This is a genomic window from Cellulomonas aerilata, assembly GCF_007991755.1.
GTDB classification, from domain to species: Bacteria; Actinomycetota; Actinomycetes; order Actinomycetales; family Cellulomonadaceae; genus Pengzhenrongella; species Pengzhenrongella aerilata.
Map to the genome: position 1 here is coordinate 113,392 of NZ_BJYY01000016.1, position 57,282 is coordinate 170,673.

The following is a 57,282-nucleotide window of genomic DNA, read 5'->3' on the forward strand; positions in this document are numbered from 1 at the left end:
TGGATGACCCAGTGCCGCGCGATGCGGGCGGACGAGCGCTCCGGCGGCAGGGACAGCTCGGCGGCGGCGTCCGCGGCGGGCACCGGGTTGCGCGGCGCGTCCTCCGACAGCCCGCCGGTGATCAGGCGGAACGGGTGCGGCCTGCGCTCGCGTCGCGGCGGCGTCCCGGTCATCGGCGGCACACCCGCCGGCCGGGTGCGCCCTGCTCGCGAGGGCCTGCTCCGGCGGACACGGTGGGGACGGCACGACGCGTCTGGGAGCGGAGCATGTCTCCACTCTGCCTGACCCGGCCGGGCCCGTCGCGACGAGAGGCCCGGTCGGGACAGGTCGGGCGGGGCCGGCACGCGGTCACCGCCGCCCCAGGACGGCCGCCGCGGTCGGCCGCCGCGGCGACGTCACTGCGGGCGCGGCGCGTACCGCTCGGACGGCATGAGGACCCACAGCACCGGGTAGACGATGAGCTGGCTGCCCGGCAGCACCATGAGCGCCAGCAGGAACAGCACGCGGGTGGGCCAGGGGTCGATCCCGAACCGGCGCCCCAGACCGGCCAGCACGCCGCCCAGGACGCGGTTGCCGAGCGGGCGGTACAGGCCTTGCCGGCCCAGGCTCTCGTGGACGTTCACCGGTGTCTCTCTCTCGGGTGGTGAGCTGTCGCAGGCTGTCGCGACCGGACCAGTCTGACGACCCGCCGGCGCGCCGCGGTATCGGGGACCACCCGGACGCGCCCCGGACCGCCCCCGGATCCGTCCCGGACCCCGCCCCGCGACCCGCCGCTCGACCGGGCCCCGATCTGCCCCTGGACCTGCCGCGGCCTGCCCGCGCGGAGCACCCGTGGACCGGCCCCGATCGGCCCTCGTCCGCCGCCGCCCGGAGCCTCGGCGGGGCCGCGGAGGTTCACCCGTTCGGGCCAAGGACACCTGGCGTTCACCGTGTGTACTCTGCAGCTCCCAACCCGGTCGACCCCCCGTCGACGTCGTGCGGTGGCACCTTCGTCACTTCATCGACCGGGAGACCCCCATGGCCCTGACCCTCCCCGCGCGCGCGGCGACCGCTCCGCCCGCCGCCCCGGAGGCCCTCCCCGACCTCGTCGCCCCCGCCGGCGTGACCGTCGTCGACCCTGCGCACGGCTCGGACGGCGCGGCCGACGAGCTGGGGATCCTGTCGACCACGCACCGGGACGTCCTGCCGCTGCCGACGTCGACCTGGGGAGTCCCCGAGGCGCGAGAGGCCCTGGCCGAGGCACGGCTGGTGCTCCCCGTGCCGCTGCGTCGGGCGCGGGTGGTCAGCGCGCTCACCACGGTGGTGCTCCGGGCCGGGCAGCACGCCGTCAAGGTCTACCCCCCGGGTACCGACGCGGCGCACCTGGCTCGCATCGGCGAGGCGCTCGACGGCTCGCAGACGGCACTGGTGCCGCTGTGCGCACCCGTCGTGACGTCGTCCGGCGTCGTCAGCGTCTCCCCGTGGCTGAGCAGCAGCCGGCCCGTCGGCTGGGCCGACACCGGCGCCCTCCTGCGCCGCTTCCACGACGCGCACGCCGCCGCAGACGTCCCCGCGTGGGACCCGCTGCGCCGGCTGGTGGCGCTCGCCGCGCACCTGCCCGACGACGCCGCCGCCGTCCTGCTCGACGCCCGGGTCGCGCTGCTGGAGGCCCTGGGCGGCCTGCACTCGCCGCTCGGCGTCGGGGTGGTGCACGGCGACGTGTCCCCGGCCAACGTCATGCGGCGCCCGGGCGGGCCGGTGCTCATCGACCTGGACTTCGTCGCCCTCGCACCGCGGGAGTACGACCTGACCAGCGCCGCCCGTCGCTTCGTCGCGGGCGAGATCGACGCCGCGACGTACCACGGCTTCTGCTCCGCCTACGGCGCCGACGTGCTGCCGTGGGACGGCCGGGTGGTGCTGGACCGCATCGCGCTGCTGGGCGGCGTGGCGTTCCGGATCTGGGACGACACCCGGCGCGGGACGCCGCTGGAGTGGCTCGACGACGCCGTGCGGGAGTGGCGCACGCCCCTGTGACGACGCCGGCGGGGTCGGGCTCGACCCCGGGGCCGTCACGCCGGGGCGGGCAGGGACTCCAGCCAGGCCGCGAACGACTCGTTGTTGACCGTCCCCCGGCGCCGTTCCTGCACGTAGCGCATGGCGTCGCCCCCGGGCAGGCCCAGCAGCTCACGGACGACGAGCGAGGCCATCAGGCCGGAGCGGTTGCGTCCGAACGTGCAGTGCACGAGCACGCGGTAGCCGTCCTCGATGAGGCCGGCGACCAGCGTGGCGTACCGCAGGGTGATCGCCGGGTCCGGGACGTCCTCCCCGTCCACCAGCGGGGACTTGAGGTACACGAGCCCCTCGGTCGCACCGGCCGGGGGGTAGGTGTCCGGGTCGGCGAAGTCGAAGACCGCCGTGATGCCCGCGTCGCGGACCCAGTCGTAGTCGACGGGGCACCCGCCCTGCCACAGCCGACCGGGGACGAGCTCGGTGGGCGGATCGGCCGGCTCCACCCCGGGGAGGTCGACGGGATCGGTGGTCAGCGCGAGCTCCTCGGTCACCGGGCGAGCCTAACCACGCCCGCGCCCGGTGCGCCCGGCGGACGCGGACGACCGCCCGGCACGGTCACCCGGCCGCGTGCACACGGCACGTCCTGAGTGCGCTCCCCGCCGAGTGCCACGTCCCGGACGCATCCGCGGCGCCCGAGGGTCCACACCGTCGCACTCGGCACGTGGCACGTGGGGGGGAGGGGCGCGCACCCTGCCGAGTGCGACGTCGTGGACCCGGCCACGTGCACGCGGCGGCGGGCGATGTGGGTGGCGTCGCCTACCCTCGCGACGTGAGCAAAGTCGACGCGCAGCGCGCCATGAAGGCCGCCCGCCACGCCCAGACGTCCCCCGCGCCGGCAGCACGCCCGACGACGCCGGCCGTGGCCCCGGCTGCGCCCGCCTCCCGACCGGCGCGCGCGACGTCCGGCACGGGGACGCCCGCGGGGGCCGGTGCGTCGACGGCGTCCGGCTCCGCCCCCGCCGCGGCGACGTGCGGGCACCGCAACATGGCCGGCAAGGAGTGCCGCCGGCCCGCGGGCCACGCCGAGAAGAGCCACCGCTACAGCTGACCGACGCGCGCCCGCCCGACCGGCTGCCCGGCCGGGCAGCCGGCGCCGGTCAGGCGGGCGCTGCGCCGGGCAGCCGGCGCCGAGCCGGTCAGGCCACCCCACCCGGGGTGCCCGGGTCGTCCGAGGTCACCGGGTCGCCCGCCGTGTCGCCGTACGGCGCCACGGCCGGCTCCGCCGGAGCCGTCGCGTCCGCTCCGGCCCGGCGGCCGACCTCGATCGCTGCCGTCGACGCGATCGCGCCGGCGAGCAGGGCGAAGACGCCCCAGGCCGTGCCCTTGCGCTCCGTGCCCAGCAGCGCGTCGAGGGACACCGAGCCCGGCCCGTCCTCCGCGAGCGCGACCAGCGCCGCGATGAGCGCGACGTTGTACTCGTAGCCGCCGTTGGCCGCCCACGGGCCGTTGGGCAGGTGCACCTTGCGGACCGCGGTGATCATCGTGCCGATGAGCGCGGCGCAGGCGAACGGGGTGGCGAGCCCTGTCAGCAGGAGCGCACCCCCACCCGCCTCGGACACGCCGGCGGCGTAGGCGTTGCGCCGCGACGGGTGCATGTCCAGCGACTCCATCATGCCGCTCGTGCCCTCGATGCCGGGGCCGCCGAACGAGCCGAAGAGCTTCTGGGCGCCGTGCCCGATGAAGAGAGACCCGATGACCGTCCGGGCCAGGAATCGACCGATGTGCATGGCTCGTCCTTGTGTCGTCCCGGCGTCGAGCGGCTGCTGCGACACCCGGACGATCGTCCCGCCGTTGCGCCGCCGTCGCCCCTTGGGGGAAGTCAGCGGGCGCGGACGACGACCGAGCTGAGCAGCTTGTCGGCGAACGTCTGCTTGTCCCGGTCCCACAGCGGCCACAGGTACCCGAGGTAGAGCACGCCGTCGAGCAGGTGCGCGACGTCCCGGCCGAACGCCGCACCGGCACCGATGGGGGCGCCGGTCCGGGACCCCACGAGCCGGATCCCCAGCGCCTTCTTGCCGAGCGACTGCCCGGTGCGTCCCTGGCGCAGGAACCGGTTCCAGATCCCCAGGACGATGCTCGTCAGGAGCCCCAGCCAGACCGCGACCATGCCGGCCGCGGTGAAGCTCCGGGAGGGCTCCCCGAGCTGGTCCACGCCCGGCGTGCTCAGCAGCAGGCCGATCATCCCGCCGGCGAAGTACGGAACCCCGACGACGAGCTGGTCGAGGACGGACGCGCCGACCCGGCTCCACCACCCGGCGAGCTCGCGGGGCGGGGGTGCCGGCTGCCAGGCCTGGACGGGGGCTGCGCCGTCGGGCGCTCCGGGGTACGGCGACGGGTACGGCGTCGCGCCGTACGGCGTGGTGGTGGCGTCGTTGCTCATGGTGCTCCTCGCACGGCGGGTCGGCCCGAGACGGTCCGGCCGACGGTCGCGTGGAGTATGGCGAGGGCGAGGCCGGGCTCGCGAACCGGGTCCCCCGGATGGCTCACCGGCCGCCCGGCGCGACCGCGGTGTGACCAGACGCACGGGCCCCCGCGTTGCCGCGCCCCTGGGGTGAGTGTGTACTCACACAGTGACCCCCACCCCCACGGCTCGATCGACGGCCGACGCCCGGCGGGCCGACGTCGTCGCCTGCGCCCTGACGGTCTTCGCGCGGCGCGGCTACCACGGCACCCCGGTGACGGCCGTCGCGGACGCCGCGGGCATCTCGCAGGCGTACGTGTTCCGGCTGTTCCCGACCAAGACGGCGCTGTTCGTCGCCGCGCTGGAGCTCTGCTACACCCAGCTGCGCGCCGAGCTGACCGCGGCGGCGTCCGGCGCGCGGGACGGGTCCCCGGCGCAGGTCCTGGAGGCGATGGGCGACGCGTACGCACGCCTGGTGGACGAGCGGGACCTGCTCATGCTCCAGGTGCACGCGCAGAGCGCCTCCGACGTCCCCGAGGTGCGCGCGGCCGTCCGCCGTGGGTACGGCTCGGTCGTGGAGCACGCGCGCGCCCTCGCCGCCGGCGACGACGCCGGCGTCCGCCGGTTCCTGGCCCTGGGCCAGCTGTACCACCTCGTCGTCGCAGCCGACCTCGCCGGTGTCGAGGAGGACTGGGCGCGCGTGCTGACGCCCGGGGTGCTCACCGGCGCCGTCGACGCCGGCCTCTCGACCCCCGACCGGGGCGGGGTGCCGGCATGAGCGCGCACGCGCTGACGACGCTGACGACGCGGGCCGGCCGGGCCACGCCGGTCGTCTTCGTGCACGGGGTCCGGACGTCCTCGGCGATCTGGGCGCCCCAGGTGCGCGCGATGGAGCGGTCCGGGCACACCTGCGTCGCGGTGGACCTGCCGGGCCACGGCACGCGCACGCACGAGCGGTTCACCCTGGCCGGTGCGCTCGCCACGATCGACGCGGCGGTCGACGACGTCGCCGACCGGGTCGGCGCCGCGCCGCTCGTCGTCGGGCTGTCGCTGGGCGGGTACTCGACCCTGGCGTACGCCGCGCGGCACCAGCACAAGGTGGCCGGCGTGCTCCTGGCGGGGTGCTCGACGGAGATCCGCGGCAAGCCGGTGCACGTCTACCGCGCCGTGGCGCACCACGTGTCCCGCGCCCTGCGGCCGACCGGCGGCACCTGGCACGTCGTCACCGACATGCTGGCGGCGATGCGGGGGCACTCGTCCCTGGCGGACCTGCGCCTCCTGCGTGCGCCCGTCTGGCTGGTCAACGGCCGCCGCGACGTCCTGCGGCTGGAGGAGCGGCGCTACCTCGCGGCGCGCCCCGGCACGCGGCTGACCGTCGTCCCCCGCGCCGGCCACGACGTCAACAGCCACGCACCGCTCGCGTTCAACCGGATCCTGCTCGACGTCCTGCACGAGCTCCGCTCGGCCGCGGCGTCCGCGGCGTCCGCGGCGGGTGTGGCCGCCGGCGCGGCGGCGACGGGGCTCGCCCGGGCCGTCCCGACGCACGCCTGAGCCGTACCGGCGGGGCGCCTCGCTAGCGTGACCCCATGGCGACGACGAAGACCCCGGCGGTCGAGCTGGACGTGCGCGGTCGCACGGTCCGGATCACGAGCCCGGACCGGGTGGTGTTCCCGCAGCGCGGGCTGACGAAGCTGGACGTCGCGGAGTACTTCCTCGCCGTCGGGGACGGGATCCTCGGCGCCCTGGCGGACCGTCCCACCACCCTGGAGCGGTGGCCGAAGGGCGTGTTCGAGGGCGCGAGGATGTCCACCCGCTCGGACTCGACGGGGGACGCGTTCTACCAGAAGCGGGTCCCGCAGGGCGCCCCGGACTACATCCGCACCGCCCGGATCGCGTTCCCGAGCGGCCGGACCGCCGACGAGATCGCCCCCACGGAGCTGGCTGTCGTCCTGTGGTGCGTGAACATGGGGACGCTCACGTTCCACCCGTGGCCCGTGCGCCGCGACGACGTGGAGTCCCCCGACCAGCTGCGCATCGACCTGGACCCGCAACCGGGCACGGACTTCGCCGACGCCGCCTGGGTCGCCCCGCACGTGCGCGAGCTGCTGCACGAGCACGGCCTGCAGGGCACGCCCAAGACGTCGGGCGGGCGGGGCCTGCACATCTTCGTGCCGATCGAGCCCCGGTGGACCTTCACGCAGGCGCGGCGGGCGACCATCGCGCTGGGCCGCGAGCTGGAGCGCCGCCTGCCGGACCGGGTCACGATGAAGTGGTGGAAGGAGGAGCGCGGCCAGAAGATCTTCGTCGACTACAACCAGATGGCGCGCGACCGCACCATCGCGTCCGCGTACTCCGTCCGCCCGAACCCCCGCGCCACGGTCTCCGCCCCGCTGCGCTGGGAGGAGGTGGGCGACGTCCACCCCGACGACTTCGACGTCACCACCATGCCCGCCCGGTTCGCGGAGGTCGGTGACCTGTTCGCGCCGCTCAGCGGCCCGGACGCTGCGGCCTATTCCATCCGGTCGCTGCTGGACCTGGCCGACCAGGACGAGCGCGACCACGGGATCGGCGACCTGCCCTACCCGCCGGAGTACCCCAAGATGCCCGGGGAGCCCAAGCGGGTGCAGCCCAGCAAGGACCGCGACCGCAGGACCGAGGCGTAGGGGCAGCCGCTCGCGGTGCCGAGCCCTGGGTAGCGGGCGCACAATAGAGGTGATGTCCTCCCACCCCACCGGCCGCCGCCGGCACCTGCCCAACAGCCCCTTCAACGCCGCGCGCGAGGCGGCTGCGATCCCGCCGCAGCCCATCCCGGTCGGCGAGCGCGTCTCCCACGAGCGCTACGGCCTCGGCCGTGTCGTCGCGGTGGAGGACGACCGAGCCGTCATCGTGGACTTCGGCGGCGGCGAGGTGCGTCGCGTCGCCCTCGACAGCGCCAAGCTCGAGCGGCTCTGACCGACCCGACCGTGGTGAACGGCGCCGGGCCGCCCCTCGCCCGCGCCCGCACGCCCTCCCTCATGCCGCACCGGCACGGCTGCCGGGAGGAGCGGCCGCGATGCCGAGTGGTCACGGACCCGGCACTCGCCGACGGGTCAGCGGTCCCCGAGCCCCGTGACCTTGGGTGTCAGCGACTTCCTCGGGTCGACGGGCTCGGTGTCGAACTCCCAGTGCCACGGCTCCAGGGGGCCCGCACCGCCGGGCTCCATCCCGGCCGGGTGGTGCCAGCCGAACGTCTCCGCGTGCTCCTTCATCCACCGGTAGTCCGGGTCGTCGAAGACCCCCACGCCGCCGAAGCCGGCGAGGTCGACGGCCAGCGCCCGCCCGTGGTTGGACCGCCCCGGCGTGGCGGCGAGGCCGCCCTTGGCTGCCTTGACGGCGACCTGCGCCTCGAAGCTGCGGTAGGAGCTCGACACCTCGAGGTCGACGCCGTGGTCCGCCCGGTAGGCCGCGTTGAGCCGCTCCAGCGCCGGCGCCGCGTCGCAGCGGAGCAGGACGCCGTCGGCGAAGTCGACGCCGCACAGCAGGTCCAGGGGCAGGTCACCGTTGGGCGCGTCGTCGACCTCGGCCACCTTCCGCGCGAGCTCCTCGGCGGCCTCCCGCGCGGCCTGCTCGGCGGCGGCCTGGGCGGCGGCAGCCTCGGCGGCCTGCCGGGCGGCCTCCGCGGCGGCGGCCTCCGCACTCTGCCGCACCTGCACGGACAGCTCGACGACCTGGCGGGCCGCGGCCTCCATCTCGGCGCTGACGCCGAGGTCCAGCGCGGCGAGCTGCTGACGGCCGACGGCGACCTCAGGCGGCTCCGGGACCGACATGGGCGCTGCGGTGGGCGTGGCGGGTGCCGACGACGTGGGCGGTGCTGACGAAGTCGGGGATGCCGACGCCGTCGGGGCCGCGGGTGCGGGCTCAGGTGCGGGTGGGGTCGCGGACCGGTCCGCGGCGCTCGGGCCGGTCGCGATGCCGGTGGCGACCGTCCCCGCGTCGGACCCGCCGGTCGACGGGCCGGTCGCGCCGGCGGCGCCGGTCGCCGTGCCGGTCGGGGCCGTCGCCGTGCCGGTCGGGCCGGTCACCGCGGGGGACGACGTGTCGCCGCCCGCCGGAGCGGCGGCCGCGGGGTCGGGACCCGTCCCGTCGAGGGGCGCAGGGCCGCGCGGGCCGGCCGGCTGCGGCGACGCGGCGACCGGCACGCCCGCCAGTGCGGCCCGCGTCCCGTCACGGTGCGCGCGCGGGGTGACGCGGGGCTCGGGGACCTCGACGTCCAGCAGGGCGCTGCGCCGGAACGGCGTGGTCACCGCGGCGGCGGACGGCGCGGAGTCGATGAGCTCGGCGAGCCGGACCGCGGCCTCGTCGAGCGGGGTGACGCTCTCGGCGGGCAGCTGGGCGCCGGCCTGCACGACGACGGCGTCGGCCGCCTGGACGGCCGCACGCGCGGCCGCGAGCGCCTCGGTACGGCGCCCGGCGGCGTACTGCACCGCGGCGCCGGTCAGCCGGGCGGTCGCCGCCTGGGCGACCCGGACCTGGCGCGCCTGCTCGGCGCGGACCGCTCGTGCCTGCGCGGCCTCGGCGGCCAGCCGCTCGGTGGTCGCGACGTGTGCGGCGACGCCGTGGACGGCCCCGCCACCGACCAGGCTCGCGGCGAGCGTGAGTGCGAGGAGCCGCCGGCGTTGCCGGACCCTCGCCCGTCGCGCGCGCCGCGGCGCCGCCACGGTCCGGACGGTGGTCGGGATGCCACGGTCCACGGCGGTGCTCCCCGGTGCCCTGCTCCCCCACCCGGCGGGTGGCCAGGGTCGTGGGTGCTCGGACTGGGATCCCCTGCGGGGTCCCAGTCGGCACCGGCGCCGAGGATCTGAGGCGCACGCGGGCGCGCGGCCGTCGTGACGCCCGCCACGGCGGCCCGGGCGGCACCGGTGCGGTGATCCCCGTGGCGGCTCAGGCCTCGCGGGTGATGCGCACCGTCACGTCGAGCCCGTCGGTGCCCGAGCCGGCGTAGATGCCGCGCACCGGCGCGACGTCCTGGTACTCCCGCCCCCGGCCGAGCACGACGTGGTTGTCGGCGACCGGGATGCCGTTCGTCGGGTCGTACGGGACCCACTGGCCGACCCACCACTCGACCCACGCGTGGGACTCGCCGGTCACCACCTCGCCCACCTCGGCGTTGCGCCGCGGGTGCAGGTACCCGGACACGTAGCGGGCCGGGATGCCGATGCCGCGCAGGGCCCCGACCGCCAGCTGGGCCATGTCCTGGCACACGCCCTTGCGGGCCTCCCACGCCTGCGCGGCGTAGGTGTGCACGCTGGTGGAGCCGGTCACGTACTCCACGGCGTCGTGCACCGCGCCGCACACCGCCTCCGCCGCGTCGTGCGGGGAGCGCCCGGCCGCGAGCTCCGCCGCGATCGCGGCCAGGTCCTCGGGTGCCTGGGTGGCCGGGGAGTCGGTGAGGAACTCGGCGAGCTCGTTGCGCACGCCGTCGCTGGTCATCACGCCCCAGTCGGCAGGCGCCGTCGGCCAGGTCACCGGCGACACCTCCACGCGCGAGGTGCTGCGCAGCCGCAGGCTCTCGTGCGGGACGGTGACCTCGAACGCGGTCACCGCCGTGCCCCAGTAGTCCCGGAAGTCGTGCCGCCACGAGTGCGGGTCGATCTCCAGGCCCGCCGACAGCACGGTCTGCCCGCGCCCGGACAGCGGGGTCATCCGCGCCTCGTTGTACGACGCCACGACCGGGCCCCCGTACGTGAAGGTCGTCGTGTGCACCACGTGCATCCGGCTCATCGCCGCACCTCCGTCACCGCACGCCACCCATCCACGTCGTCACCGCACCGGCCGGGAAGTACCGCGCGCGGATCGCGTCGCTGGCCGCCGAGCAGGACCGCTGGACCCGCTCCATGTGCTCGGGCAGCTCGTCCAGGAGGTCAGACAGCCGCCGGTACTCCAAGCCCGCCCTCGCCTCCCCGATCCGCATGCGCGCCTCGTCGACCCCCGCGTGGTCGCGCAGCGGGTCCAGCCCCTCCAGGCAGCTCTCCGCCTGCCCGAGCGCATGGACGATCGACCGGGGGAACAGCCGGTCGGTGAGCAGGAACCCGGCGGCGCTCTCGTCCGAGGCGATGCCGCGGTAGCGCCGCAGGTACGCCTCGTGCGCGCCGCAGGAGTGCAGCAGCGTGCGCCAGTCCGGGGCCACCGAGCCCGCCAGCGCCCGCGTCGCCAGCAGCCGCGCCGTCATGTCCGCCCGCTCCAGCGACCGGCCCAGCACCAGGAAGTGCCAGGTGTCGTCGCGGGAGATGGTCGAGTCGACGATGCCCGAGACGACCGCCGACCGCTCCCGCACCCAGGAGAAGTACGAGTGCGCCCGGCGCGCGCCGAGCCGGGCGGGCAGCTGCGTCCACGTGACGTTCACCGCCTCCCACAGGTCGGTCGAGATCACCTCACGGGCCCGCCGGGCGTTCTCGCGCGCGGCGATGAGCGACCCGGCGATCGCCGACGGGGTGTCCCGGTCGTAGGCCAGCAGGTCTAGGACCTCCTGCCGGCCGATGGTCACCTCAGGTCCGGGCAGGTCACGGTCCATCACCGACAGCAGGGACCGGCACGCCGCGTCCTCCTCGGCCCACGGGTCCTCCAGGAGGATCTGCAGGTGCACGTCGACGAGGCGGGCGGTGTCGTCCGCGCGCTCGATGTAGCGGCCGATCCAGAACAGCGACTCGGCGATGCGGCTCAGCACGGGGCCCCCCCGGGCCGGTCCTGGACCTGAGCCCGGCCCCGCCGCTCATGCTGCTGTTGCTGCTGCTGCATGGACTGGCTGCGCACGTCGTCGGGGTTGACGTCCAGCGGCACCGAGGACTGCGGGGCGACGGTGTGCGGGTGGTCCACCGGCGGCCGGGCGGGGCGCGGGCCGCGGCGGTCCGCCAGCACCCACGTGTCCTTCGAGCCGCCGCCCTGCGAGCTGTTGACGACGAGCTCGCCCTCGGGGAGCGCCACCCGGGTCAGGCCGCCGGGCAGCACCCACACCTGGTCGCCGTCGTTCACCGCGAACGGTCGCAGGTCGACGTGCCGGGGTCGCAGGCCCTCCTCGACCAGGGTGGGCACCGTCGACAGCTGGACGACGGGCTGGGCGATCCACCCGCGAGGATCCGCCCGCAACCGGTCCCGCAGGTCCCCGAGCTCCGCGCGGGACGCGCGCGGGCCCACCACCAGTCCCTTGCCGCCGGACCCGTCGACGGGCTTAACGACGAGCTCGTCGAGCCGGTCCAGCACCTCCTCGAGGGCCTCGCGCTCCTCCAGCCGCCACGTGTCGACGTTGGCCACCAGCGGGTCCTCGCCCAGGTAGTACCGGATGAGGTCGGGGACGTAGGTGTAGACGAGCTTGTCGTCCGCGACGCCGTTGCCGACCGCGTTCGCGATCGTCACCGTCCCGGCCCGCGCGCACGCCATCAGCCCCGGACTGCCGAGCTGGGAGTCGGAGCGGAAGGCGACCGGGTCGAGGAACTCGTCGTCCACCCGGCGGTAGATGACGTCGACGCGCTGGCGGCCCTGCGTGGTGCGCATCCACACCCGCCCGCCGGAGCACACCAGGTCACGTCCCTCGACGAGCTCGACGCCCATCGTCCGGGCCAGCAGGGAGTGCTCGAAGTAGGCGCTGTTGTAGACGCCGGGGGTCAGCACGACGACGGTCGGCTCGTCGACGCCGGGGGGCGCGGCCGCGCGCAGCGCCTCCAGCAGCCGGACCGGGTAGTCCGCGACAGGCCGGATCTGCAGCGCGGCGAAGAGCTCCGGGAACGTCTGGGTCATCGCCCGGCGGTTGGACAGCACGTAGCTGACCCCGCTGGGGACGCGCACGTTGTCCTCCAGGACGCGGAACGTGCCGGCCTCGTCGCGGATCAGGTCGATCCCGGACACGTGCACCCGGACCCCGTTGGGCGCGACGATCCCCTTCGCCTGCCGGTGGAAGTGCGTGGAGGAGGTGATCAGGCTCCGCGGGACCACGCCGTCGGCGACGGCGCGCTGGGGTCCGTAGACGTCGGCGAGGAAGGCCTCGAGCGCGCGCACGCGCTGGGCGACGCCGGGCGCGACGGTGTCCCACTCCGCGCCGGTGACGACGCGGGGCGCGACGTCGACCGGGAAGGGACGCTCCTCGCCGGCGAAGTCGAACGTGACTCCCTGGGCGACGTAGCTGCGCGCGAGGCTCTCGGCGCGGGCGCGCAGCTCGGGGCCCGACATCTTGGCGAGGGCGGCGTGCACGTGCCGGTACGCCGGCCGCACCTCGCCCTCGCGGTCGATGACCTCGTCCCAGGCGGCGCCCGGCGGATACCCGTCGAAGAGGTCGGTCATGCCCGGACGGTAGGCGGCGCGTGTGAACGGCGCATTTCGGGGCGGGGTCGTCCGACGACGCCCCGTACCGGCAGGTGTCGTGGGGCGTCGCCGACGCCGATGAACCGGGACGACACCCCGACCGTGTACCCCCACGACAGGGGCCGCCGCACCAGCCGTCGGCCCTCGCAACGTCGCGAGGAGCACCATGCGCACCACCCGGAAGACCACGTCCGCCGCCGTCGCCGCCGTCGCCCTGGCAGCCACGATCCTCACCGGCGGGCCGGCGAGCGCCAGCGGGCACACGATCCTGCGGGACGGGTTCGAGGGGAACCTCGTCCCGGGACCGACCATCGCCGGGGTCCCGTCCGCCGGGCGGCCGTGGATCCTCGACGACTCCAGCCGGGTGCGGGTCCGCGAGGACGGGCGGATCACCGTCAACATCCGGGGCCTGATCTTCGCCAACGGGGACCCGAACCCGGTGCCCTTCGTCGCTGCGAGCCTCGTGTGCGGCGGGGCGGTCGTGGACTCCACGGAGCCGTTCGACCTCAGCGTCCCGAAGGGCAACGGCCACACGAGCCAGCGCATCAGCGTCCCGGACGACTGCGACGACCCGGTCGTGCTGATCCGGAACGCGTCGGGCGATGCCCTGGGCGGGTACTTCGCCTTCACCGGCTGACGCCCTCCGGGGCGGCCACGCCCCCTCGGACCGGGGGCGGCCCGGCGACGATGCCGGACCGCCCCCGCCGTCCGTCTCCTCTGGGCATTTCCTGCTCCACGCGGTTCACTCGTCCGCGTGACAGATGTCCGGATTGCTCACGTCCGCCCGATCCGCACCGAACGGGCCGGCATGACGCTGACCCGCCTCGCCCGGCTCTCTCGGCTCGCCGCAGTCGCGCTGCCCCTCGTGCTCGTGTGGACCCCTGCCGCCGCGGCCACCGGTCCTGCGCTCACGGTCGACGGCCGACCGCTGGCCGGAGCGGTCACGGCGCCGTCCTTCACGGTCGCCTCGGCCGACTTGGGCAGCAGCGTCAGGGCGAAGTTCCGGCTGGACGGCGTCTACCTCGGGACCGACGCCACCCTGCCGTTCACCTGGCCGGTCAGTGCGACGGCCGGCACGCACGAGCTCGAGGTCCGCGTCTACGACGAGGCCGGCGAGCAGGGGCGGACCGCCGCGCGGTTCACCGTCGAGCGGACCACCACCGCGACGCCGACGCCCGCGCCGGCCCCGGCCCCGTCCACCCCCGCACCCGCGCCCGCACCCGGCACCCGTGCCCTGACGGCCGACGGCCGACCTCTCGCCGGCGCCACCGTGGCCTCCGGCGTCACCGTCACCGCCCCGGACCTGGGTGGGACCGTGAAGGCGAAGTTCCGCCTCGACGGCGCCTACCTCGGCACCGCGGTCACCCTGCCGCTGACCTGGCCGGCGCACGCCGCCCCGGGCGCCCACCAGCTCGAGGTCCGGCTGTACGACGCCGCCGGCGCAGAGCAGGGCCGGGTCGTCGCCGACTTCACCGTCGCCGGCTCGTCGTCGACCCCCCAGCCCGCACCCGCGCCCGCACCGGCACCGACGCCCACGCCGTCCCCTGCCCCTGCCCCGGTTCGCACGGTCACCGTCCGTGACGGCGCCGGCCTCGCCGCCGCCCTCGCCGCCGCGACCCCCGGCACCACGATCCAGCTCGCCGACGGCGTCTACACCGCCGAGCAGCAGCTCACCGTCGGCACCTCGTGCACCGCCGCCGCCCCCTGCGCCCTGCGCGGCGGCCGCGGCGCGGTCCTGGACGGCGCCGGGCTCAGCGGCCACTACGGGCTCCACGTGAAGGACGCCGACCACTGGACCGTCGCGGGCGTCACCGTGCGCAACGCGAGCAAGGGGATCGTCGTGGACGGCTCCGACCGTGTCGTGATCGACGGCGTCGAGGTCACCCAGATCGGCGCCGAGGGCATCCACCTGCGGGCCTTCTCCAGCGACGGCGTCGTGCGCGGCTCCCTCGTCCACCACGTCGGCCTCGACAAGCCGCAGTTCGGCGAGGGCATCTACATCGGCTCCGCAACGTCCAACTGGGGGACCTACTCCGGGGGCAGGCCGGACGCGAGCGACCGCAACGTCATCACCGGCAACCGCATCTGGGCGACCGGGGCGGAGAGCGTCGACATCAAGGAGGGCACCACCGGAGGCGTCCTGTCGGGCAACACCTTCGACGGCGCGGGCATGGCCGGCGAGAACAGCGCCGACTCCTGGGTCGACGTCAAGGGCAACGACTGGCTGATCTCCCGGAACACCGGCACGAACGCGCTGCTGGACGGCTTCCAGACCCACGTCCTGGTTTCGGGCTGGGGCCGGCGCAACGTCTTCACCGGGAACACCGCCACCGTCCGCGCCGCCGGCTACGGGTTCCGCTTCCAGGACGCCGCCACGACCGGCAACGTGCTGCGCTGCGACAACACGGTGACCGAGGCCGGTCTCGGCTCCGCCAACCAGCGCTGCGCCTGACCGCCGTCCGCCCGCCACCGGCGCCGACGGACGCCCACCGGCGCGCCACCCGACGCCCACCGGCGACGGGCGTCAGCGGTCGAGCAGGACGATCTCGACGCGGCGGTTGAGCTGACGTGCCGCCGGGTCGGGCGCGCCGTCGGCTCCGGTCTCCGCCTGGACGGGCTGCGTCTCGCCCAGGCCCTGCGTCCGCAGCGAGTCGCCGGAGACCCCGGACCCGACCAGCAGCCGGCGGACCTCCTCGGCCCGGCGCTGGGAGAGGTCGAGGTTGTACGCCTCGTCCCCCACCGAGTCGGTGTGCCCGTTGACCTGCGCCGCAGGTGAGCCGAGCGCGACCAGCAGGTCGGCCACCCGGCGCAGGTAGTCCTGCCCGTCGGGGCGCACCTCGGCCCGGTCCACGTCGAAGAGCACGTTCGCGTCCAGACGGATGACCGTGCCGCACACCGTGCCGGACGGCTCGACCAGCCGGACGGGCGCCACCGGCGCGAACAGCGGGAGCCCGTCGGCGAGCACCGTCTGCACGGCCGCGACCCGGTCGGGGTCCCCGTCGCCGAACACCTGGCCGTCCGCGCGCACCGAGAGCCGCATCGTCGCGTCCTCGTAGCCGCCGGCCCCGCCCGGCTCGACCCAGACCCGCGTCGAGCCGTCGGAGTACGACCCGGACCCGTCCGCCCGCACCGTGTACCGCACGTCGCCGCGGGACCAGGTGCCCGACCCGTCGGCGGCGACCGACGACCGCGTCTCGCCGTCGTCGTACACACCGGCGCCACCCGCCAGGACGGCGACGTGCAGGCCGGCGTCGTCGTAGACCCCGGTGCCGTCGCCCGCCACCGTGATCCGGACGGTCCCCTCCTCGTAGTGGCGGCTCCCGGTCGTCACGGTCGCGCCCGTGTCGGCGGCCGCGCCGCCGGACTCGGTGCACCGGGCGTCGAGGACGCCGATCCCCTGGTAGAGGCCCGGTGCGACGTCCAGCCGGCCGGAGATCGACTGGTTCTGCGCCGTCGACAGCAGCTCGGTCGGGATGGTGAACGCCGGCATGGGGGGCACGGTGAGCGTGCGCCGCAGCTCACGCTCGAACCTCTCGGCGCCCTCGCCGGCGGGCGTCGCCTCGGGGGTGGCGCTCGGCGTGGGCGGGGTCGCCCGGTCGGGGGAGGGCCCGGGACGGGCACCCTCGCCGGAGCACCCTGCTGCGGTCAGGCCGACCAGGACCACCGAGGCCAGCGCACGACGCACGGACCGCTTCCCTCCTCACCGGACCGGTAGGACGACGGCGGGTCGCCGTGCGCCCTCGTCCGCCCTGCAGGGGCGGGATCGGCGGCCGACCCTAGACGACGGCCCCCGTTGTCACAAACTTCGTGCCGCTATTCGACAGCGTTCCCAGGCATTGTCACAGGCCGTTCACCCGTATTCACGAGCGACCGTCCCGCAGGGGTGAGGCGCGGGTGAAGAAGCGTGGCGAACGGGGTAACCGGACCTCACGGTCGTAGCCGCCAAATCGGGCATAACCGTACTTTCGGCTCGAACCACCGACATGACGCAGCGATTACTCGACGAGCTGCGCCCACCGTGAGGACTTTGATGCACGCGCTCTTCCCTGCCAGCTTCCTGCCCGACCCCCGGGTCGGTGACCTGTCCCTGGACCACGTCTGGGCTGCATTCCCGCTCGCCGTCGCCGGCCTCGTGGTCTGGGCCCTGTGGCTCTACCGCGTCGTGCTCTCGCGCCGTGCGATGCCGATCGAGAACGACTTCCGCACCACCACGTCGGTCGTCGTCCCGTCGTTCCACGAGGACCCCGACATCCTCATGCGGTGCCTGGACACCTGGCTCGGCCAGGACCCGACCGAGATCATCATCGTGCTCGACGTCGCCGACACCGAGGCCGAGCAGCGGATCCTCGCGCTCGGCGACCCGCGGGTGCAGCCCGTGATGTTCAAGCACGCCGGCAAGCGCTCCGCGCTCGGCGTCGGCATCCGCCTGGCGACCAGTGAGGTCGTCGTGCTGGTCGACTCCGACACCGCGTGGGAGCCCGGCCTCCTCGACGCCGTGCAGATGCCGTTCGTCGACCCCATGGTCGGCGGGGTCAGCACCCAGCAGAACGTGTACGAGCGCGAGTCCAGCGTCTGGCGCCGGATCGCCGACTGGCTCGTCGACCTGCGCTACTACGACTACGTCCCCGCGATGGGGGCCGCCGGCGCCGTGGCCTGCCTCTCCGGCCGCACCGCGGCGTACCGCCGTGCCGCGGTGGTCCCCGTCCTGCCCCACCTGGAGGACGAGTTCTTCCTGGGCCGCCGCTGCATCGCAGGCGACGACGGCCGGCTCACCTGGCTGGTGCTGGCGTCCGGCTACCAGACGGTCCACCAGTCCTCGGCCCGCGCGCTGTCCATGTTCCCGACCGGGTTCCGCACCTTCGTCAAGCAGCGCGTGCGCTGGAGCCGCAACTCCTACCGCTGCTACCTCACGGCCATCGCCAAGGGCTGGCTGTGGCGCGTCCCGTTCGTCACCAAGGTCACCGTCCTCCAGATCCTGCTGACGCCGGTCACGATGGGCATCACGCTCGGGTACCTCTTCTTCGCCCGGATCGACGGCACCCTCGCCAGCGTGCTGCTGGCCGCGGCATGGCTGCTCCTCGGCCGCGGCATCCGTGGCTACTCCCACCTCAAGCGACACCCGAAGGACATCGTCGTGCTGCCTCTGCTGGCCCTCGTGGTCATCTTCATCGCCCTGCCGATCAAGCTCTACGCGTTCGCCACCATGAACAAGCAGGGCTGGCTCACCCGGCACGCGGACCAGATCGGCGGGGAGGGCCAGACGGCCAGCTCGCTGCGTCAGCCGACCCAGGCCCCGCCGGTGCTCGTCGCGCCCGTCGCGGAGAAGGTCGAGGTGCTCGCATGAGCCGCCGTCGTCCCGCCCTGCGGCGCCTGTCAGGCACCGCACTCGCGGTCGCCACCCTCGTCGCCGGTGCGACCCCCGCGTCCGCCGCGGACGGCACGAGCCCGACCCCCGCGCCCACGGCCGCCGAGAGCGCGGCGCAGGACCGCGCCGCCTCGGACGACGAGGCCGTCGCCGGCATCGTGGACTACCCGGGCAACCCGGTGACCGAGCCGGCGCTGGTCGCCGACGAGGAGGACCGGCTCGCCGACGTGCAGACCGTGGGCCGCATGATCCAGTGGGGCAAGCTGCCGGTCCTCGGCGCCTACCGCCTCAGCACCGGCTCCGCCTACACCCTCGTGCTCACCCGCCGCAGCGAGCCGTACGTGCTCGCGGACCTGCTGGAGCTGGGACCGCAGACGTTCGTCCGCGAGCCGGACGGCGCCTACATCCTGATGGAGAACATCGTCGTCCAGCCCGGGGCGCGGCTCGTCCTCAGCGACACCGGCCCGCTGACCATCCGGATGGCGAGCGACACGGACCGGTTCGTGTCGATCGTCAACCTGGGTGGCGAGCTGGAGATCGTCGGCACGAAGGCGTCACCGGTCACGCTGACCAGCTGGAACCGGGACGGCGGCCAGGTGGACACCGCCACGGAGGACGGCCGGGCGTACGTCCGGTCGGTCGGCGGCAAGGTGACGCTCGAGCGCGCGACCTTCAGCAACCTCGGCTTCTGGAGCGGTCGCACCGGTGGCGTCGCCCTGACCGGCGTCGACCGCCCGAGCGAGGGTGCGCTGGAGGAGTACGGGCGCGACCTGGGCGACGCCGTCGCCACGAACAACCACGCGAACGGCATCGACGTGCGCTACGGGACCGTGCCGGCCACGTCGGCGCCCGTCGTCGACCCCGCCGCGCCGCAGGGCGCGGACTCGCTGACCGCCGCCACGGACGGCTCACCGGTCGAGGGTCTGCTCCCGGTCGGGACCCTGCCGGTGCCCTACACCGACGACGAGGACCCGGAGTACAGCTACGTGTCCGCGAAGGTCGAGAACGTCACGTTCGACGGCAACGCCTTCGGGCTGTTCGTCTCCAGCGCGAACGGCGTCGACATCTCCCGGTCGACCATCAAGAACAGCATGGTCGACGGCCTGGTCATGCACCGGTACGTCGTCAACGCGGCGATCGCGGACACGGTGTCGTCCGACAACGCCGGTCACGGCATCGTGATGGCTCGTGCCACCACCGGCATCGTGGTCAGCGGGGTCACCAGCCGGCGCAACGGCGGCAGCGGCGTCGTCGTCCGCGGGGCCGCGCTGGCCAGCGGCCCGAGCGCGACCGGCATGCCGGTCGGCGACTACGGCAACAACTCGATCAGCAACAGCAGGACCGACGAGAACGCCCGGTTCGGGATCGAGATCATCGGCGGGCGCAACATCAGCCTCAGCTCCAACGACGTGACCGGCAACGACATGGGCATCGTCGTGCGGGAGGCCGCCTCGGACGTGACCCTCGTCGGGAACCACGTCGAGGACAACCTCCGTCACGCCATCGCGCTGCGCGACGCGGCGACCGACGTGGAGATCACCGGCAACGTGATCTCGGGTGCGCTGACCGGCGTCTACGTCCGCGACTCCGCGGCGCTGGTCGAGCGCAACACCGTCAACCGGGTGACGAACCACGCGGTGACGGTCACCGGCGCCACGACCGGCACCGTGGTCACGGAGAACACGATCTCCGGCCGCGGCCCGAGCGCGGTGGACGTCAAGCGCGCCGACGCCGTGCAGGTGGGCGAGAACGACGCGTCCACCTGGGTCAGCACCAAGCCCTTCTGGACCCACGTGCGCAACGCCCTGCAGCCGCTCACGATCATGTGGCTCTCGCTCGCCCTGGTGCTCATCGCGACCGCGCTCAAGGGCACGCGTCACCGCATGCGCGGGCTGCAGCACCCGTACGAGGCGCAGCGTCGCCTTGCCGAGCTCGTCGAGCCGCCCGTCGTCCCGGCCGTGGTGCCGCGTGACGGCACGCAGCTCGCCGCCGGCCGGCACGGCTCGGCCGACGCCGGGGGTGCCGCATGACCGCGGCGACCACCCGCCGGGGCCGCGTGCGGCCGGGGCACGCCCTGGGTCGGCGCGGTGCCGTGCTGGGCGTGCTCGCGGCGCTGACCGTGGCGTCGGCCGGATGCACCACCACGGCGGACCCGGGGACGCAGCCGGCCGCCGAGGCCGCCGGCGCGACGGCCCTCCCGCCGCTGCCCACCGAGCCCGGGCAGCCGGGGGGTGCGCCGCTGATCGACGCCGAGGCGCCCGGTCGGGTCGTCCCCGAGGCGCCCGGTCGGGTCGTCCCCGGGGCGTCCGGCAGCTCGACGGAGGCCGGCGACAGGGACCAGGACCGGAACCAGAAGGACGAGGACGAGGAGGACGAGAAGGTGGACGACGACGAGCCGGGCATGACCGCCCCCACGGCCTTCCCCGCGTGGATGGCCCGTCCGGCCGGCGACCGTGGCCTCTGCCCGGCGCCCACGGTCCGCGTCCGGACCGCGGAGCAGCTGCAGAAGGCGCTGGACGACGCGGGTCCGGGCACGGTCATCCGGATGGAGCCGGGGGTCTACCAGGGCAGCTTCGTGGTGACGGGCTCGGGCGCCGCGGGCGACGAGGCCGTGCTGTGCGGGGACGCCGACGCGATCCTCAACGGTGACGGCTACCGCGGCGACTACGTGCTGCACCTGGACGGCGCCCAGCACTGGGTGCTGTCCGGCTTCACCGTGCGCAACGGCCAGAAGGGCGTGATGGCGGACGGCACGACCGGCACGACCATCAGCGGGCTGACGGTGTACGGCATCGGCGACGAGGCGATCCACCTGCGCCGGCACAGCACCGACAACCTCGTGGCCGACAACACCATCAGCGACACCGGCCTGCGCAAGCCGAAGTTCGGCGAGGGCGTGTACGTCGGGAGCGCGAACAGCAACTGGGGGGACCTCACCGACGGGGAGCCCGACCGCAGCGACCGCAACCACGTGACCGGCAACGCCATCTACGCCACCACGAGCGAGTCGGTCGACATCAAGGAGGGCACGACCGGCGGTGTGCTGGCCGGCAACCAGTTCGACGGATCCCTGATCACCGGCGCCGACTCGTGGGTCGACGTCAAGGGCAACGACTGGACGGTCGCCGACAACGTCGGGCGGCACAGCCCGCTGGACGGCTTCCAGACCCATGACGTCGCCGATGGCTGGGGCACCCGCAACACGTTCACCGCCAACCGCGGGGAGCTGCGCAGCGGCGAGGGCTTCCTCATCGCCCTGCGACCCGAGAACGAGAACGTCGCCCGCTGCGACAACGCCCTCCTGACCGACGTCGGGGGCCTGAGCAACAAGGACTGCCGCTAGTCACCTGGCGGCCCGGTCGCCCACCGGCTCGACCACCCACGCACGACGCACGCACCACCACCCATCAGCACGACGCGCGGCGTCCGACGCCGACGCGCCCGTCGCCCCTGCCCGGGGCCCCCGAAAGAGGAACGATCATGATCAACGACAGCACCCACCAGCTCCCCGCCCGCGCGACCGACGAGCCCGTCGTCGCCCGGCCCCGCCTCACCGTGATCGGCACCGGCTACCTCGGCGCCACGCACGCCGTGTGCATGGCCGCCGTCGGGTACGAGGTGCTCGGCGTGGACGTCGACCCGAACAAGATCGCCAAGCTCGCCGCCGGCGAGGTGCCGTTCTTCGAGCCCGGGCTCGGCGAGCTGCTGCGCGACACGCTGGCCACTGGCCGGCTGAGCTTCACGACCGACTTCGCCGAGGCGGCGGAGTTCGGCGACGTGCACTTCATCTGCGTCGGCACCCCGCAGAAGAAGGGCTCGCAGGCGGCGGACGTCTCCTACGTCCACGCGGCGACCGAGGCCCTGGCGAAGGGTCTGCGTCGCAAGGCGCTCATCGTGGGCAAGTCCACCGTCCCGATCGGCACCGCGGCGCAGCTGCGGGACATGGTGCACGCCGTCGCCCCCGCCGGCACCGCGGTCGAGCTGGCGTGGAACCCGGAGTTCCTGCGCGAGGGCTACGCCGTCGCCGACACCCTGCAGCCCGACCGCCTGGTGTTCGGCACGGAGTCGCGCTGGGCGACCGAGCAGCTCAAGGCGGCGTTCACGCCGGTCCTCGAGCGCGGCACCCCGCTCGTCGAGTGCGACCTGTCGACCGCCGAGCTGGTCAAGGTGGCCGCCAACTCCTTCCTGGCCACGAAGATCTCCTACATCAACGCCATGGCCGAGGTGTGCGAGGCCACCGGCGCCGACGTCAACCTGCTGTCGCGGGCGCTGTCCTACGACGAGCGCATCGGCGGGCGCTTCCTCAAGCCGGGTCTCGGCTTCGGTGGCGGGTGCCTGCCCAAGGACATCCGGGCGTTCGCCGCACGGGCCGAGGAGCTCGGCGTCGGCCAGGCGGTGTCGTTCCTGCACCAGGTCGACGCCATCAACGGCCGTCGCCGCACCCGCACCGTGGACCTGGTCCGCGAGCTGGCCGGCGGGTCGCTGCAGGGTGTGAAGGTCGCCGCGCTGGGTGCGGCCTTCAAGCCCAACTCCGACGACATCCGCGACGCCCCCGCGCTGGACGTCGCCCGGATGCTGCACGAGGAGGGCGCGGACGTGCGCGTCTACGACCCGGAGGCCATGGACAACGCCCGCCGCGCGTACCCGGACCTGACCTACGCGGGCTCGCTGCCGGAGGCCGTCGCCGGTGCCGACGTCGTCGTGCTGCTCACCGAGTGGGCGCAGTTCCGCGACGCCGACCCGGAGATGATGGGCTGGCTCGTCGGCCGGCGGAAGGTCGTCGACGGCCGTCACGCCCTCGACGCCGACGCCTACCGGGCAGCGGGCTGGGAGTACCGCGCGCTGGGTCGCCCGACGACGTCGCGCACGGTGGAGCTGGCCACCTCGGAGGCGGACAGCATCGACCTGGGCATCCAGGTGGACCTCGCCGCCGAGCTGCTGCAGGCAGCGCCGGCCGCGAGCGTGCAGCCGGCCTGACGCCGACGGGTGACGGGCCGGGGTGACGGGCAGGGGGTGCCCGCCGCCCCCGATACCGGCGCCCGGTCATGACCAGGGCCCCGCACCAGCGCAGCGAGCGCTGGTGCGGGGCCCTGGGTCGTGTGTCCGTGGATCGGTCCGGACCGCCGGTCAGCGGGTGGCCGGCGGTCCGAGCGTCCGGCCTACGGCTGGTCCCCCGCCCCCTGCGCCGCGGGGACCTCCACCCGGATGCGGACCGAGGTGCCCTCCTCGTCCTGGACGCGGATGCGCGTGCCCGTCCCGGCCACCCGGACGCCGTTGCTGGGCAGCTCGGGCTTGAAGTACCGCTCGGGGTCGCTGTCGTCGAAGGTGCGCACGGCCGGCTGCCCGCGCACCAGGCTCCGCTTGCCGTTGACGTGCAGCTGGAACGAGTCCGCACGCTGCAGCCCGAAGGTCGCGTCGTACGTCTGGATGCGTCCCCGCCACGGCACGCCCTCGAGGTTGAACAGGACCCGCGGGTGCGCGTCGACCGGCAGGATCTCCCCCTCGCCCGGGTGGGCCGTGGTGTCGTTGTCCGGCACGGAGGTGTCCCAGTACCAGACCAGCAGCCCGTCCTGGTACGGGAAGTGCTCGAAGAGGTCCGGCCGCAGCGGGTCGCGCGCGTTGTACGGGCCGGTCTGCAGGTACTTGTCGAAGCCGACGTACTCCCGGTTGCTCGCCAGGTAGAACTGGTCGAACAGCGTGGTGACGGAGCTGCCCACGGCCTGGAACCCGTCGAGCGCCCAGCCGGTGTCCCCGGCCTCCGCCCCACTGGTGACGATCGCGGTCCCACCGGCCGTCACGACGACGTCGTCGATGAAGATGCCGGCCGGCAGGTCCGCGTCCTGGCCCGTGGCGGCGCCGTCGGTCGAGTAGCGGAACCGCAGGCCGATCGTGCTGCCGGCGTAGGCCGAGAGGTCGAAGGTCGCGTCGACCCACTCCTCCTGGACCCCGTCGATGCCGTTGCCCTCGGCGGCCTTCGTGATGGAGCCCGCGATCGCCTTGAAGCCGGTGCCGTCGTCGACCTCCACGAAGGCGTAGTCGCACGGGTCGGCGCCGCAGTCCTCGATGTTCCACCGCGCCGCGAAGGTCAGGCTCGCCGGACCGTCCGGCAGGACGACCTCGCGTGTCATCGTCGCCTCGTAGTCGTCGTCGTTGCCGGACCACCACTGCCGCTCACCGGTGGCCGGCGCGCCGAGCTGGGTGACGACGGGCTTGTCGGGGAGCACCACGGCCACGGCCTGGGGCTTGTCCGAGTTGTACTCGTGCGGACCGAGCTCGAGCGTGCGCTTCTGGCCGGGAGCGACGATCTCGTAGTCCAGCCACCCGAGCTGCAGCTTCTCCCACGGACCGAGGTCGGCGGCGCGAGAGCCCAGGGCGTCGTCCTCGGGTGCCGAGACCCGGCTCTGCGCCATGAGGCTCCACCAGTTCACCGGGTTGTCGACGCCGGCCGGCGCGACCCGGTCGTACAGGTCCGGCAGGTTGAGGTCGTGGCCGAACTCGTGGGCGATCACGGACAGTCCGCCGTTCTCGGGCTGGATGGTGTAGTCCGCGGCCCAGATGCCGGTGTCGCCGACCGGCGTCCCGCCGATCGCCGGGATCGGCGCCTCGGGGTTCGGCTTGGTGACCTGGAAGGCCCGCCACCGGTGCGACCAGATGGCGTCCTCGCCCTGCTGGGGGTCCTGGTCCGCCTGGTCGCCACCGGCGTGGATGATCTGCAGGTGGTCGATGTAGCCGTCCGGCTCGTCGAAGTTCCCGTCGCCGTCGGCGTCGTTGCGGTCCCACACGTCGTAGTCGGCCAGCGTCTCGGCGATCTGCTCCGGCGTCTGCCCGGCGGCCACCTGCGAGGCGTACCACGCGTCCATGCCGTCGCGGACGAGCTCCCAGGTGTTGCTGCAGACGTTGCCGGCGCACGGGACGCCGTTGCTGCGGCCGTAGCGCGCCTCGTTGAAGGGGACCTTCACCACGTCGGTCACCAGGCCCTCGACCGAGTAGCGCCCGGAGGACTGCTGCTCGTAGTACTGCCGCATCGACTCCCGGCCCGTGACCGAGCCGTCCCCGAAGTACAGGTCCTGGTAGTAGTCCTGGTCGTAGTCCGGGTGCCAGTCGGTGCTGTTGTCCACGGCGCGGTCCGGCTCCGGGATCGCGTTGAAGAGCGGTCCGTCGAACACCGCCGGTCCGGCGATGGTCGGTGCGGTGTCACGGTCGGGGAAGTCCGGGTGGCGCTCGTTGCCGAACTCGACCAGCAGGACGAAGAGCTGGTCGGTGTCCTCACGGCTGAGCTGGACGTACTGGTCGACCGGCTCCTCCGCGGCCTGGGCCCGGCTCAGGCCCGACTCGGCCGACTGGGCCGTGGCTGCCTCGCCGACCTTGACCACCGTGCTGCTGCCGATCCGCTCGGGCGTGGCCTCGCCCTTGAGGACGGCCGCGAGCGCCTGCTCCCGCAGCGCCTGCTGCTTGTCCGCGATCGGGTCCGGCGGGGCGTCCCCGCCCGGTCCGACGTGCTCCTGGGCCTCCGGCGGCGCCGCCGGCACCGCGGAGGCCGGTGACGGGAGCAACCCCGAACCGGCTGCCAGGGCCAGGGTCATCAGCAGGCCCGTGGATGTCTTGCGCATGAACGCCTCCAGACAGGGGAATCAGGCTGGGAAAGGGCGGCCGTGCGACGTCGAACGGTCACCGTCCCGTTGTGACACTAGGACCGTCGGGGCGGCGTGCACAGACCCCACGCGGGATCTCTCCGGCGCCGGCGGCGGGCGGCGGTGCGACCGGAACGGGTGAACGGTGCGCGACGGGACGCTTGGGTCGCGTCGGACCTGGCCGTGCGCAAGCGCGCAGGTGGGCGGCCCACAGCGGTCGCGCGGTGGCCGTCCGCGGTGGGTCGTCACCGGGCCGAGGACGGCGACGAGCGCCTCACCGGCGTGTCGCCGCAGAGCGCTCTCACGGGTGCGACCGTCAGTCGAGCCGGTGATGACCCTCCCCTGACGCTGCCATGACGGCGAGTCGGGAAGGGCGCCCGAGCCCCCGACTGTGCCGCGATCCGCGGATCGACGGTGGTGCGCCCGTGCGACGGTGGGACCCATGGGACGGACGTTGGCGATCGTGGTGGCTCATCCCGACGACGAGAGCTACTCCACCTACGGGACGGTGGCGCGGCACTCCGAAGACCCGGCGTTCCGTCTCGTCGTCCTTCACGCGACCGACGGCGAGGGTGGCCAGATCGCTGACGGGGTGCCCGCGACGCCCGAGACCCTCGGTGCGTGGCGACGGCAGGAGGACGACAACGCCTGGCGCGCCCTCGGGCGCATGCCTGACCGGCACGACTGGCTGGGCCTGCCGGACGGGGGGCTGCACGCCGTCGGCGTCGACGTCCTGCGGGAGACGATCGCAGCGTTCCTCCGCGAGGAGCGACCCGACGTCGTGTGCACCCTGGGGTCGGATGGGGTGACGGGCCACCCGGACCACATCGCGATGTCGGCCGCCACGACCGAGGCGTTCCATCTCGTCCGGTCCGAACCTGGGCCCGGTCTGCAGCGACTGCTGCACGGCGGCATACCGCAGTCCTTCTTCGAACGCGGCCAGCAGTGGCTGAGGGAGCGCGGGAAGCCGGTCTGGGAGCCGACCACGACCTATCACCTTCGCGGCGCTCCCGATGAGCTCTTCGGCATCCGCACCGACTCCAGGCCGTTCGCCGACCGTGCCCTGGCGGCCATCAAGGAGCACCGCAGCCAGCGTCAGGTGATCTACGACCCCGAGGGGACCGACGAGGAGTGGAAGAAGGTGCTGTCCCGCGAGACCTGGATCATCGCGTGGCCGCCGAAGGCACCCGGTCAGCCGATGCTGGCGGACGTCTTCGAGGGGCTCGAGTGAGGCACCGGGCAGCACCGCACCGCCTTCTAGGTACGCGTCCCGCCGGCCGGCGCGGTCATACCCCGTCCAGTGACGTCCAGAAGTCGATGATCGTCTCGGCGGTCCAGGCGGGCTGCTCGAGCGGGGCCAGGACGCCCGAGCCGTGGACGACCGTCCACCGGCCCCCGGGTATGGCCCGTGCCGTCGCCTCCGCCTGCTCGGGGGTGAAGTCCTCCCGCGCGTCGGTCGCGACCACCAGCGTGGGCGCGGTGATCAGCGGGAGCGCCCACGACAGGTCGGTCCGGCCGACGATGAACGAGTCCACGGTGTTCGCCAGGCTCCGCCTCGACAGGGTGCGCAACCCGGAGTCGACGAGTGGGCGGAGCGACCCGCGCGGGTCAGCCAGCTGCACCGCCGCGATGGCGTCGCGCAGCGGCCCCACCGGGCCCACGACGCGCAGGAGCCGCGTCATCAGCTCGATCTGCCGGCGCTCGGCCCGGCTCACCGGCTGGACCGGTGAGCTGATCGCCACCAGCGAGCGCACCCGCTGCGGCGCCGTCGCCGCCAGGTGCAGCCCGGTGTGCCCACCCCACGCGTTGCCCACCCAGTCGACCGGACCGTCCTGGAGGCTCTCCAGGACCTGCACCGCGGCCTCCGCGGACTCCTCGATGCTGCTCCGCCGTGTCAGCTCTGCGCTGTGCCCGTATCCGGGCCCGTCGACGATGAGCAGGCGCCGGTGCTCCGCCAGGGCCGGGGCGACCCGGGACCACGACCGCGAGTCGGTGAACATGCTGTGCCACAGCAGCGCGCTCCCCGTGGCCTGGTCCTCGCGGGTCGAGTACTCCCGCACGGCGAGCCGGCCCAGGCGCGTCGACACCTGATGCACGCGGGAAGCCGGTCGCCTGGACCCGGGGACCTCCGACACACCACCTCCCCGGCCTGGCGCCGTCGCCTCTCCTGCGTACGGTCCCGACTGAGGCTTCCGCGGGCCCCCGCCGGCGTCAAGGGAGCTTCCGGCGTCGCACTCTCGGCACGCGACGCCCTCTGTCGTGCCGGGCGTCCGCCCATGCCGCCTGGTGCTACCGCGTCCGCGCACGGGACGCTGGTCCCCGCCTCGCCGCACTCACCGTCAGGTCTGGTCGGGCGCGTGCCCGGGCCACTACCGTCGGTCGGACCGGTGGGAGGCGATGACGCGCACGTCCTCCGTGGCCGCCTCGGACGGGCGCCGAGCCACTGGCGAACCCGACCCACCTCGGACCACCGAGGTGCGCCATGAGGAAGTCGCCCTGGATCGCCGCCGTCACCGCCGTCCTCGCCGCCGGCGGGACCGCGTCCGCCCACGCCGCCCCCAGCCGGTGGGAGATCACCAGCGGCACGGAGGAGTTCTCCTTCGAGATCTGCGGCCGGGACTGGACCGCCGTCAGCACCTTCACCGAACGGCTCAAGTGGAGGCAGCCCCGCGAAGCAGGCGCCCCGCGCCTGCAGGTCGCGGCCTACCAGTACCGGGTGGAGTTCACGGCCGACGGCGTCACGCTGACGACCGAAGGGCACGGCCTCTTCAAGGACCGCCGCGCGACGCACGTCGAAGGAACTGTCTGGCAGTTCGACGTCGCGGACCTCGGCGTGCCGTACAGCCTGTACGACCCGGACGGTCGCCTGCTGGTCCGCGACCGAGGGGTGGCCACCTCGTCGTTCCGGGTGGACACGCAGGGCGACGTCGACCTCGACAACGACGTGCTGGTCGACGAGGGTCCGGTGCTGGTCGAGGCGGGCGAGTTCCCCAGCCTGACCTTCGACTTCTGCGCCCTCATCGCCCCGTACTTCGACGCGTGACCCTCCACCTCGCCGAGGTGTGACACGCAGGGCGGACCCGGCCGGGCGACGGTCGCGACCCCGAGCCGTCGTCCCGTCGTGCCGTCGTCAGGGAGCGGCCGACGTGCCGGGACGGGCGACGTCAGGCCGTCGCTCGCCCGGGCCGGTACCGCAGGGAGACCGCCCCCGACCGGAACTCATGGCGGTCCACGAGCTCGAGCTCGATGCGCTCGCGCAGACCGGCGAGCAACGTCGGCCCGTACCCGGCGAGGACCGGCTGCACGAGGAACTCGTACTCGTCGATCAGTCCACGATCGGCCAACGCCGAAGGGAGCGTCACGCCACCCACCCACAGGCCCTCGCCGGACTCCTGCTTGAGCCGCTGGACCGCGTCCCCCACGTCACCTCGCAGGAGCTCGGCATTCCAGTCGACCCCGCTCAGCTTGCTCGACACGACGTACTTCCTCGCCCGGTCGATGGCCTCGGCGAAGGGGAGCTGCGACTCGTCCACCCGGTCGGGCCACGTGCCAGTGGCCGGCTTCCGCCACTCCGACTCCATCATCTCGTAGGTCACCCGCCCGAAGAGCAGCGCATCCGCGCGCTCCATCTCGGCGGTCCAGTAGCGCATCGACTCCTCGTCCGGGGGCAGCCCTGCCTTGTGATGGCAGCAGCCGTCGAGCGTGACGTTGATCGAGTATCGAAGTGGTCTCATCTCGTCGCTCTTCCTCGATGCGCGCCCGGCGCCCACCGGACCGTACTCAGACCACTGCCGGCGCCGTCCTTCATCGGCGCCTGCCTCGCCTCCCCCGGTCCCGCACCGATGAGAAGCGGGGGCTCCGGAGGTTTAACCGGCATGAGCCGCATCACCGTCCAGACCCAGGTCACCCTCGACGGCGTCATCGAGTCCCCGCCCGAGGCGCTGCTCCCGTACATGAGCGACGAAGGGCGGCAGGCCACCCTCGAGCTCGCGCTCGCCTCCGACGCGCTCGTGCTCGGACGGGTGACGTGGCAGCACCTGGGCCCGGCCTGGCGGGAGCAGACCGGGGCGATGGCCGAGCGGATCAACGCCATGCCGAAGTACGTGGTGACCTCGACACTCGGCTCCGCCGACGAGTGGAGCAACTCCCAGCTCGTCACCTACGGCGAGATCGCGGCTCTGCGCGAGCGTCTCGACCTGCTCTCCTACGGGTGCGGCGCACTCGCCCGTGACCTCCTGCGCGACGGGCTCCTCGACGAGCTGCACCTCAACATGACGCCGGTCGTCGCCGGTCGCGGGAGGCGGCTGTTCGACGAGCCCTCGGAGCTGCTGGCGTTCGACCTGCTCGACAGCCGCACCTACCCCACCGGCGCGGTCCGTCTGGTCGTCCGGCCGACTGGCCGGTCGCAGGACGACTGAGGCACCGGCAGCGCGTCGAGTGCCTGCGCGGCGGTGGGCGGACCACCACGGCGCGTCGCAACGGTCAGGGAGACGCGGGGAACACGCCGAGACGCCGGGCGCGGGGAGCAACAGGAGATCCCGCCTCGTGGCCGGCGGAGCCGCAGGTGAGACGGGTGTTGCTGTGGAGCCGCCTCTCAGATTCGAGCTGAGACCTTTCTCTTCACGAGAGCGTCCCGGTGGACGTCGACGCTGGGCTGCCGCGAGCGCGGGGTGCACGGCGTGCGGCTCCACGAAGGGTCGGGGCGACACACGGGGTACACGGCGCGACGGACCGTCGGCCAGAGAGAGCACCGACCCATAGCGGAGCACCGCAGCCCGGCGGAGGGTCGCGTCAAGGGTGGACGGAGTCCATCGCGTAGCGGCGCGTACCGCCCTCGATGCGGCCCGGAGTCGGGCGGACGCTCGGCGGCGGCTCGGCGGCTCCGTGGTGAGGCACCTCGGAAACTGCTCCGAGGTGCCCTCGCCGTTCTGCTCGGCCGGCGGGGTGGGGTGCGCGCGACAGGTCGATGGACGAGGGACCCGGGCACCCCTCGTTGCGCAGCCCGTGGAGCGCGGTCGCGCCATGCCGCCACGACGGGGCCGCTAAGCCCCGCTGCCCTTGGTGTGGGGGGCAGCTGGCGGTGCCGACCGCGTGGTGGCGCGGGACCGGGTGCGTGGCAGCAGGTCGAAGTGCAGCGGCGTCTCCTTGGACAGCACGAAGACCTCCAGTGCGTGCTTGAGGAAGGACTCCAGCGGCGTGATGCCCTGGCGGAGCAGGTCGATGTGGAACAGCACCCACTGCTGCAGCCAGCAGGCGTCCTTCGCCCACAGGAAGCTGTGCGTGAGGCTGTTCGAGCTGAGCTGGCGGCGCGCCGACCGCTGCATCTGGCTCGTGCTGCGCTCGCCGCGCACGCACAGGGAGTAGACGGCCAGGTCGGCGGCGTTGGTCGCCCGCATGGGCCCGAAGGTGGTCCACAGCGCGGTCGAGGAGGCCAGCACCGGCAGCTCCGGCACGATGAAGTGGTTGAAGAGCTTGGTCTCGGGGTCCAGCACGTACGGCTGGCCATCCCTGTCCAGCCGCAGGGTGTCGATCCCGCTCTTGTTGCCGGTGGCCCAGATGACCACGTCCGCCTCGAGTTCCGTCCCGTCCCGCAGGACCAGGGCGTCCTCGCTCAGCCGGGTCGGCTCACCGACGACGTACGGCACACCTGCTAGATCCCGGCGCTGTGTGGCGCACATGACGCCGCCGTGGAAGTGGCTGAAGTCTGCGTGCGAGGGCCCGAAGGTCCACAGGTGGCCGGACGACCAGTGCAGCAGCGCCCCGAGTCGCTGCGAGACGCCGGTCCACAGGACGGTCGCGAGGTAGGTCAGGCCGCGCAACCTGTTGAGGGGAGACGCGTCGTGCAGCAGCACCTCGAAGCGGTAGAAGAGGTAGGGCTTGCGCATGACCCACGTGTAGCGCTCGTGGCCGGCGCGCCTGAGGCCGAGGACGACGTCGCACGCCGCCTTGCCGCCACCCACCACGACGACCCGGCGGCCGTCGCGGACGACGTCGTCGAACACCTCGTCGGAGTACTGCGTGGTGTGGAGCTGCCTGCCCCGGAAAGAGTCCGACCCCGGCAGGCGCGGGACGTTCCCGTGGGCGGCCATCGACGCCCACACGACGAGGTCGTACGGGCCCGAGGTGCGCGTCGACCCCGTGCGGAGGTCGGTGAGCGCCAAGGTCGCCGTGCGGTCCGCGGAGCGGTAGCTGACCCCGTCGACCCGGGTGGCGAGCTGGCACCGGTCCCGCAGGGCGTGGGCCTCGGTGTAGCGGCGGATGTACCGCTCCACCTCCTCGGCCATCACCTTGCCACCCTGCACGTCCGGGTCATCGCTGTAGGGGAACCCGGCGAACGACGTGACGGTCATGCTCCCGTGGATCTGCAGGCCGTGATAGCGCAGGTTCCGGTTCCACGTGCCGCCGATATCGTCGTAGCGCTCGAAGACGTCGACCTGCGTGACGCCGAGCTCGCGGAAGCGCTGCAGGCACTGCAGGCCGCTCCACCCCGCACCGACGACGGCGATCCGCAGGTCCTCGGGAAGACGGTGGTACCGCAGGCGCCACACCCACAGCCGGCGCCCGAGGACGTACGCCAGCAGCAGCGGCGACAGCACGAGGAACACCGCGTAGAGCAGCACGGTCGACACCGCGACCAGGAGCCAGCCAGCGGGCGCCCACCACGGCCAGCGCTCCGGGGGCGTGCCCAGCTCGGAGTAGCGCGTGGACACCGGCGGTTCGCGCAGCTCGGGCAACGGCCGCGCGGCCATCCTACGTCGCCTCGATCACATCGAACAGGCGCGTGTCCGGCGGCGCCTGCAGGTGCCCACGCAGATGCGCGTCGAGCCTCGGCCGCATGACGGCCGCGGCACCGTTGGCATCCTCCTGCGACGCCCACAGCACGAACATGCCCCACTGCCCGTCGGCGTCGTCCCCGAAGAACGTCACGCCGCAGCAGCCGGGACGAGCCTCGATCAGGGGTCTGAGGTCGGCCGCCAGGGCCTCGAAGACGGGCCGCGAGCCGGGCGGGAGCCCGAACCTCACCAGACGAGCGTGCACCGGACACTTCCCTTCGTCGGGCGGGCGTCCGCGCGACGGGCTGAGGCCGCCGTCGCGCGCAGCGAAACGGAGGGGACCGGATGCTGCCCCGCAAGCGTGGCTGTCTCTTTCTCGCGGCACAAGACCTGAGCCGGGTGGGGACCGGAGCCGAGACGCGGTTCGGCTGGCGCCGACGACGCTAGGGTTCAGTGGGTGGTGCCAGCATTCCCCGACCCGGATCATGGCGGAGCGGCCGGGCCGTCGCGCACCGCCGTCCGGGGTGCTGGTCGACGCCCTCGCGCCCGCGAGTCTCAGACGGCAGAGCGGTGCTGCGCGCCTGCCCACTCCCCAGCGCGGCCGCGTTCCAGACCGGGTGCTCAGCCACGACTGAACCGCCCCGGCTCTGATGGAGACTCGGTTCTCTGGTTTCCTGCGTGGTTTGGACCGTCTGAACGGTCCAGGCGCGCGTGAGGAACACGTCGAGTGACCAGGGCGTCCTGAGCACGGGCGAAGCCCGCCTCATGGCCTGCGTTGTCGCAGGTAGGACGGGCTTGGCTGGTGGAGCCGCCTATCAGAATCGAACTGATGACCTTCTCATTACGAGGGTGTCCCGGCTCACGCCGGCGCTGGGATGCCGCGGGGTTGGGGTGCATGGGGTGCGCGTCTCCTAGGGGTCGGGGGGACACATGGGGCACACGTCGTGATGGTCTGTGTCGAACAGGGAGAGCCACCGACCCATAGCGGAGCACAAGAGCCCGATGGAGGGTCGCGTCAAGGGTGGACGCAGTCCATCGCGTAGCGACGCGTGAGCGCCCTTGATGCGGCCCGGAGTTGGGCGGATGCTCAGCGGCGGGTCGGCGGCTCGGTGGTGAGGCGCCTCGGAACCGGTCCGGGGCGCCTTCGTCGTGCTCGGCCGGTGGGTTGGGGTGCGGTGGGGTGCGCGTAGGGCGCGAAGCGCCCGGAGCGCGGGGCCCCATCGCGGGGCCCCGGCCCACCAGCCGAGCTGCGCGCGGAGCGCGCCCTTGAGCCAGTAAGGAAAGTACTCCCGGCGCCGCACGGGGGATGTCGGTGGCACCCGTTTGGCTGCGGCCAGACCGGCAGGCGTCATCCGGATCTGCCGATGAGCGCGAGGCCGCGAGCTCAAACTTGCGAGCCGATCGCACTACGGCTCCCCCTCAGCACGCCGCTCCCCTAGAGGATCCGATGCACATCGCGCACTGTACTGTCGGGGCATATCGGCTGGCTGATCACTCCCCAGGACTCTGGGAAAGGCACACACTTGTGCCTTCAGATTGATAGCGATCCGCGGTAGAAGGACGGCGTGACAATACGTCTTCCGGCTCAAGGCGGCGAACCGTTCACGTCGCTCGGATGCAGCCCGCGAAGCAACACCGGTGGAGCAACACGATTCCCAGATCTTGGACTCACCACGCCGCCACCTCTCCCAGTAGGCGCCGCACCGATTCGCCACAGCGCTCGAAACGCTGTGAGTCGAACACAACTAGCGCACACCGCCGATATCCGTCGACGTTTAGGCGCGGCGCCACTGAAGTTCATGTCGTAGGCCAGGGGGCCAGCACCTCGGGACATCGCGCGTCGGTGCTCAGGTTCGACTTGAGTGCGCGCTGAGGAGCGCCCTGATAGCCAAGGCCAGTTGACAAGACTATGGGACGCTTCACAGTTGTGCAAAGTCTTCAGACGTGCCCCTTCGGCTCCGGTGTCAACCTCGCCGTTATTCCCGAAATGCGGATGGAACCCGGCGGGCGCCGCGGCGTCGACGCTCGACCTAGATACCGGTCGTCGACGCTCGACCTAGATACCGGCTTATCGCCTCGTAGCGTTCCAGTGGCCCGGTTGCGCGGGCGGCCAGCGGCCCGAACGCCGCGAATCCGTCCACGCGGTGCCGGCGCACGACCGGCAGGCCGATTGTCGCCTCCGGCGGTACACACCTGCAATCAATGGATTGCGTACTGGGCGAGCGACTCGAGCACTTCGACATCCGATCGATCATCGACGATGGCCACAACTGCAGCAGGTCGCCACATTACCGACAGACCGGATGGAGCCGCGCGACCTTGCGGCGGAGGCCTTGCGGCGCGGCTCACTTCGTTTCTAAGTGCTCGTTACGATAGCCATGACGAACCCGACGACATATGCAAGACCGAACAAGAACGGGATCCAGATCTCTAGGTGCGTCAAGGCCCAGTAGGTCGACTTGTCCTTCTCGTCACCGCGTAGAGCCTTCCACTCCCCGTTCCACCAGGGCGAGGCCGGCAACCTGAGTTCGAGGGCACCGATCACAGCGAATTTGCCCGAATTGAGTTGCCTGTATGAGCGCACCAGCCAGAACCAAGCCAGACACAAACCCAGGGCGAGCACTAGCAGCGGAAGGAGGACCCACGACGACAGCCCATCTGGTTGATCCTTCCAGAAGACAGCTACAAGCGTGAGTACAGCGCTGTGCAGCGTGAGGAAGAACGTGTTCGCGAGTCCGCGGCGACTCGAGATGCGATCCGCCATCTCGACGTACAGCTTGTACTGCTCCATGATGGCAGCCTGATAACCACTCCCATCAGCGTAGGACGCCTTGATCTCGATCTCATCGTTCCAGAGGTTTGGTGTGACCTCACTGGGTCGCGCAGGCGCGCTAACCTTGAAGTAGGTGGTCCACAGGGACATAGGGCTAGTGTGCCGCAAGAGGCAGGTTTGCACACGCCGACGGCCTCCGACACGCCGACAGCCTCGACAGCTCGTGACCCCCGTTCAGCCAGTTCGGCTAAGGGCGTGTGAGGTGGCAGTGCGGGACTGCCTGGGCAAGCGGGCAGACCCTCAACCACCGTCCTCGCCTCGAATTTGGTGGGCGCTCGCCTCCCGCGCCCGTGCGAGCCCGATGGCGCGCCGCATGCTGCTCGACGAGCCATACGCCCGCGTACTGCAGGCGCCGAGAGTGGCAGGTTAGGTACTTCGCCGATCAGAGTATCTCTGGTCCTATGAGAATTGAACAAGGCCCTCACTGAGTCGCCTGACCGCCTCCGAGTCTGCAGGCAAACCCCAAAGCGAGACGATCAGTTGAAACACATGCAGGAAATATTGGCCACCAGTGAAGTCAATCGACACCCGTCCCCTCATAAGAGGAGGGAAAGCATCCGAAGATGACCCCTCGAGCAATACCGGGATAACGGTTCTCTTTTCCGCCTCCGTACCCAACATCCGAAGGTGAATCAGATCGACCTCGGCCGCCACAGCCGTTCCTCGGTCTGCCACCGTGTTCTCGTACTTTGTCCTGTAGAGCCTCGTTCCCACAACAACGACGTGGTCCGCCTCCGAGATGCGGCTAATGTAGCGAGCGAGGCTAGCACCGGGAGTGCTATCAGAGATGTCCAAGGTCACCTCGATGTCAGCCTCCCTCAAATCCCGAACCAGCGTGGACCTGACCCACTCCTCGTGAGCTGGAACCCCCCAGGCGTAACTTATGAAGCAGCTCTTCTTCTCAGTGCTGCGGCCCAACTCGCCAAGATGTGTCCTCAAGCCGCTCAATGCGACATTTAGTGCCGTGCGGCCAGTAGCGACGCCAGCTTGCTCCGTCGCGGTATGCGTGTACGAATCGCCCATACCCAGGTCGGCAGCGGTCGTAGGCAGAGGTATCCGGAATCCGTCTCTCGGACAGAAAGTCACGCCTGCGCCACTGTCCACGAACGTGACGACTTGCGCCGCGTCCAAACGATATCCGCACTGGCCACACGCCACGATTGGATAGATCCGTACGCTCACACGCTGCCGCGCCAGAAATTGCTCAACCAATCCTCGGAATACAGCCTTTGCGCTGAGCGGCGCGCCCGGGGCATTATGCAGCGTGAGCCACAAACTTCCATCAGGTCTCTGATAACGGGTCAGAGCCAAGACGGCGTGGTCCATGCCATACACCGCGCGGTCCTGCCACTGATCGACTCGGCGCAGCACGTTGGTGTATCCGAGAAGCACAACGAGAGCCGCCCAGACATGCTCAGTCTTTCCGTCAACAACCATAGTGAGCGATTCTTCGAGTTCGAGCGACGGGGCAAAGCGATCTGCGCGTTCGTTGATCAGATCAGGGAATACAAGTAGGGACGTTGCACCAATAGTCGTACGGAAACATACATTCAAGTGCAGAAACCGGGCGATAGCCGCGTCGACCATCAAGAATTGCTCATCTCGGCTCATATCCTGCAACTCGGAGAATGACCAATGGTTCTCGCGCAAAAGGTCCTCTTCGACGGCCCCGAGGCCCCTCTCGTTCCGACGCGCAGTTAAGATTATTGATGCGGCCAGATTGTTGAGGAGTTCTGGCTTGAGTACGACGGCCTCAACCCCTGATGTTGCCTGCACCACGGCAATGAGCCCGGATCGCTCAAGGTTCCGGACCGCACTGCGCAACTCCGCATCCGTAACTTCAAGGTCTTTAAGACTGGTATTTCTAAGTTGCTCAAACGTGAGCAGCGGGGACTCACCTTCGCTTCCCTCTTCCTTGCTCATCAGCACGGCATCCCGTATGAGCTTCAAGGTTTTCGTCGTCACTACCGCATCCAAGGCATCCCAGTCAATCGCGCCGTCGAGCGTCTCGAGCAACGATTCGACGCCTTCTCCGGTGAACGCACTGGTCTGTAGATAGCGCCCGTTCACTCCCTGCTCGCGGCCGTAGTCCTCGACTTCCGCGGCCGTTAAGATCGGACGTCCCACGTCAACACGGGCGGCCACGAGCAATACGGACACCACTCCGGAGCTGTGGGACAACGCCTTCATCCAATACGAGATCGCCTTCATCGACTCAATTCTGCGCGTAGCATCTACGACTATCAGCGCAGCCGTGGCATCCTCTAGGAATAGCATGTGCACCAGGCGATAATCTGGTTGCCCCGCCAAATCCCACAGTACTGCGTCGCACTTTGTTCCGTCGGCTCTCGTTCGACCTAGGGACTCAATTATCCAGAACTGTTGACCGTGAGTCGAAGAATGCTCCTTGAACTCTCCACGTGCCATCCGGTAACCAAGCCCTGTCTTACCGACGCCGCTATCGCCCAGTAGGACCACCTTGGCAGTCGTATACCGTTCCGCGATTGGCCCAGCATCGACACGGTCGAGTTCGTACTCGCCGACGGTTATGGCACCGGGCGCGGAGTCCAGCGCCAAAGCGAGGTAGGGATCAGTAGGATGGAAGGCCGCTCCGACCCAGTTCTCACGGTACGGCTTATCGCCCGCCCTTTTCTTAGACCCCATTATGCCGCCGACCCAAACCGTTTCCCAGGTGCTTGTAGACCACAAGCGATAAGTGCCATCCCAGCTTGCCGACAGCAGTAGATCATCGTGCGGAGAGAACCAGAGAGCTATCACCAACCCGGTATGGCCCTGGAGGGTGAATCTCAGCTTGAGATCGGCATCTAGAATACTAATGTCGTTCGACGTGGCACCAGCGAGCCAACTGCCGTCGCGTCCAATAGCAACAACTGGCCACATACTCGGAGTTGAGCGCGTTCGTTTGTGGAAGTCCCTCCTCACATCCCAGTCACTGATCGAATTCTGCTCATTGAGCAGCAAATGGTCGCTGTCGGGACTCCAAATAGGTGCCGAACCGGTAGCAGGCGCACACTTCAGCACCCTGGGGTCGCCGATTGTCCGGGAGTCGGGCATGTATCTGTAAACTGTTAGTCCGTCTCCCCGTACCGCTATATACTCCCCATCTGGAGACCAGGCGATTCGGCTCGATCCGCTTGTATCTGTCAGTTCCTGCTCCGAGGTTTCGCCCTCTTCCGAAAAGAAAACAAGGCGCTCGTGGCTTGTAGTAGCAATGACGTCGCCACCCGGGTGCCAGGAGCAGTCCACCCCTGTTCCTCGAACGCTTCGGATGACGGATCTACTAGGCCAATCAATTAGCGATAGTGTCTTGTTTTGCAGCACAGCAAGGCGTGAGCCGTCGGGCTTCCAAGAAAGACTCACCACCGTCGTGTCGGCACCTTCAGGGATTGCCACCTCGGTCATCGAGTGGATAATGCTGGTCAAGGATGATTTGTTCGGCTCTGACACCGCAATGCCCCCTCGTATTAGTTGAGCGTTCGGCTCTAACACAGTCATAGACTAGACCTTCCGGGCGTGTTTCACCTAGCGGTGTGGTTACTGCCCACAAGCAAGTGTGGCCCTCTGTGTCGGCAACGGCTGAAGGCTCCCCGTGGTTTCGGTAGTTTCGGGGGCATCGACGCGGGGTCAACGGCTCGCGCTGAAGTGCGCTGTGGTGGAACAACCGTGGCGCATGCATGCCGCTGATGGTTCACGCGGTCCGGGTAAGGTACCGAGCTTGTAGGATGCCCTTGGTGGCCATGGCGCCGGTGCCAATTCTATGTCGTGCATTGCCGTCTGGAAACCAGACGTGTTCGATGGGCGCCAGGCGCCAGGTGCGCGCCTCGATGGAGCCCAGCAAAGCCTCTTTTTCGAAAGCCGCATGGCTGTTTCTGCCTTTTCGTTGCCGCAGCAGCCTGCCGGTTGCAGCGCCCTCGGTGGCGGGTACAGCGTTGATGAAGATGCTCGACCCGGGACGCACGGCGTGCCGCGCTGCTTCTCAGATCGGCCTGCCCACCTTGGCGGAAACCTTCTACATGTCGCTCATCACCGGACCGCATCGACGGTGCGGAGCTGCTGTGCGGACTCGGTCAAGACTGCGTCCCATGACGCACCGACGGACCAGGACGCGAGAGGCATCGGCGCCAGGGGTGGGGCCGTCGTGGCGGCTGACCGGCTCGCGCTCATGCCGCGACGCGGTCGGCCCGGGCCCGGCGCGCACGATCTGACGCAGCTCGCGGACCTGCCGATGTCCGTGCGATGCCCGGGGCATGGGCTCGCTCGCCGTGCGGTCTGAGGGGGCGCCCCGGCGCGACGCCCTGCAGTGCTCATTCCCGCGGGCGCCATGCCGATAGGTTGACGCATGGATAGCCCCCGGTCGGTCGACGGCGGCGGGCTATGGCGTCTTGCGTCTCAAATTCGAGACGCGCTCATCCGGAGGGAGACAAGGTGTCGGGGTCGCGCCGGTCCGTCTCCGTCGCGAAGGTGTCCCCAGGCCTCCGGGCGTTCGGTTGGACCTTCACGCTAGGCCTCAACGGGATGCTGGCAGTTCAGGCGGTGACCCATGGATGGGCGGACCACAAGAATCTGCTGGAGACGGCACCGATCTTTGGTGGCTTGCTCGGAGCATGGATCTCAGTGTGGTCGATGGGCATCATGGTGAAGGAGACCGAACTGACACTCACGGGATTCTGGCATGTTTGGAAGGGAAACCCGTGGGCCGTGCAAGGGGCAATCAACCGGGGCGCACTGGACCTACAAGTTCGCCAGAAGACAGGCCCGAGCGCGGATGATGTACAGATAGAGGTCGCGGCAATACAGGGGTCGCTCATCGAGGAGCTACGTGGAAACGTCCGGGCAGCCGGCGCCATACGCCGGCTACGCAATGTCCAGGCCGCGACACCACACGAGTTCACGCCTGCACTCCGGCGCAGGGTGCGGTACGAAGTCGCCCTGTGGATCGGGGGCGCTGCAAGCGCGCAGTGGCTACTGGCCGACTACCTGTGGTCCCGCGGATGACGCGACAAGTCCAGGGGCCGGCGCATCCGCATCACAAGAAGCTGCGCCTGGTGTTCGCGATTGCGGCTGCTCTAGCGGTAATCGCCGGTGTCGCCTCTACGCCGGCCCGACCGGCCCTCTACGTTGCGGCCCCCGTCATGGGGGCAATCGTGACCGGGATGGATACTGGCATGGGGCGGCGGCGGACGCTCATCGCGGTCTGGCACGACGCCTCCCACCCGGAAGGCGTCGCACGCCGCCTGTTGGGTGTGGGGACCACACCCGCCACGGCTGGTGCCATGGCTCGCAGCGCATGTGGCCTACCGGGCTTCAGTAACAGCGCTACGGCGATCTCGCTGCAACCGGAAGCTATTGGCGTGCTGGACACCGCCGAGGCTTGGCGGCTTCTGGCCCACTGCCGGGCTTCTCGGCTGGATAACCAAGTGGGGGCGACGGTGTGGTTCGTTACGGATGCCGCCTCACCGCTGCTGCTTGTCCCGGGTGAGTCAGCCCTCGGCTTCGCAACCACGCGCCAGTCCGCGCGGCGCGTCGTTTTCGCGCGCCGGCGCGAATCTCTCGGGGAGCCGACGAGGGTGCGCTGGCACGAAATTCCCGTCGACCAACTCCTCTGGCCCGAGGGCACGCCGGAGCCGTTGCGAGGGGCCCGTCCCCTCCATCACAAGGACACGCGCGTCGTCTGATGCCCGCCCGAGCCGCTCGCCACCATTCGGTCATGCCGCGACGCGGGCGACCTGAGCGCCAGCCGCCGGCTAGCCACAGAGCTCACGGTCCTGATGATGTCCGGTAGGTCGCGAGCGGCCCTCCGTCTGCCGAACGTCGGGCGGCGCACCGCCTCCACCCGGCAGTGATTCGAGGCGGACGCCCTTGCGTGTGTCCATGCCTGAGAACTGGACGTAGGCGTACCCCGCTGACCCCTGCAATCAGCACGAACTGGGTGTGCGGCGCCCGTACGAAAACGGGTTAGTTTCCGTGGGTCAGACGGCGCTTCCTGCGCCGTGCTTGGTCACGCTTTCCGGTTTCCATGACGAGCCCTAACGTCCAGAAGATGACCGCCGCCGGGAAGATGACGAGGATCTTGCCTGGTCCGAAACGGGGAGATCGGTCGCTCGGGTCAGTGGTCCAGTAGTCCCAGAACCAGAGCCCGAGAAGGGCGAGGCACACAACTGGGAGTGCTACCCATAGGACCCACCACCGACGCGAGTATCCGGTGGTTTCGTCAGGGGACGGTGGGTGCTGTGACACGGGATGTCCTTTCGGACTCGACCGTTGCCACCCCGAAGAAAATGGCTTGCTTGCGCTCCAACGACATGCCGCCTTCCTGTCGGATCCGACCGATGCGTCCAGCATCGCCCCTCAGTGTCCACTGACGAGGCGCGGAGGCGTTCGGTGCCCCTCGAACGGGTGACGCACGCTCATGCCGCGACGCGGTCGGCTCTCCCACGTGGGCAGCGGGCAATCTCAGCGGCGCGAGTCGAGCGCCCCAGACCGTACGTTCGTTCCGTCGTGAGCTCGCACGTGGACCTCGCCGTCGAGAGCGTCGAGGACTCGGGCGGCGTACGCGGGAAGCATAAGCGTGGGCACGTCCTGTATGTCTTGCCATTCGACTGCTATCGCTTCATTCGTCTGCGGGAGCGGGTCTGATAAGAGCCGGCAGCGGAACACCAGGGCGACGATTCCGCGGGGCATGTTCTTGTAGACCCCAGTGAGGGGCCCCACCTCGACCTGGGCGCCTGTCTCTTCCTCGACTTCACGATGCACGGCCGCCTCGATGGTCTCGTCGAGTTCGACGATGCCTCCGGGTGGTTCCCATAGTCCGTTGTCGCGTCGTTGGATCAGCAGCACGCGCGTCGCGGGAGCGTCGAGCACGATTGCCGCCGCGCTGACGGAGTGCCGCGGTGTCTCCATGGGTCCCACCTCCTCGATGTGACAGTCTAGGAAGTACAGACGTCTGGAGGAGTACCGACATGGCCGCCGAGAGGGAGCGCGCTCCCCACCTGCAGGTGGTGGGCGGTCGAGACGTAGCGCTCGATAAGGATTCTGACCGGCCGCTGTTCAAGCAGATCGCGGACTCGCTGCGCGCGCGGATCGTCGCCGGCGAACTGGCACCCGGCGACAAGGTGCCGTCCGAGACGCAACTCATGGAGTCGTACCGCGTGGCGCGGATGACCGTGAGGCAGGCGCTGGCCCTACTGAAGGCCGAGGGCCTGTTGGTCGCGGAGCACGGCCGCGGCGTGTTCGTCCGCGCTCGTCCCGTGGTGCGGCGGGTCGCGTCCGACCGGTTCGCGCGGCGCCACCGGGAGGCGGGTCAGGCGGCGTTCATCGCGGAGGCGCAGGGTGTTGGTGCTCCCAACGTCGACGAGCTCGAGGTCGGGTACGAGACGGCGCCGCCCCACGTGCGTGAGGCGCTGCGGCTCGGGCCGCGGGGGAAGGTCTTGGCTCGACGTCGCCGCTACCTGCTCGATGGCGAGCCGGTCGAGCTCGCAGAGACCTTCGTCCCGGCAGAGCTAGCGAAGGGAACGCCGATCGAAGAACGGCACACGGGGCCGGGTGGCGTCTACGCACGCCTCGAAGAGAGCGGCCACCACCTCGCGGAGTTCTCCGAGGAGGTCGCCGCGCGGATGCCGACACCTGAGGAGCGTCGACGACTGCGGCTCCCGGACGGCACGCCGGTGCTCACTGTGCGGCGGATCGCGTTCCGTGACGATGGGGTGCCGGTCGAGACGACGGATACCGTCAAGGCCGCCCCGGCGTACGTCCTGGAGTACCGCTTCCCTGCCGAGTAGCACTCTGAGTGCTTGCGGCTCCTCTAGATGAGTGGTTCCATCTTTCTCGAGCACAGTGCTCTAGACGAGTGGAGGAGCAGACTCATGGCGATCAAGCAGCGGTTCCAGATCGAACACTCGGTGGCGTTCCCGAAGGGTGCGTTCCTGCGGGGTGGGGTCGAGCCGGTGGCGGACTTCCAGGCGGAGAAGCGCCCGGACGGCACGCGCCCGCAGCAGCGGGACAAGGAGACGGCGCTGCCGCTGTGGCAGTGCGTCGTGATCGACGCGGACGACGACGCCGGCAAGAAGGACATCGGCGTGACGGTGAAGTTCGCGGCCGCGCATCAGCCGGTCCCGCCGGCCAACAAGTCGGGCTTTCCGTGGACTCCGGTGGAGTTCGTGGGGCTGACGGCTCTGCCGTACATCGACGACGGCGGCACTCGGCCGCGTATCGCGTGGTCCTTCCGTGCCGAGCGGCTGGTCGCGCCGGGCGAGGCAGACAAGGCAGCTGCGTGATTCGGTCGGGCGCCCGGTGGTCGCATCGCCACTGGCGACTCCTGGTGGCGACGCTGATGCTCGGGCTGGTGGCCGACCTCGTCGGAGCGACACGGGTGTCCACAGCACTCTTCCTCGGGTGGCCGGCTGTGGCCCTGATGCTCGGGACGTGGGCGGCCGTCGACCCGGAGTCCTTTGAGGACGTCGTCGCTGGGCCCCTGCGCCGTCGTGGATGGCGGCGGTGGGCGAGGAAGGCGTGGCCGTCTCTGACGGCATCGTGCGGTCTGGCGACATCGAGCCGCGACGGCGGGGTCGTCGTTCCCCGGCTGGTCCGCACACGAGCGTCCCGCACGACTCTAACTCTGCGAGTGCGGGCGCGCGCCGGGCAAACAGTGGATGACCTGCAGGCGGCGGTCGCGAGGCTCGGTACGGCGGCCGGGGCAGAGGCATGGTCCGCAGGTCCGGTAGGTCCGGGTGTGCTCGACATCGACCTCGTGATGGGCGACCTTCTCCGGGACGTCACGCAAGCGCCGATGCCGCGCGACGTTGTGGTCGACGCCGTGCCGATCGGGCGCCGGCAGGACGGGTCCACGTGGTGGCTGCCGCTGCTCGGTCGACACACCCTGGTCGTCGGCGCGTCGGGGTCCGGCAAGGGCTCGGTGCTGTGGGGCGTGTGCGCTGGCCTCGCACCGGCCGTCTCCGCTCGGTTGGTGCGCCTGTGGGCGGTGGATCTCAAGGGTGGGCTTGAGGTCGGCGTCGGGGCCGGCTTGTTCTCGGCCGTGTGCACCCGCGAGACGCAGGCGGTGTCGCTGCTGCGGCGGCTGTTGAGGGTCGTCGAGGAGCGCCAGCAGGCGATGTACGGCGTGTCCCGGAACTTCGAACCGAGGCCGGGCGACCCGGTGCACGTCCTGGTGATCGACGAGCTCGCGGCGCTGACGGCGTACGCGGACAGCGAGACGCGGACCGAGGCCTCGCGGCTGCTGTCCAAGATCCTGACCCAGGGTCGGGCGCTCGGGGTCGTGGTGGCGGCGTTCGTGCAGGACCCCCGCAAGGAGACGGTGGGCATGCGGAACCTGTTCACCCAGCGGGTCGCACTGCGGCTGCTGTCGGGGGACGAGTCCCGGATGGTTCTCGGCGACGGTATGGCGTCGGTAGCGCCGGCTCACACCATCGCCCGTGCGCAGCCGGGCACGGCGTACGTGGTCGACGACGACGGCTCGGTCGACCGGGTCCGCGCCCACTACTGGACCGACGATGCCGTCCGCGCGGTGGCCCGGCTGCACCCGGCCCCGGACCTCGGCGACCTGCCGGCCCCGGCGAAGGACGCCGACACGCGCCCGGTGACCGAACCCACGCCGACGACCGAGTCGGTGTCCACGGTCGAGGACACCAACGGCATCGCCGCGGTCCCCGGCCCGACACCGGCTCGCAAGCCCCGTGCCCCTCGCAAACCGAGGGCGCCGCGTGCACCCCGCGCCGAGCAGGAGCAGGCGTCGTGAGCGAGCCCCCGGGTCTGCGCACGTTCCCCGGGTACACCGAGGACGAAGGGCTCGACCTCGGCCACCTGTCGGCTACGGCCGTCGGGGCCATCGTGCAGCGGATCGCGGACGGCTCGGCGGCGCTGTTCGCGGACGTGGCGGCGTCGGTCGGGTACTGCTCCAAGCCCGTTCGGTTGGTCGGGTCGTCGCACACGGTCGACGGACGAACCGGCGAGATCGTCGGGTCGTTCTCGTCGGACGGCGCTCCGCTGGGCGTGGTCTACCGCCCGTGTGGCAACCGGCGGGCGGACGTGTGTGCGGCCTGCTCGCGGGTGTACGCCCGCGACACCTTCGCGATGGTTCGAGCGGGTCTGCTGGGCGGAAAGACCGTGCCGCAGGAGGTGGCGTCGAACCCTCTCGTATTCGCGACGCTGACCGCGCCGTCATTCGGGTACGTGCACGGCGTCCGGGCCACGGGCGGGCATCCGACGGGTGGGCGGTGCCGTCCCCGTGACACGGCGAACCGGTGCGAGCACGGGCGCCCCGTCGGCTGCATGACGGTCCACACCGACGACGACCCCGCCGTGGGCGGGCCGCTGTGCGTCGACTGCTACGACTGGGCATCGGCGGTCGTGTGGCAGTGGTGGGCTCCGGAGCTGTGGCGCCGCTTCACCATCACCCTGCGACGATCCCTCGCCTCCCGGCTCGGCGTGAGCGAGTCACGCCTGAAGGGACGGGCCTCGGTGCAGTTCGCCAAGGTCGCGGAGTTCCAGGCGCGAGGGCTGGTCCACTTCCACGCCCTTGTGCGGCTCGACGGCCCGGGCGGGGCAGGATCGCGGGCTCCGCTCGACGGCGGCACTCTGGCGGACCTCATCCGCGAGGCAGCCGGGTCGGTGTCCTTCGTAGCTCCACCGGTCGACGGTGCGGACGTGTCGCGCAGGCTCGCCTTCGGGGCGCAGCTCGACGCGCGAACCGTGCGCACCGGCCTGCCGGCGGACGACGATGACGACGACTCCCTGCGTGCCGAGCAGGTGGCCGGCTACCTGGCGAAGTACGCCACGAAGTCGACCGGCACCGACCCGGCGTCTCCCCGGCCGCACCTGACGCGCCTGGCGCACACCTGTCGGGCCTTCGCGCAGCGGGCGGCGTCCAGCGACCCTGCGGGCGACCACGAAGCCGCCGATGACGCGAGCGAGCAGGGCCGGCCCTCGCCGTACGCGCTGCTGGGCAAGTGGGCGCACATGCTCGGCTTCCGGGGTCACTTCTCGACCAAGTCCCGCCGCTACTCGGTGACGCTCGGCCGGCTGCGTCGTGCCCGGCACCGCTACCGCCAGGTCACCGCCAATGCGGCACGCAACGGCGTCGCGCTGGATACCCGCGACCTGGAGGCCCGGCTCCTGGCCGACGACGAGACGACGCTCGTCATCGGCTCGTGGAGCTTTCAGGGGTCCGGGTGGACCAACGCCGGCGACAAGGCGCTGGCCGACGCGGCAGCCGCTCGTGCGCGTGAGTACGCGCGATGGAGGGCCGAAGGGAAGAGCACATCCAACCGGTGATGAGGGAAGGGGAAGGCGATGGCAAGAAGGAAGCGGTTCGAGGGTGAACCGTTGGCGGGCATGCCGGAGATGCTGACGACGGCCGAGGTCGCTCGGGCGCTCAAGGTGGCGCCGTCAACGCTGTGCCGGTGGCGGGCGGCGGGTGTGGGGCCTCGGGTGTTCTGGCTGGGCGAGGCGACGCCGCGGTACCGCGAGGTCGACGTCGTCGCGTGGCTGGAGCTGGTCTCGGCGTGAGCGTGCACAAGCTGCCGAGTGGTCGGTGGCACGCACGGTTGAAGTCGGGCCGCGAGTACGTCGGGAGCCGGACGTTCGACACGCGACGGGACGCCATGGCGTGGCTGACCCGGGAGCGGGCTGCGATGGCGGGTGGCATCGATCCTCGCGCGGGGCGGCGGCTCGTCCGCGTCGTCGTGCAGGAGTGGTTGGAGCAGCGCGAGCACACGGTGTCCGCGAAGACCTTCACCGCCGACGCGGCACTCCCCCGGCTCCTGCCGAAGTTCCTGTCGGCGGTGCAGATCGGCTCGGTGACGGATCGGGAGGTGTCACGAGCCCTGGTGGCGCTCAACCGCTCGGGGCTGGCGGAGTCCTCGGTCCGGCGCTTTCGGGCGTCGCTGTCGGCCTTCTTCGCCTGGGCGGTGCTCGAGCGGATCGTGGCGACGAACCCGGTGAAGACGGCACCGATGCCAAAGACGCGGGTGATCCGCAGCGAGATGCGCCCGTTCTCGGAGGCGGAGCTGGAGGCCTTCCACGCGATGGCAGCCGGGCAGGACGCGCGCCTGGCCGACGTGCTCCTCGTCGCCGGCTGGACGGGCCTGCGGTGGTCGGAGCTGCGCGAGGTGCGGGTGCGTGACTTTGTCGAGGTGCCGCTCCCGCTGCTGCTGGTCTCGCGTGCCGCGCCGGAGGGCGTCGACGTCAAGACGACGAAGTCGGGCCGGCGCCGGTCGGTGCCCGTCAGCGATCGCGTGCTGCCGATCGTCCGGGCCCTGGCGGCGGACCGTCGGCTCGACGATCTGCTGTTCGTCACCTCGTCGGGGCATCGCCTCCACGCCTCCGCGGTGAAGCGAACGGTGCAGTGGACGGAGGTCTCCGGCGGCCGTCGCATCCACGATCTGCGCCACACGGCGGCGTGCCTTTGGCTGGCGCGTGGCGTCGATGCGGTGACCGTCCAGACGTGGCTGGGACACGCGTCGATCGCGACGACGAACATCTACCTGCACCACCTCGGGACTACCGCTGACCGGGCCGGATTGGACCGTCTGAACGGTCTGGGGCACACATGGGGAACACGTCGAGAGACCGGGGCGTCGTGAGCAAGAGCGAAGCCCGCCTCGGGTCCTGCGTTGTCGCAGGCGAGACGGGCTTTGGCTGTGGAGCCGCCTATCAGAATCGAACTGATGACCTTCTCATTACGAGTGAGACGCTCTACCGACTGAGCTAAGGCGGCGACACACACCGGTACCGGGGGGTGCCGGGTGAGCGGGGTCCACTGTAGCCGCCACCGCGCCGGGCACCAAAGCGAGGCGGGACGGACCCGGACGACGTCACGCGGACCGGTGTGACGCCCGCCCGGGCACGTGGGTCAGCAGGTGAGCCCGTCCTCGGGGACGGTCCCCTCGAGCAGGTAGCCGTCGACCGCGTCGGCGACGCAGTCGTTCGAGCGACCGTAGGCGGTGTGCCCCTCGCCCTCCCAGGTCACGAGCACGCCGGACTCCAGCTGCTCCGCGAGCCCCTGCGCCCACACGTACGGCGTCGCGGGGTCGTTGGTGGTGCCGATCACGACGATGGGGGCGGCGCCTGGCGCGGTCAGCGGCCCGGCCGACCCGCTGGCCGGGTACGGCCAGTCCTGGCAGACCACCCCGCCGTAGGAGAAGAAGCTCGCGACCGTCGGCGCCACCTCGCGGACCTGCGCAGCCTCGGCGCTCATCTGGGCGGGGTCGGACGACGGCGCGCCGTCCAGGCAGTTGACCGCCGTGAAGGCCTCGGTCTTGTTGGACGCGAACGAGCCGTCCTCGTTCCGCTCGTTGTAGAGGTCGGCGATGTAGAGCAGGAAGGTCCCGTCGTCCCCGCGCAGCGCCTGGGTGAGCGCGTCGGTGAGGACGCCCCAGTTGGCGTCGTCGTACAGGGTGAACGCGATGCCGTAGAACGCGAGCGTCGCCGTGAGCGGACGGCCGGACTCGGTCTCCAGCGGGTTGCGCCGTGCCCGGTCCAGGAGCTCGGCGACCTGGGCCATCCCCTCGTCCACGGACCCGGTGAGCGGGCAGCTCTCCCCGCCCTGGCAGTCCTCGACGTACGCGCGCAGCGCGTTCTCGAAGCCGACCGCCTGCTGACGTCCGACCTCGGCGGCGTCGAGGCGCGGGTCGAGTGCGCCGTCCAGCACGAGCCGTCCCACCCGGTCGGGGAACAGCTCGGCGTAGTTGGCGCCGAGGGACGTGCCGTAGGAGTACCCCAGGTACGTCAGCGACTCGTCCCCGAGCGCGGCGCGCAGCACGTCGAGGTCGCGGGCCGCGCTGACGGTGTCCACGTGGCCCAGCAGGGAGCCGGTGTTCTCGGCGCACGCCTCACCCAGGGCCCGGTACGCCGCCCGCGCCTCCTCGATCCCCGCGTCGGTGCTGAAGTCGAAGTCCCGGGAGAGCAGCTCGTCCTTCGCCGCGTCGTCCAGGCACGTCACCGGTGCTGACGACTGCACCCCGCGGGGGTCGAAGCCGACGAGGTCGTAGCGGTCGCGCACCCGCTCGGACACCCGCTCGCTCCCGCCGGCCGACACGAACTCCACCCCGGAGGCGCCCGGTCCGCCCGGGTTGACGAGCAGGGACCCGACCGCCTCGCCCGACGACGCGGGCAGCCGGTTGAGCGCGAGGTCGATGCTGCCGGCGGCCGGGTCCGCGTAGTCGATCGGCACGCGCGCCGTCGTGCACTGGAGGTCGCCGCAGGCCGTCCACTGCAGCGTCTGCTCGTAGAACGGCGCCAGGGCGTCCGTGGGTGCGCCGCCCACCCCGGGCTCCGCCGACGACGACGCGGCCGGCACGGGGGCCTGGTGCTTCTCCGGGGTCGCGCAGCCCGCCAGCAGGACCGCGGCGGCACCGACGAGCGCCGTGAGGCGCCGCAGCGACCGCGATCCCCGGGACGACGACGCCGGCACGGGCGCGGAGGGCGCGGCGGGAACGGTCGGCGGGGTCGGTGCGGGGACGGTCGGGAGGGCACGGCGGGAGCGGGACGGCACGCGTCCACGGTAACCGGCGCCTGCGACACGGGTCGCCGCCGCCCACCCCGGTCCTCCGGCCGACGCACCGCGCCCGTCCGGCGACCGGGACGACGCCCTGCTGCTCAGCCCTGCGGTCGCAGGGCGATCGCCATCGCCTCCACCGCGAGCAGCGGCGCGACGTTCCCGGCCAGCCGCGTCCGCGCCTCGCCGATCGCGTCCATGCGCCGCAGCGTCTGCTCGGGCGTGCTGCGCGCCGCGAGAGCCGTGACGTCGTCCACCAGCTCGGTGTTGACCAGCTCCACCCCGGCCCCCAGCTGGACGACGAGCACGTCGCGGTACAGGGACAGCAGGTCGACCATCGACCGGTCCAGGACGTCGCGCTGCGCCCGGGTGGCCCGGCTCTTCTGGTCCTTCTCGAGCTGGGTGACCTGCGCGCGCAGGCTCGGCGGCAGGGTCGTCGCGCCCTGCGCGCCCAGCGCGTGCAGGAGCGCCGCCTTCTCCTGCGCGTCGCGGTGCTCGGTCGCGGCCCTGGCCTCCTCCTGCGCGACCTCGACGAGGTCGCCGGCCGCCAGCACGGCGTCGCCGACGCCGCGGATCGCGCCGGGGATGGCCAGCACCTTCGCGCGCCGGGCGCGTGCCTCGGGGTCGCGGGCGAGCCGCCGGGCGATCCCGATGTGGCTCTGCGACGCCCGGGCGGCCACCGCGGCGACCCGCGGGTCCACCCCGTCACGGGTGACGAGCAGCTGGGCGACCGCGTCGACCGGCGGCACCCGCAGGGCGACCGAGCGTGACCGGGAGCGCAGCGTCAGCACGACGTCCTGCGGACTGGGGGCGCACAGCAGCCAGACCGTGCGCGGGGGCGGCTCCTCGATCGCCTTGAGCAGCACGTTCGACGTCCGCTCGGCCATCCGGTCGGCGTCCTCGACGATGATGACGCGCCACCGCCCCTCGGACGGGCTGCGCTGGGCGAGCGAGACCAGCGAGCGGGTCTCGTCGATCTTGATGCCGACGAGCTCGGTGGCGACGACCGTGACGTCGGCGTGGGTGCCCGCGAGCGCCGTCGTGCACGCCTGGCAGCGACCGCAGCCGCCGCGCTCGCACTGCAGCGCCGCCGCGAACGCGCGCGCGGCGTTGGACCGTCCCGAGCCGGGCGGCCCGGTCAGCAGCCAGGCGTGGGTCATCGCCGACGGGTCCTGGACCGCGGTGCGCAGCACCGCGACCGCGGCCTCCTGCCCGACGACGTCGTCCCACACGCTCATCGGGACGTGACCTCGTCCCGGACGCCCAGCGCGGCGGCGACGCGAGCGCGCACGGCGGCCTGCACCTCGTCCACGGGACGTCCCGCGTCCAGCACGAGCCAGCGCCCGGTCCGGTCGGCGGCCGCCCGGGCGAGGAAGGACCGGCGGGTGCGGCGGTGGAACTCGTCGCCGGCGCGCTCCAGCCGGTCGGGGTCGCCGCGCAGGCGCCCCAGCCCGTCCGCCGGGTCCAGGTCGAGCAGCACCGTCAGGTGCGGCAGGAGACCGCCGACCGCCCACAGCGAGAGCTGCTCGACCTCCGCCTCGCCCAGGTCCCGGCCGTTGCCCTGGTAGGCGACGGAGGAGTCCAGGTACCGGTCGGTCAGCACCACGGCCCCGCGCTCGAGCGCCGGCCGGACGAGGGAGTGCACGTGGTGCGCCCGGTCGGCGGCGTACAGCAGCGCCTCGGTGCGCGGGTCGACGTCCTCACCGTGCAGCACCGCCTCGCGCAGGGTCCGGCCCAGCGCGGTGCCGCCCGGCTCGCGGGTCAGCACCACCTCGCGGCCGAGCGACTCGCCCAGCCATGCGCCGAGCAGCCGGAGCTGGGTGGTCTTGCCCGCCCCGTCGCCGCCCTCGAACGACACGAAGTAGCCGGCGTGGGGAGGGGTCGTCACGTGCGCCAGGGTAGCCCGCGGGGACGACAGGCCCGCGGGGCGCGGCCCGGCCCCCCGCTCGGCGCGGGCGGCCGGGCAGCCGGTCACTCGCCCGGGTAGGCGAGCCCGATCTGGCGCCGGACCTCGTCCATGGTCCGCATGACGTCCAGCGTCCCGTCCCACGTCATCCGCGGGCTCTGCGTCTCGCCGGCGTCGACCCGGCGGGCCACCTCGGCCGCCTCGAACTGCAGCCCCTGGCGGCCGGGGCGCTCGAACGACCAGCGGGCGCCGTCGTCGCGGGTCACGGTGAACGACGTCGGGGCGTAGAAGTTGCCCTCGACCTGGATGTTCCCCTCGGTGCCCGAGATGTGGGCGCGGGTCGGCGTGCTCGACCACAGCGTCGTGGACAGCGTCGCCTGGACCTGCGCCCCGTAGGACAGCACCACGCTGACCTGCCCGTCCACGCCCGTGTCGGTCATCTGCCCGACGGCGTGCACGGCGTCCGGCACGCCGAGGAAGTCGTGCGCGAAAGAGATCGGGTAGACGCCCAGGTCCAGCAGCGCCCCGCCGGCCAGCGCCGGGTCGAACAGCCGGCTGCTGGGGTCGTGGCGGAACCGGTGGCCGTGGTCGGCGGTGATCGCGACGATCTCGCCGATCTCCCCGGCGTCGATGACCTGGTGGAGCGCGGCGACGTGCGGCAGGAAGCGGGTCCACATCGCCTCCATGACGAAGACGCCGGCCGCGCGCGCCGCCTCGAAGACCTCCTCCGCCTCGCCGGTGTTGCGTGTGAACGCCTTCTCCACCAGCACGTGCTTGCCCGCGGCGATGGCCAGCAGGGCGTGCTCGCGGTGCTCGGAGTGCGGGGTGGCGACGTAGACGGCGTCGACCTGCGGGTTCCCGACCAGGTCGCGGTACCCCAGGTGGGTGGTGGGGACCCCGTGCGCCGTGGCGAAGCGGGAGGAGCGGTCCCGGTTGCGCGAGCCGACCGCGACGAGCTGCGCGCGGGTGTGGCCGTTCACGGCGTCCGCGAACGAGCCGGCGATCCCGCCGGCGCCGAGGATGCCCCAGCGGATCGGCGGAGCGCTGCGGGGGTCCTCGACATGGGTCATGGCGACAACCTAGTCCCCGACCCTCGTCACGCCGTCCGCGCGCCGCCGTACGCGCCGCCGGGCCCGCCGACCTGCCCGTCCACCCGCCTGCCGGCGTGCCCGCCGACGTGCCGGCCGACGTGCCCGGTCACTTCGGCGCGGCGGCCTTCTTCGCCGGTGCGCGCTTGGCCGGAGCCTTGCGTGCCGGGGCCGCACGCTTCTTCACCGGGCCGCGCGCCCGCTTCTCGGCGAGCAGCTCCGCGGCGCGGTCGAGGGTCACCGACTCCACGGCGTCCTCCTTGCGGAGGGTCGCGTTGGTCTCCCCGTCCGTCACGTACGCGCCGAACCGGCCCTCCTTGACCACCACCGGCTTCTTGGACACCGGGTCCTCGCCGAGCTCGCGCAGCGGCGGGGCCGCCGTCGCCCCGCGACCACGCTTCGGCTGGGCGTAGATCGCGAGCGCCTCCTCGAGGGTGATGTCGAACATCGCCTCCTCGGTGGGCAGGGTCCGCGAGTCCGTGCCGCGCTTGAGGTACGGGCCGTAGCGGCCGTTCTGGGCGGTGATCTCCGCCCCCGACTCGGGGTCGACGCCGACCACGCGCGGCAGCGACAGCAGCCGCAGTGCGTCATCGAGCCCGACCGTCTCGACCTGCATGGTCTTGAGCAGCGACGCCGTCCGCGGCTTGGGTGCCGCGGCCAGGGCGCGCTTCCTCGCGGCGGCCGACAGGCCCGGGTCCAGCTCCGGCTCGGGCAGGAGCTCGGTCACGTACGGCCCGTAGCGACCGCTCTTCGCCACGATCGTGGTGCCGGTGGTGGGGTCCTCGCCGAGGACCCGGTCACCCTCCGCCTGGGTCTCCAGCAGCTCCCGGGCCTTGTCGACGGTGAGCTCGTCCGGGGCCAGCTCGTCCGGCACGGACGCGCGCTTGGGGTCCCCGTTGTCGTCCAGAGTGGCGGAGTCCTCGATGTACGGGCCGTAGCGGCCCACCCGCAGGGTCAGCCCGTCGCCGATGGCGATGGAGTTCACCTCGCGGGCGTCGATCTCCCCGAGCCCCTCGACCAGCTGGCGAAGACCACCGGTGTCGCCGCTCGGGTCGCCCGCGCCGGCCAGCGCCCCGGACGGCTCGGAGCCGAAGTAGAAGCGCCCCAGCCACTCGCGGCGGTCCTCTTCGCCGGCGGCGATCCGGTCGAGGTCCTCCTCCATGGCGGCGGTGAAGTCGTAGTCCACGAGCCGCTCGAAGTTCTCCTCCAGCAGCCGGGTCACCGCGAACGCGAGCCAGCTCGGCACCAGGGCCTGCCCGCGGCTGATCACGTAGCCGCGGTCCTGGATCACCGAGATCGTGGCCGCGTAGGTCGAGGGCCGGCCGATGCCGCGCTCCTCGAGCGCCTTGATCAGGGACGCCTCCGTGAACCGCGGCGGCGGGCTGGTGCGGTGCCCGTCCGACTCCAGGTCCCGCGCGGTCAGCGCGTCGCCCTGCGCCATCTGCGGCAGCCGGGTCTCCGCCGGGGCGCCCTTCCTCCCCGTCGCGGCGGCGCCCTCCTCGGCGGGCTCGGGGGCGTCGTCGGCGTAGCGGTCGGTGTCCCGGCCCTCCTCGTAGGCGGCCATGAACCCGCGGAAGGTGATGACGGTGCCGGACGCAGCGAAGACGGCGTCGCGCCCGTCGCTGCTGCGCGCACCGAGCCGGACCGACGCCGTCGACCCGCGCGCGTCGGCCATCTGGGACGCGACGGTCCGCTTCCAGATCAGCTCGTAGAGCCGGAACTGGTCGCCCGAGAGCTCGCGGGCCACCTGCGCCGGCGTGCGGAAGGAGTCGCCGGCCGGCCGGATGGCCTCGTGCGCCTCCTGGGCCCCCTTGTTCTTGGTGGCGTACACGCGCGGCGCGTTCGGCACGTACTCGGCCCCGTACAGCTCGGCGGCCTGCCGGCGCGCGGCGTCGGTCGCCTGCGAGCTGAGCGACGGGGAGTCGGTCCGCATGTAGGTGATGTAGCCGTTCTCGTACAGCCCCTGCGCGGTGCGCATGGTCTGCCGCGAGCCCATCCGCAGCTTGCGGGACGCCTCCTGCTGCAGGGTGGAGGTGGTGAACGGCGCCGCCGGACGGCGCGTGTACGGCTTGGTGTCGAGGCTGCGCACGGCGAACTCGGACTGCGCCAGCGCGGCCACCAGGCCGCGGGCCGCCTCCTCGTCCAGGTGCACCGCGTCGCGGGTGGTGAGCCGGCCCCGGTCGTCGAAGTCGCGGCCGCTGGCGACGCGGGCGCCGTCCACGGTCGCCAGGCGCGCGGAGAACCCGGCGGCGTCGGCCGGGTCCGTCGACTGCGGGTCGGTCACGGCGAACTCGCCGCGCACGTCCCAGTAGTCCGCCGCACGGAAGGCCATCCGCTCCCGCTCGCGCTCGACGACGAGCCGGGTCGCGACCGACTGCACGCGGCCGGCGGACAGGCCCTGGCGGACCTTGCGCCACAGCACCGGGGACACCTCGTAGCCGTAGAGACGGTCGAGGATGCGGCGGGTCTCCTGGGCGTCGACGAGGGCGCCGTCCAGCTCGCGGGTGTTCTCCAGGGCCCGGGTGATGGCCTCGCGGGTGATCTCGTGGAACACCATGCGCTTGACCGGGACCTTGGGCTTGAGCTCCTGCAGCAGGTGCCAGGCGATGGCCTCGCCCTCGCGGTCCTCGTCGGTGGCGAGGTAGAGCTCGTCGGAGTCCTTGAGCAGGCGCTTGAGCTCGGCGACCTTCTTCTTCTTGTCGGCGTCCACCACGTAGTACGGCTCGAACCCGTGGTCCACGTCGACGGCGAACTTGCCGAACGGGCCCTTCTTCATCTCCGCGGGCAGCTCGGACGGCTGAGGGAGGTCGCGGATGTGGCCGACGCTCGCCTCGACCTCGTAGCCGTCGCCGAGGTAGCCGGCGATCGTGCGCGCCTTGGCGGGCGACTCCACGATGACGAGTCTGCGGGGGGCGGGCATGGGGAACCTTCTCTCAGTACTGCGGCCTGGACGCGAGCCGTGGGCACGCGTCGCGGCGACTCTACGACCCCCGGTCAAACCCGTGGCACGCCGGACCGTCCCGCGAGGTCACGGATGGCGAGCAGCACCGCGAACGCCGCGCAGCTCACCGCGACGACGCCGAGAGCACCACCGGCGTAGCCGGTGAGCAGCTCGGCGCGGGTGGCCGGCGCGTCCGGCGCGAGCCAGATCTGGCGCAGCGCGACCCCGGCCGGGACGGCGGCCGCGAGGGCGGCGAGCGCGAGCATCCCGCCCAGGACCCGCCCGGTGGTGCGCGCCCGCCCACCGGCCAGGACGAGCGCGCCGGTGGCCGACAGGGCGGACGGCGTCGGGTCGGCCGACCCGGTCCCGCGCCACCGCGCCGGCGGGCGCGAGGTCGCGGTCAGGGCGCACGCGAGTGCGCTCCACGCCAGCACGACCAGGACGGCGGCCACCACGTCGCTGGGCCGGTGCCATCGACCGACGAGCGTCGAGACGCCGGTCGCGGAGGTGTACCCCGCCCCGAGCACCGCGGCCCACGGCCGGGCCCGCGGCGGCACGACGAACACCAGCGCCGCCGACACCGACGCGGCGGCGGTGGTGTGCCCGCTGGGCAGCGCGTTGGCCGCGCCGGGCGCGATGCCCAGGTCGGGCCGGTCGAGGACGACGTGCTTCAGGACCTGGGTGGTCAGGTTCGCCCCACCCATGAGCACCGCCACCTGCACGGCGAGCTCCCAGCGGCGCCGGACGGTGGCGATCAGCACCGCCGCGAGCAGGACGACGGCGATGTACGGGACGGACACCACGTCCAGGACCGGCTCGGCGAGCCGCCACAGGCGCCCCCGACCCAGCTCGGCCCCCTCGAAGACGACCTGGTCCACGCGCTGACCGGTGTAGTGCGCGACGAACACCCACCACGTGAGCCACACGCCCACCGCGGACATCAGCGCGACGGCCAGGCACAGCGCGACCGGACCGGCCCGCCGCGCGCGCGCGACGGGGCGCACCCCCGGCCGGGGCTGGTGCGGCGCACGCGCGGTGGAGGTCACGCACCCACGGTAGGACAGGGGCGTGCCGGTCTACGCCTCCGCGACGCCGTCGTGCACGAGCAGCCCGTCGCGCACCAGCCCGCGCACGGACGGCAGGACGTCCGCCGCGACGTCGTCGGCGGGCACCTCGAACAGCACGGCGATGCCGCCGATGATCTGGCCCACGGTGAGCTCGCCGTCGCACGCCCCCACGAGCCCGGCCAGTGCCGTCCCGGCGCGCACCGCACGCCCGAGCCCGCCGCCCTGGCGCAGCAGGACGACGTCGGGGTCGCCGGCTCCCGGGGTGAGGTACCGCTCCTCGGTGACGTCGCCGGCGACGGTCAGCCGGGTCGCGGCGAGGGCGGCGTCGTCGGTGGTGGTGAGCCAGTCGTGGGCAGCCAGGCTCGCC

At 72.1% G+C, this 57,282-nt stretch carries 49 protein-coding genes and 1 tRNA gene (2 of these 50 cut by a window edge); 23 read left to right on the top strand and 27 right to left on the bottom strand.

The features are described from left to right. Both CAE01nite_RS13235 and CAE01nite_RS13240 read right to left on the bottom strand, forming a co-directional pair. Positions 1-173: the 5' portion of an ATP-binding protein gene (locus CAE01nite_RS13235; protein ID WP_146905365.1), read on the bottom strand. Its footprint begins 322 nt before the window's first position; 173 of the gene's 495 nt are visible here — the first part of the coding sequence; it begins with the start codon at positions 171-173; its stop codon lies beyond the left edge, outside the window. Between the two features lie 222 nt (positions 174-395). Then, entirely contained in the window at positions 396-623 is a 228-nt protein-coding gene (locus CAE01nite_RS13240; RefSeq protein WP_146905368.1) for a PspC domain-containing protein, read from the bottom strand. A gap of 394 nt (positions 624-1,017) precedes the next feature. On the opposite strand from CAE01nite_RS13240, the gene CAE01nite_RS13245 reads away from it, so the two are divergent. Then, the gene (locus tag CAE01nite_RS13245; protein WP_146905371.1) at positions 1,018-2,013 is read left to right on the top strand and encodes an aminoglycoside phosphotransferase family protein; all 996 of its coding nucleotides are present in this window, start codon (positions 1,018-1,020) and stop codon (positions 2,011-2,013) included. A gap of 35 nt (positions 2,014-2,048) precedes the next feature. Here the strand turns inward: CAE01nite_RS13245 and CAE01nite_RS13250 are convergent, their stop codons facing one another. Further along, the gene (locus tag CAE01nite_RS13250; protein ID WP_146905374.1) at positions 2,049-2,540 is read right to left on the bottom strand and encodes a protein-tyrosine phosphatase family protein; all 492 of its coding nucleotides are present in this window, start codon (positions 2,538-2,540) and stop codon (positions 2,049-2,051) included. Between the two features lie 278 nt (positions 2,541-2,818). Between CAE01nite_RS13250 and CAE01nite_RS13255 the strand changes: the two genes are divergently transcribed. Beyond that, positions 2,819-3,097 (top strand): hypothetical protein, encoded by a 279-nt coding sequence (locus CAE01nite_RS13255; RefSeq protein ID WP_146905377.1) that lies wholly within the window; start codon positions 2,819-2,821, stop codon positions 3,095-3,097. Positions 3,098-3,185: 88 nt separating this feature from the next. On the opposite strand, the gene CAE01nite_RS13260 is transcribed toward CAE01nite_RS13255, so the two are convergent. Beyond that, positions 3,186-3,776, bottom strand: a complete 591-nt coding sequence (locus CAE01nite_RS13260) for a DoxX family protein (RefSeq protein ID WP_146905380.1) — start codon at positions 3,774-3,776, stop codon at positions 3,186-3,188. A 92-nt stretch (positions 3,777-3,868) separates the two neighbouring features. Beyond that, complete coding sequence (locus tag CAE01nite_RS13265; RefSeq protein ID WP_146905383.1) at positions 3,869-4,429, bottom strand: RDD family protein; 561 nt, start codon at positions 4,427-4,429, stop codon at positions 3,869-3,871. Positions 4,430-4,619: 190 nt separating this feature from the next. Between CAE01nite_RS13265 and CAE01nite_RS13270 the strand changes: the two genes are divergently transcribed. The 4 genes from CAE01nite_RS13270 to CAE01nite_RS13285 are packed head-to-tail and all read left to right on the top strand — an operon-like array spanning position 4,620 to position 7,402. Further along, entirely contained in the window at positions 4,620-5,228 is a 609-nt protein-coding gene (locus tag CAE01nite_RS13270) for a TetR/AcrR family transcriptional regulator (protein WP_146905386.1), read from the top strand. Continuing rightward, a complete protein-coding gene (locus tag CAE01nite_RS13275; RefSeq protein WP_146905389.1) occupies positions 5,225-6,001 on the top strand; it encodes an alpha/beta fold hydrolase in 777 nt (258 codons plus the stop codon). The genes CAE01nite_RS13270 and CAE01nite_RS13275 overlap by 4 nt, the downstream gene beginning before the upstream one ends. 35 nt (positions 6,002-6,036) lie before the next feature. Beyond that, positions 6,037-7,113: a non-homologous end-joining DNA ligase gene (ligD, locus tag CAE01nite_RS13280; protein WP_146905392.1), complete on the top strand. Its 1,077-nt coding sequence runs from the start codon at positions 6,037-6,039 to the stop codon at positions 7,111-7,113. Between the two features lie 52 nt (positions 7,114-7,165). After that, positions 7,166-7,402: a hypothetical protein gene (locus tag CAE01nite_RS13285; protein WP_146905395.1), complete on the top strand. Its 237-nt coding sequence runs from the start codon at positions 7,166-7,168 to the stop codon at positions 7,400-7,402. Positions 7,403-7,539: 137 nt separating this feature from the next. On the opposite strand, the gene CAE01nite_RS18820 is transcribed toward CAE01nite_RS13285, so the two are convergent. The 4 genes from CAE01nite_RS18820 to CAE01nite_RS13305 form a co-directional block, all read right to left on the bottom strand. Beyond that, positions 7,540-9,180: a M15 family metallopeptidase gene (locus CAE01nite_RS18820; RefSeq protein ID WP_146905398.1), complete on the bottom strand. Its 1,641-nt coding sequence runs from the start codon at positions 9,178-9,180 to the stop codon at positions 7,540-7,542. A 190-nt stretch (positions 9,181-9,370) separates the two neighbouring features. Further along, positions 9,371-10,210: a transglutaminase family protein gene (locus CAE01nite_RS13295; RefSeq protein ID WP_146905401.1), complete on the bottom strand. Its 840-nt coding sequence runs from the start codon at positions 10,208-10,210 to the stop codon at positions 9,371-9,373. A 13-nt stretch (positions 10,211-10,223) separates the two neighbouring features. After that, positions 10,224-11,153 carry an alpha-E domain-containing protein gene (locus CAE01nite_RS13300; protein WP_146905403.1) on the bottom strand — a complete coding sequence of 310 codons (930 nt, stop codon included), beginning with the start codon at positions 11,151-11,153 and terminating at the stop codon, positions 10,224-10,226. Continuing rightward, positions 11,147-12,760 (bottom strand): circularly permuted type 2 ATP-grasp protein, encoded by a 1,614-nt coding sequence (locus CAE01nite_RS13305; protein ID WP_146905405.1) that lies wholly within the window; start codon positions 12,758-12,760, stop codon positions 11,147-11,149. The genes CAE01nite_RS13300 and CAE01nite_RS13305 overlap by 7 nt, the downstream gene beginning before the upstream one ends. Positions 12,761-12,947: 187 nt before the next feature. Between CAE01nite_RS13305 and CAE01nite_RS13310 the strand changes: the two genes are divergently transcribed. Beyond that, complete coding sequence (locus tag CAE01nite_RS13310) at positions 12,948-13,418, top strand: hypothetical protein (protein WP_146905408.1); 471 nt, start codon at positions 12,948-12,950, stop codon at positions 13,416-13,418. 171 nt (positions 13,419-13,589) lie between these two features. Next, positions 13,590-15,233 (top strand): right-handed parallel beta-helix repeat-containing protein, encoded by a 1,644-nt coding sequence (locus tag CAE01nite_RS13315; protein WP_146905410.1) that lies wholly within the window; start codon positions 13,590-13,592, stop codon positions 15,231-15,233. A gap of 72 nt (positions 15,234-15,305) precedes the next feature. Here the strand turns inward: CAE01nite_RS13315 and CAE01nite_RS13320 are convergent, their stop codons facing one another. Beyond that, a complete protein-coding gene (locus tag CAE01nite_RS13320; protein WP_146905413.1) occupies positions 15,306-16,466 on the bottom strand; it encodes an OmpA family protein in 1,161 nt (386 codons plus the stop codon). 345 nt (positions 16,467-16,811) lie between these two features. On the opposite strand from CAE01nite_RS13320, the gene CAE01nite_RS13325 reads away from it, so the two are divergent. From CAE01nite_RS13325 to CAE01nite_RS13340, 4 genes are all read left to right on the top strand, one after another. Continuing rightward, positions 16,812-18,125 carry a glycosyltransferase gene (locus CAE01nite_RS13325; RefSeq protein WP_146905416.1) on the top strand — a complete coding sequence of 438 codons (1,314 nt, stop codon included), beginning with the start codon at positions 16,812-16,814 and terminating at the stop codon, positions 18,123-18,125. Next, a complete protein-coding gene (locus CAE01nite_RS13330) occupies positions 18,122-20,176 on the top strand; it encodes a right-handed parallel beta-helix repeat-containing protein (RefSeq protein WP_146905419.1) in 2,055 nt (684 codons plus the stop codon). Before CAE01nite_RS13325 ends, CAE01nite_RS13330 begins: the two co-directional genes overlap by 4 nt. Continuing rightward, positions 20,173-21,489, top strand: coding sequence for a right-handed parallel beta-helix repeat-containing protein (locus CAE01nite_RS13335; protein WP_246131198.1), 1,317 nt, complete (start codon positions 20,173-20,175; stop codon positions 21,487-21,489). The genes CAE01nite_RS13330 and CAE01nite_RS13335 overlap by 4 nt, the downstream gene beginning before the upstream one ends. 137 nt (positions 21,490-21,626) lie before the next feature. After that, the gene (locus CAE01nite_RS13340; protein ID WP_146905422.1) at positions 21,627-23,123 is read left to right on the top strand and encodes a UDP-glucose dehydrogenase family protein; all 1,497 of its coding nucleotides are present in this window, start codon (positions 21,627-21,629) and stop codon (positions 23,121-23,123) included. A gap of 182 nt (positions 23,124-23,305) precedes the next feature. Here CAE01nite_RS13340 and CAE01nite_RS13345 read toward each other — a convergent pair whose 3' ends face one another. Beyond that, positions 23,306-25,756, bottom strand: coding sequence for an immune inhibitor A domain-containing protein (locus CAE01nite_RS13345; RefSeq protein WP_146905425.1), 2,451 nt, complete (start codon positions 25,754-25,756; stop codon positions 23,306-23,308). Positions 25,757-26,219: 463 nt separating this feature from the next. Here CAE01nite_RS13345 and CAE01nite_RS13350 point away from each other — a divergent pair, with 463 nt between their 5' ends. Then, positions 26,220-27,008, top strand: a complete 789-nt coding sequence (locus tag CAE01nite_RS13350) for a PIG-L deacetylase family protein (RefSeq protein WP_146905428.1) — start codon at positions 26,220-26,222, stop codon at positions 27,006-27,008. Between the two features lie 55 nt (positions 27,009-27,063). Here CAE01nite_RS13350 and CAE01nite_RS13355 read toward each other — a convergent pair whose 3' ends face one another. Next, positions 27,064-27,873: an alpha/beta fold hydrolase gene (locus tag CAE01nite_RS13355; RefSeq protein WP_146905430.1), complete on the bottom strand. Its 810-nt coding sequence runs from the start codon at positions 27,871-27,873 to the stop codon at positions 27,064-27,066. Positions 27,874-28,259: 386 nt separating this feature from the next. Between CAE01nite_RS13355 and CAE01nite_RS13360 the strand changes: the two genes are divergently transcribed. Then, a complete protein-coding gene (locus tag CAE01nite_RS13360; RefSeq protein WP_146905433.1) occupies positions 28,260-28,820 on the top strand; it encodes a hypothetical protein in 561 nt (186 codons plus the stop codon). Positions 28,821-28,941: 121 nt separating this feature from the next. Here the strand turns inward: CAE01nite_RS13360 and CAE01nite_RS13365 are convergent, their stop codons facing one another. Next, complete coding sequence (locus CAE01nite_RS13365; RefSeq protein WP_146905436.1) at positions 28,942-29,511, bottom strand: dihydrofolate reductase family protein; 570 nt, start codon at positions 29,509-29,511, stop codon at positions 28,942-28,944. A gap of 141 nt (positions 29,512-29,652) precedes the next feature. On the opposite strand from CAE01nite_RS13365, the gene CAE01nite_RS13370 reads away from it, so the two are divergent. Beyond that, positions 29,653-30,195 carry a dihydrofolate reductase family protein gene (locus CAE01nite_RS13370; protein WP_186816585.1) on the top strand — a complete coding sequence of 181 codons (543 nt, stop codon included), beginning with the start codon at positions 29,653-29,655 and terminating at the stop codon, positions 30,193-30,195. Between the two features lie 624 nt (positions 30,196-30,819). Here the strand turns inward: CAE01nite_RS13370 and CAE01nite_RS13375 are convergent. The 5 genes from CAE01nite_RS13375 to CAE01nite_RS13395 all read right to left on the bottom strand — a co-directional run bounded on the left by CAE01nite_RS13375 (position 30,820) and on the right by CAE01nite_RS13395 (position 39,362). Further along, positions 30,820-32,526, bottom strand: coding sequence for a SidA/IucD/PvdA family monooxygenase (locus CAE01nite_RS13375; protein WP_146905442.1), 1,707 nt, complete (start codon positions 32,524-32,526; stop codon positions 30,820-30,822). Between the two features lies 1 nt (position 32,527). Further along, positions 32,528-32,800: an antibiotic biosynthesis monooxygenase family protein gene (locus tag CAE01nite_RS13380; RefSeq protein WP_146905444.1), complete on the bottom strand. Its 273-nt coding sequence runs from the start codon at positions 32,798-32,800 to the stop codon at positions 32,528-32,530. Positions 32,801-34,906: 2,106 nt separating this feature from the next. Then, positions 34,907-35,473, bottom strand: a complete 567-nt coding sequence (locus CAE01nite_RS13385) for a RipA family octameric membrane protein (RefSeq protein WP_222595925.1) — start codon at positions 35,471-35,473, stop codon at positions 34,907-34,909. Positions 35,474-35,782: 309 nt separating this feature from the next. Continuing rightward, on the bottom strand, positions 35,783-38,806 hold the full coding sequence (locus CAE01nite_RS13390; protein ID WP_186816586.1) for a TIR domain-containing protein: 3,024 nt from the start codon (positions 38,804-38,806) through the stop codon (positions 35,783-35,785). Positions 38,807-39,092: 286 nt separating this feature from the next. Then, positions 39,093-39,362: a hypothetical protein gene (locus CAE01nite_RS13395; protein ID WP_146905450.1), complete on the bottom strand. Its 270-nt coding sequence runs from the start codon at positions 39,360-39,362 to the stop codon at positions 39,093-39,095. A 557-nt stretch (positions 39,363-39,919) separates the two neighbouring features. Between CAE01nite_RS13395 and CAE01nite_RS13400 the strand changes: the two genes are divergently transcribed. Further along, on the top strand, positions 39,920-40,399 hold the full coding sequence (locus CAE01nite_RS13400; protein WP_146905453.1) for a hypothetical protein: 480 nt from the start codon (positions 39,920-39,922) through the stop codon (positions 40,397-40,399). Further along, complete coding sequence (locus CAE01nite_RS13405; RefSeq protein WP_146905456.1) at positions 40,396-41,079, top strand: hypothetical protein; 684 nt, start codon at positions 40,396-40,398, stop codon at positions 41,077-41,079. The genes CAE01nite_RS13400 and CAE01nite_RS13405 overlap by 4 nt, the downstream gene beginning before the upstream one ends. Before the next feature lie 778 nt (positions 41,080-41,857). Here CAE01nite_RS13405 and CAE01nite_RS13410 read toward each other — a convergent pair. After that, positions 41,858-42,304 (bottom strand): NUDIX hydrolase, encoded by a 447-nt coding sequence (locus tag CAE01nite_RS13410; protein ID WP_146905459.1) that lies wholly within the window; start codon positions 42,302-42,304, stop codon positions 41,858-41,860. A 59-nt stretch (positions 42,305-42,363) separates the two neighbouring features. Here CAE01nite_RS13410 and CAE01nite_RS13415 point away from each other — a divergent pair, with 59 nt between their 5' ends. From CAE01nite_RS13415 to CAE01nite_RS13440, 6 genes are all read left to right on the top strand, one after another. Then, positions 42,364-43,182 carry a GntR family transcriptional regulator gene (locus CAE01nite_RS13415; protein ID WP_146905463.1) on the top strand — a complete coding sequence of 273 codons (819 nt, stop codon included), beginning with the start codon at positions 42,364-42,366 and terminating at the stop codon, positions 43,180-43,182. A gap of 84 nt (positions 43,183-43,266) precedes the next feature. Then, positions 43,267-43,677 carry a plasmid replication, integration and excision activator gene (locus CAE01nite_RS13420; protein WP_146905466.1) on the top strand — a complete coding sequence of 137 codons (411 nt, stop codon included), beginning with the start codon at positions 43,267-43,269 and terminating at the stop codon, positions 43,675-43,677. 512 nt (positions 43,678-44,189) lie between these two features. Continuing rightward, a complete protein-coding gene (locus CAE01nite_RS13425) occupies positions 44,190-45,155 on the top strand; it encodes an FtsK/SpoIIIE domain-containing protein (protein ID WP_222595926.1) in 966 nt (321 codons plus the stop codon). Further along, positions 45,152-46,690, top strand: a complete 1,539-nt coding sequence (locus CAE01nite_RS13430; protein WP_146905469.1) for a replication initiator — start codon at positions 45,152-45,154, stop codon at positions 46,688-46,690. Before CAE01nite_RS13425 ends, CAE01nite_RS13430 begins: the two co-directional genes overlap by 4 nt. Positions 46,691-46,708: 18 nt before the next feature. Continuing rightward, positions 46,709-46,924, top strand: a complete 216-nt coding sequence (locus tag CAE01nite_RS13435) for a helix-turn-helix transcriptional regulator (RefSeq protein ID WP_222595927.1) — start codon at positions 46,709-46,711, stop codon at positions 46,922-46,924. Between the two features lie 2 nt (positions 46,925-46,926). Next, positions 46,927-48,000 carry a tyrosine-type recombinase/integrase gene (locus CAE01nite_RS13440; RefSeq protein WP_503826108.1) on the top strand — a complete coding sequence of 358 codons (1,074 nt, stop codon included), beginning with the start codon at positions 46,927-46,929 and terminating at the stop codon, positions 47,998-48,000. A gap of 58 nt (positions 48,001-48,058) precedes the next feature. On the opposite strand, the gene CAE01nite_RS13445 is transcribed toward CAE01nite_RS13440, so the two are convergent. From CAE01nite_RS13445 to CAE01nite_RS13480, 8 genes are all read right to left on the bottom strand, one after another. Beyond that, positions 48,059-48,134 (bottom strand) — tRNA-Thr (locus CAE01nite_RS13445). Positions 48,135-48,269: 135 nt separating this feature from the next. Beyond that, a complete protein-coding gene (locus CAE01nite_RS13450; RefSeq protein ID WP_246131200.1) occupies positions 48,270-49,910 on the bottom strand; it encodes an alpha/beta hydrolase in 1,641 nt (546 codons plus the stop codon). Between the two features lie 104 nt (positions 49,911-50,014). Continuing rightward, positions 50,015-51,151, bottom strand: coding sequence for a DNA polymerase III subunit delta' (locus tag CAE01nite_RS13455; RefSeq protein WP_146905472.1), 1,137 nt, complete (start codon positions 51,149-51,151; stop codon positions 50,015-50,017). Next, positions 51,148-51,801, bottom strand: coding sequence for a dTMP kinase (gene tmk, locus CAE01nite_RS13460; RefSeq protein WP_146905475.1), 654 nt, complete (start codon positions 51,799-51,801; stop codon positions 51,148-51,150). Before tmk ends, CAE01nite_RS13455 begins: the two co-directional genes overlap by 4 nt. A gap of 83 nt (positions 51,802-51,884) precedes the next feature. Further along, positions 51,885-52,889, bottom strand: coding sequence for a Gfo/Idh/MocA family protein (locus CAE01nite_RS13465; protein ID WP_146905478.1), 1,005 nt, complete (start codon positions 52,887-52,889; stop codon positions 51,885-51,887). A 127-nt stretch (positions 52,890-53,016) separates the two neighbouring features. Continuing rightward, complete coding sequence (topA, locus tag CAE01nite_RS13470; RefSeq protein ID WP_146905481.1) at positions 53,017-55,827, bottom strand: type I DNA topoisomerase; 2,811 nt, start codon at positions 55,825-55,827, stop codon at positions 53,017-53,019. A 74-nt stretch (positions 55,828-55,901) separates the two neighbouring features. Next, complete coding sequence (locus tag CAE01nite_RS13475; RefSeq protein ID WP_246131201.1) at positions 55,902-56,894, bottom strand: phosphatase PAP2 family protein; 993 nt, start codon at positions 56,892-56,894, stop codon at positions 55,902-55,904. A gap of 30 nt (positions 56,895-56,924) precedes the next feature. Next, positions 56,925-57,282, bottom strand: partial view of a DUF7059 domain-containing protein gene (locus tag CAE01nite_RS13480; RefSeq protein ID WP_146905483.1) — the 3' portion only. Its footprint extends 1,301 nt past the window's final position; the window shows 358 of its 1,659 coding nt (coding positions 1,302-1,659); its start codon lies beyond the right edge, outside the window; the stop codon is at positions 56,925-56,927.

What these genes read in the sequence shown, in the direction of transcription:
- CAE01nite_RS13245 (WP_146905371.1), top strand. Translation starts at nt 1,018, where the DNA reads ATGGCCCTGACCCTCCCCGCGCGCGCGGCGACCGCTCCGCCCGCCGCC.
- CAE01nite_RS13260 (WP_146905380.1), bottom strand. Translation starts at nt 3,776, where the DNA reads ATGCACATCGGTCGATTCCTGGCCCGGACGGTCATCGGGTCTCTCTTC.
- CAE01nite_RS13265 (WP_146905383.1), bottom strand. Translation starts at nt 4,429, where the DNA reads ATGAGCAACGACGCCACCACCACGCCGTACGGCGCGACGCCGTACCCG.
- CAE01nite_RS13275 (WP_146905389.1), top strand. Translation starts at nt 5,225, where the DNA reads ATGAGCGCGCACGCGCTGACGACGCTGACGACGCGGGCCGGCCGGGCC.
- ligD (WP_146905392.1), top strand. Translation starts at nt 6,037, where the DNA reads ATGGCGACGACGAAGACCCCGGCGGTCGAGCTGGACGTGCGCGGTCGC.
- CAE01nite_RS13285 (WP_146905395.1), top strand. Translation starts at nt 7,166, where the DNA reads ATGTCCTCCCACCCCACCGGCCGCCGCCGGCACCTGCCCAACAGCCCC.
- CAE01nite_RS13295 (WP_146905401.1), bottom strand. Translation starts at nt 10,210, where the DNA reads ATGAGCCGGATGCACGTGGTGCACACGACGACCTTCACGTACGGGGGC.
- CAE01nite_RS13305 (WP_146905405.1), bottom strand. Translation starts at nt 12,760, where the DNA reads ATGACCGACCTCTTCGACGGGTATCCGCCGGGCGCCGCCTGGGACGAG.
- CAE01nite_RS13310 (WP_146905408.1), top strand. Translation starts at nt 12,948, where the DNA reads ATGCGCACCACCCGGAAGACCACGTCCGCCGCCGTCGCCGCCGTCGCC.
- CAE01nite_RS13315 (WP_146905410.1), top strand. Translation starts at nt 13,590, where the DNA reads ATGACGCTGACCCGCCTCGCCCGGCTCTCTCGGCTCGCCGCAGTCGCG.
- CAE01nite_RS13325 (WP_146905416.1), top strand. Translation starts at nt 16,812, where the DNA reads ATGCACGCGCTCTTCCCTGCCAGCTTCCTGCCCGACCCCCGGGTCGGT.
- CAE01nite_RS13330 (WP_146905419.1), top strand. Translation starts at nt 18,122, where the DNA reads ATGAGCCGCCGTCGTCCCGCCCTGCGGCGCCTGTCAGGCACCGCACTC.
- CAE01nite_RS13335 (WP_246131198.1), top strand. Translation starts at nt 20,173, where the DNA reads ATGACCGCGGCGACCACCCGCCGGGGCCGCGTGCGGCCGGGGCACGCC.
- CAE01nite_RS13340 (WP_146905422.1), top strand. Translation starts at nt 21,627, where the DNA reads ATGATCAACGACAGCACCCACCAGCTCCCCGCCCGCGCGACCGACGAG.
- CAE01nite_RS13345 (WP_146905425.1), bottom strand. Translation starts at nt 25,756, where the DNA reads ATGCGCAAGACATCCACGGGCCTGCTGATGACCCTGGCCCTGGCAGCC.
- CAE01nite_RS13350 (WP_146905428.1), top strand. Translation starts at nt 26,220, where the DNA reads ATGGGACGGACGTTGGCGATCGTGGTGGCTCATCCCGACGACGAGAGC.
- CAE01nite_RS13360 (WP_146905433.1), top strand. Translation starts at nt 28,260, where the DNA reads ATGAGGAAGTCGCCCTGGATCGCCGCCGTCACCGCCGTCCTCGCCGCC.
- CAE01nite_RS13365 (WP_146905436.1), bottom strand. Translation starts at nt 29,511, where the DNA reads ATGAGACCACTTCGATACTCGATCAACGTCACGCTCGACGGCTGCTGC.
- CAE01nite_RS13370 (WP_186816585.1), top strand. Translation starts at nt 29,653, where the DNA reads ATGAGCCGCATCACCGTCCAGACCCAGGTCACCCTCGACGGCGTCATC.
- CAE01nite_RS13375 (WP_146905442.1), bottom strand. Translation starts at nt 32,526, where the DNA reads ATGGCCGCGCGGCCGTTGCCCGAGCTGCGCGAACCGCCGGTGTCCACG.
- CAE01nite_RS13385 (WP_222595925.1), bottom strand. Translation starts at nt 35,473, where the DNA reads ATGTCCCTGTGGACCACCTACTTCAAGGTTAGCGCGCCTGCGCGACCC.
- CAE01nite_RS13390 (WP_186816586.1), bottom strand. Translation starts at nt 38,806, where the DNA reads ATGACCGAGGTGGCAATCCCTGAAGGTGCCGACACGACGGTGGTGAGT.
- CAE01nite_RS13400 (WP_146905453.1), top strand. Translation starts at nt 39,920, where the DNA reads ATGCTGGCAGTTCAGGCGGTGACCCATGGATGGGCGGACCACAAGAAT.
- CAE01nite_RS13405 (WP_146905456.1), top strand. Translation starts at nt 40,396, where the DNA reads ATGACGCGACAAGTCCAGGGGCCGGCGCATCCGCATCACAAGAAGCTG.
- CAE01nite_RS13410 (WP_146905459.1), bottom strand. Translation starts at nt 42,304, where the DNA reads ATGGAGACACCGCGGCACTCCGTCAGCGCGGCGGCAATCGTGCTCGAC.
- CAE01nite_RS13415 (WP_146905463.1), top strand. Translation starts at nt 42,364, where the DNA reads ATGGCCGCCGAGAGGGAGCGCGCTCCCCACCTGCAGGTGGTGGGCGGT.
- CAE01nite_RS13420 (WP_146905466.1), top strand. Translation starts at nt 43,267, where the DNA reads ATGGCGATCAAGCAGCGGTTCCAGATCGAACACTCGGTGGCGTTCCCG.
- CAE01nite_RS13425 (WP_222595926.1), top strand. Translation starts at nt 44,190, where the DNA reads ATGCCGCGCGACGTTGTGGTCGACGCCGTGCCGATCGGGCGCCGGCAG.
- CAE01nite_RS13435 (WP_222595927.1), top strand. Translation starts at nt 46,709, where the DNA reads ATGGCAAGAAGGAAGCGGTTCGAGGGTGAACCGTTGGCGGGCATGCCG.
- CAE01nite_RS13455 (WP_146905472.1), bottom strand. Translation starts at nt 51,151, where the DNA reads ATGAGCGTGTGGGACGACGTCGTCGGGCAGGAGGCCGCGGTCGCGGTG.
- CAE01nite_RS13465 (WP_146905478.1), bottom strand. Translation starts at nt 52,889, where the DNA reads ATGACCCATGTCGAGGACCCCCGCAGCGCTCCGCCGATCCGCTGGGGC.
- topA (WP_146905481.1), bottom strand. Translation starts at nt 55,827, where the DNA reads ATGCCCGCCCCCCGCAGACTCGTCATCGTGGAGTCGCCCGCCAAGGCG.